The sequence below is a fragment of the Lysinibacillus sp. S1 genome (assembly GCF_044986265.1).
Taxonomy (GTDB): domain Bacteria; phylum Bacillota; class Bacilli; order Bacillales_A; family Planococcaceae; genus Lysinibacillus; species Lysinibacillus capsici.
In genome coordinates this window covers 1,036,291-1,093,961 of the sequence record NZ_CP173154.1, presented here as the reverse complement: position 1 = coordinate 1,093,961, position 57,671 = coordinate 1,036,291, and the positions used below count along the sequence as shown (strand labels likewise).

The window sequence follows — 57,671 nt, the reverse complement described above, 5'->3', positions numbered from 1 at the left end:
CCAAATGTTGCTTCTTCGATTTTAGTGTTAGCAACGATGTGTATCGCAGAGTTTATCTTATTAGAGGCTTCACTAACATTTTTAGGGTTAGGTGTTGAACCGACAGTACCTTCGTGGGGCGGAATGTTAGCAGACAGTCGGAATTATATGACGTCAGCTTGGTGGATTTCTGTATTTCCAGGTATTGCAATTATGTTAACTGTACTAGGCTTTAATTTACTAGGAGATTGGCTACGAGATCGCTTAGATCCAAATATGAAAGTTTAGGTGATAGTGTGAACTCTAAAATATTTTCAATTTTATTTAATAAGAATGAAACCCTAAAAAAGCCTTCTTTATTTATAAACTTACCTACAAATCTTGTTCCAATCGGATTGATTGATTTTTGTGCGAGGTTAGGCTTAGAGTCAAATGAAATAGATTTTGATTTATTTCAAGCGTCTAATCAGCAGTACTCAATGGAATTTTTACAACATAGTAGTACATTTATTTCACAGAATGGGTCTATCTTTACACTCTATTATGAGACTGAGTCTTCGCTGTCAACGTTGTTAAGTACGATAGCAAGTGAAGGAATGGCCGAAACGCATACAGATATTCCATCCTCTTATTATGAAAGTTTAAGTCATCTGTGGTCAGCCTATGGAACTGGTGAGAAGGACGAGGCACATCCACATCAGCATTTAAGTGTGAAAATTAATTTACAACAAGAAATCACGTCAAACGCCATTATAAAAGAAGTTTGCTATCTTGCATTACGTTTAGGACTGTATGCTACCTCTGTTTCTTTACCAGTTGTCACAGAAGATCATCGACAGTTCTCGATTGATATCAAGCAAGGAACTGAAAATTTCATGGAGTTAAGTTCTAGAAACGTTATTCAAATTTGTGGTACTAAAGATTGCTTACCGACTGTCCTACATTCAATAGCAAAAGAAAAGCATGTGTCTGAAGGTGGCTTATTTGGTGTTTGGGAGCTAAACGAAAAACAAGTAAATGTAGCAGATTTGTTGTATGAAACAACATGGGAAGATGAATCGGAAGCATCGTATATTTTAAATGCTTTGCAAGATGAACCAAATAAAATGCTTGATGCTGAAATCTATCTTACAGCTTCTAAAAAAAATCGAGATGAATATTGTTTAGATTTGTATAAGAAATTTTCAAATTTAAAGACAATTACAGTTCGCTCTGCGTTTAAAACAGGGTTATACTGGATATTAGAGGAAGTACTTCCATCTGTTTCGGGTCATTTTGAACAAGTAAAAATAATATGTAAAGATGGGGTTAATCAAAATGGTTTAGAACAGCATAATCGCTGGATTATGGAACTTTACCCAGTGGACGAATTGATTGAAATGCAATATGGCATACCGAAAGAAAATGTACAATTTGAGCTTTCAAGCACACAGCAGCACATCTATAGTGTCTATGTTGATGATCTATTAATTGCTGAATTAAATCCGCTGATTAGTGAATTGGATTATGTTGATGGTCAGAGAAAAGTCTATCCAACTACAGCAGGGTATAGGTTATTTGAAGATGGGAAACTGGTTCAAGAAAATGCAATATTGTCAGATCGTGAGCGTTTCTATAAAACGTATATCAATGAGTTTCTTCCTCAGATAGTGGGAAAATTAAATATTGATGTAACAAATCGTGATCAAGGACAATTGTTCCCTTTATTTGATCGCATCGAAATTGACTTTACTTCATCTGGAATTGAAGAAGAATTAAACGTGAAGCAAGAAGCAAACTCGTCCTTTGAAGCGTTATACGAAGACCTTTATTTTAACACGCTTGATTATTTTAATGAACTCGGTCGCCGATTAGTTAATCAACCTTATCAAGCTCCTGGTGGTATTATTCCCTTTATTCATATAGAGGAAAATATTTATAAGCCTATTAAAAGTGTAATACGGGCATACAAATGGCATGAAAAAACCAATTTAGTTCCAGTTGCAAAAAGAATTTTATTTAACCAAGAGGGGCAATTTGAAACAGTAGAAATGTATTTAGGTAATTATCTGAAAGTAATGGAAATGAATGATAATTTAAAATACAAAATTAAAAATGTTTATCAACTATCAACGCGGTATCAAAATTATTCTGAGGTCAAACTAAATTATGGGGATATATCTTACAAAGGGAATGTCATTCCATTTTTTGAAGTGACTGAGCCTATTACTAGTGACTTTTATTCAGGACTTAAAAAATCGGATGAAAAGCATACGATTGTCTTTGAAGCGGGCCATCATCCAAACGAAGTATCTAGTACACCTGCTATATTAGAGCTCATGGAAGATATTATTTGTCACCATCCTGAAATCTTAAAAAAGATTAATATAATCATTATTCCGCTATCAAATCCAGATGGTTATGAAATAATGGAGAGCTTGACAAAAGAACATCCAAAATGGAAACATCATGCTGCAAGATTTAATGCGGTAGGTTTAGAGTTTGCCTATGTCAAATTCCAAGAAAGTGTATTTGGTGAGGCAAATGTTTTACCACTTATCTTAAAAAAATGGGCACCTGATATAGTGATTGATGATCATGGAATCCCTGCTCGTGAATGGGTTCAACCATTCGCAGGATATGCGTGTCCACCTATTTTCCCTGTTTCTTACACGCTTCCAAGTGCTAAGATCTACGGAATTGGTCGATATGCGGATTATGATACGAGGGAAGTCCAGGCTACGAATCTAGAACGAGTAGCTGAAAAAGTGAATATGATTTTTGAGGGTACAATATTTGCCCAAGAAAATGCTTATTGGCGTGAACGCTACTATAAATATGGCACAAAGTGGGATCCACAAAAGTACCCAATTGAAGAAATGGGAAATATAAATTTTTATCGAAGTATGGAAGTTACGCCAACATACTCATCTGTAAGTATATTACGCTACCCGCAGTGGGTGGCTCTAGATATCATTTCTGAAGTGTCTGATGAAATTGTTTATGATGAAGAATTAACTTCTTGTATTGAAGCACATAAATTATTTAATCAAGCTATTATTGAAGCAGCACTTTCTACTAAAGTAAATAAAATTAAACAATTTGGACGCTACTTTAAAAAACGTCCGATAGAAATCAGGTGACAAATATGACAAAAATATTAGTAACAGGGTTTGAGCCATTTCTTGATTATAAAATAAATCCAACGATGCAAATTGTGGAAGAATTAAACGGAAAGAAAATAGATTGCTATGATATCGTCGGACGAATTCTATCTGTAGATTTTCAGCAATCAGCGGAGCAATTAAAACACCATATAGAAGAAGTGAAACCACAAATCATTATTTCATTAGGATTGGCTGCAGGACGTTTTAAAGTAACACCAGAGCGCATTGCTATTAATGTGAAAGACGGAGAGCCTGATAATAATGGCTATACACCAGTTGATGAGCGTATCCATGAGGAGGGGGCAGATGCTTATCTAACAAACTTACCAATTCGCAGTATGGTAAATCGTTTGCAGGCAGAAGGATATCCAGCGGAAATCTCTAATACAGCGGGTACATACTTATGTAATAACATTATGTATGAGGGGCTCGCTTATGCACAGCAACATGAAGGGGTTCGTGCTGGCTTTATTCATATTCCAGCATCATTTGAGCTGGCCATCCAACATGGCAAAATTCCCGGCTGGAGTATTAGAGATTTAGTAGCTGCGGTACAGCTTTGTATTGAGGAGACGGCACGTGCAACCAATCATTGATTTTCCGCATTCCATGTGGATTAGTCAACATACTATTCGTTTTGCATTCAAAGAGGAAATTTCTCACTCAAACTTTCACGCGGTCCAAGCGTTCAATCGGTTTCTGAAACAGCAGCTCCAGCATCACCTAATTGAAAGTGTTGCAAGCTACCATACAGTAACAGCTTATATTAAACAAAAAATAGATATTGAACGTTTAAGGACGCAGTGGCTTGAGATGCAAGCCTCCACAACAATTGATAAAGGAACGAATCGACTTTTAAAAATACCCGTCTGCTATGATGAGGAATTTGCTTTAGATCAAAAGCGTGTCATGGATTTCACAGGTTTACCTTTTGAGGATATTAAAACTTTGCATATGTCTAAAAGCTATTATGTTTATTTAATCGGCTTTTTACCAGGCTTTCCATACTTAGGCGAGCTTGATTCTAAATTATTTGTGCCCCGCTTACAGAAACCAAGGGCATCTGTATCAGYAAGYKYYGWTKGGGTTGGAGGTGGACAAACAGGCATCTATCCTGTTGATTCACCTGGAGGCTGGAATATTATAGGGAAAACACCTTTGGATTTATTTGATGCTCATGGCAAAGAGCCATTTTTATTTGAACTTGGTGATGAAGTTCAGTTTTATGAAATAACCAAAGAGCAATTTTGGGAAATGAAAAGCAAAGGAGTGTAGCAATTGAAGCCACTTCTGCTCGTAACAAAACTAGGGGTGTATGGTAGCTTACAAGACAAAGGAAGGTTCGGCTATCGGGCATTTGGTATTCCGCTATCTGGACCAATGGANCACCGATCGTTTCAAGCAGCTCAAAGAATCTTACAGCACCACCATGATCAAACGTCTTTTGAAATGTTTGTGGGTGGTTTTGAATTCGAGGCGCTTGCTGATTGTGTTTATGTATTAACAGGGGGGCATAGTACATGCTTGGTTAATCATGTACCAATCGAAATGTGGAAAACATTCCATTTAACGAGGGGAGATAGATTAGCTATCAAGGGTGTCCATCAGGGCTCTATTGTTTACTTAACTCCATTAGGAGGTTTTCGTACAAATGATGAGCTTGGTAGCCAATCCTACCTTCCACTTGGGAATTTGGGAACATGCATTACAAAAGGAAGTATTTTATATGGGCAGGTATCATCATCTTTAAAATATAATAGAGGGCTATATGCACCCTATCGTCCGCGTTTTGACAGTTCGATTACGGTTCGACTGTTTAAAGGGCCGCATTTCCATTTATTTGCTGAGGAGAGTCAGCGACAATTTTTACAAGATCCTTTTCAATTTATCGGCGGTAATCGTATGGGCTACTACATCAAAGGACCTACCTTACAACTTCAGGAGATGAAGGATATTCTATCAGAAGCTACACAGTTCGGAACAATCCAAGTGCCTCAAAGTGGTAATCCCATTATCCTAATGGCTGATGCTCAAACAGTAGGAGGCTATCCTATTATTGCAACAGTTCATGAAGAAGATTTACATAAAGTAGCGCAAATGCGTATGTTTAACACAATTCACTTTGTACTGGAGGAAACATGATGTCAATTGATATCAATTGTGATCTGGGTGAAAGCTATGATGCTTTTTTCGCGGGTAAGGACGAAGAACTATTAGACYATGTAACTTCCATCAACATTGCATGTGGCTATCATGCGGGTCATCATTCAATCATGCATCAAATTGTACGCAGCGCCATTCGTAAAAACGTTCACATTGGTGCACATCCAGGCTATCCCGATCGAGAGGGATTTGGTCGCCGTAACATGGAATGTAGCCCAGCTGAAATTTACGATATGATGGTTTATCAAATTGGTGCCTTACAAGCATTTGTACHGATTGAAAATGGTATGCTTCATCATGTTAAACCACATGGCGCACTCTATAATCAATGCGCGAATGATCGTGAAAAAGCGTTAGCTGTAGTCAATGCAGTGTATGATCTTAATCCGCAGCTTATTTTATATGGCTTATCTGGTAGCCTCATCGTAGAGATTGCTAGAGACCAAGGGCTTCAAGTATATGAGGAGGTTTTTTCGGATCGACGCTATAACGAAGATGGCACATTAGTGAACAGACAGGTGCCAAATGCCTTCATACAATCGGAAGAGGAAATGCTAGTGCATGTAAAAGGAATTTTGACTGCGAATGAAGTGATGTCGGTCCAGTCCAAAAAAATTAAAGTGGCAGTCCAAACCTTATGTATACATGGAGATGGCCCACATGCGCTAGACTATGCGAAAAAAATTGCAGGTCTTAGAAAGCAATTACAATAAAATGTAAGAATGGATGCCCTAAATAAGGCATCCATTTTAYTTAGATTGTWGTCACTAGCTCCACAGCTTCTAGCACAATTGGCGTACCAGCAGAAAGTGTACCTGTGACAGTATTGAACGTTATTTCAGTTGTAGAAACTGTATAGGCACCACCCTCCTGAAGAACACCATTGATATATAAGTTATAGTAACCATTTGCGACTTCTGGGAATGCTGTTGCGGCTGTACCGCTATCATTTAAAAACGTTGTTGCAGCGACTGTCGTGCCATCTGCAATGACAAGGGGTGCAGCTAAGACGTTAAAAAACCTTGTAGAACTACCTGTAACATTGACGTGAATATTAATAATGGAAAGTGCCACCCAATTCACCTCCTTTCATTTCCTTTATTTCGTTGTAAAGCCTAGCGATTCAATAATAATGGGTGTTCCTCTATACAATGTCGCATTATAAGGTACGATTGTCAGGGAGGCTGGGGTTACCGTATAAATACCGCCTTCCTGCATTACTGCATTAATATAAAGGTTAACGTAACCATTAGGTGAAAAAATTGTAAACWCAGTAACGGAATTTGCTTCATCATTCCAAAAGAGATCGGCTGGAAGAGTTGCCCCATTCGATAGATCAAGATCAGCTGTAACGATATAAAAATATCGTTGGATCGTTGGTATAATCATAMCTTCAGGGACTATTTCAGGAGGATCCATGGGTATTCCGTTTSTTGCTTTTATACGGGGCCAGATAAATCGATCCTCACAGTTACATGAACAATACTTTTCAATGATTTGATGAGACTTAGGATTAATCATATGGCATCACACTCCTTTCATAAAAAATAACTTTGCCCCGAATATGCTTACTATAAAATATGAAGTAAATATAAAAAGAACTAGTTGACAATCTATCATTTKGCATAGATTTTTTGTATAAACATGTTTTTGTAAGGATGGAAACGTTGGCATATATGCTTTAAATTAGTGTTATACTTTGCTAGTTGAATAAGGTAGAATACTAATTATGAATAATTAATGAAAAAGGGGTTACTGGTTTCATGAAAGATTTTGAACAACAATTGGAGGGGCTATTAAAGCAAGCCTCTTTGCAATACATAATTTATCAGCATAATGGTGATACAGAGCGCATGGATAAAACATCACTTTTTGCTCGAAAAATTCAGCAAAAAGAGTATGTGATTGGCTTTGCAGGCCATTTCTCTGCAGGGAAGTCAAGTATGATTAATGCGCTGTCTGGTGAAAATCTACTAGCATCTAGTCCAATTCCAACAAGTGCGAACATCGTCAAAGTTCATAAATCAGAGGAAGACTATGCAATTGTTTATATGCACAATGAAAAGCCCGTAAAATTTGAGGCTGGCTATGATTTTAAAACAGTAAAAGAGCTAAGTAAAAATGGGGATTTAGTGTCACAGATTGAGATTGGACACAGTGCCTCTACACTACCACTAGGTGTTACTGTAATGGATACGCCAGKGGTAGACTCCACAGATGATGCACATCGCATGTCAACGGAATCAGCATTACATATTGCCGATATCGTATTTTATACAATGGACTACAACCATGTGCAGTCGGAATTAAATTTCCAATTCACAAAGCAATTAATGAAATATAATCCAAATGTTTATTTAATTGTCAACATGATTGATAAGCATAAAGATAATGAATTGAGCTTCGAAGAATTTAAAGCAACTGTTCATCAATCCTTTGCAGCATGGGGTGTTGTACCGAAATGTGTTTTCTTTACTTCATTAAGAGAGCCTGAGCATCCACATAATGATTTTGAGGCAGTAAAGAAAATTGTGATGGACAGTATGAATGATTGGCAGGAGCAGCTTGTACAAACAGCTACGAATACATTGCGTTTATTGCAAAGCGAGCATGACAATTATTTAATGGAAGAAAGACAGGATCGTTTGGCAATTGATGAAGAAATTTTAAGTGCGGATGACTGGGCACACCATCAAGATATTTTAGAGCAATACAATAAATTAAATCGTCAGGTTGAATTATTCTCAGTAGAAGCTTGGAACGAAACGTTTGAGGAGCAACGTAAGGAGCTACTCGCGAATGCTGCAATTATGCCAGCTGATTTACGCGATCGCTTACGCCTTTATTTAGAAAGCATGCAGGAAGGTTTTAAAGTTGGGGGGCTCTTTACTGCAAAGAAAAAAACAGAGGAAGAGCGAAACCGACGTAAAGAAGATGCGTATCATGCCTATCAAAATGTGATCCATGCACAAATCACGGGGCATTTAAAAGGTCTTATGAAAAAGGCATTGAAGGACGTTGGGGCATTAAATGAGGAACGTGCCGCAGCCATTGATGCCTATGTATTTGACTTACCTTTTTCATTGATTGAGCAGCAAGTTCAAACAGGCGCTATTTTAACAGGTGATGCTGTGTTAAACTTCGCTAACCGTATCGCAGAAGCAACAAAGCGCTACTTCATTCAGGAGACAGATAGCTGGAAAAATGCGCAAGCGACAACTCTTGAAGCTGTAGCAACAGAAACTGCCGCACCATCAAAATTAAAAATGGCGAGTATGCAGGACAAAGTAGATGCCATTAATGCAGTCCTTGAAATTGAAGGCTATCAGCAATATAGTGCAAGCACTATGCATCAAGCGAGCAATGAAATTCGTAAAGTTGCCAATCAACAGCTTACAAATTGGGAACAATCATTTAAGCAAGATTTAGCAGAAATTCGTCTATTTGACGAGTCCATGTTGCAGCCAAAAGAGCAAATCATCCAACAAGAGGAAGCTCAGCAAGCTACTAGTGCAACGACTCTACCAATCGATGGTGTGATTAATCGTGCACTCCATACTGCCAATGCAGTCAAAGAGGTGCAAGGCTTTGCTGAAGTAGCCCAATACCTTGAAAATAAAGTAGAACGACTACAGAAAAAGGATTTTACCATTGCATTGTTTGGCGCADTTAGTGCTGRGAAATCWTCMTTCWCAAACGCTTTAATGGGAGCCAAGGWRTTACSTGTAKCACCARACCCAACAACWRCGGCMATCAATAAAATKCRTCCAGTTACACCTGAACACCCACATGAAACAGCGGATGTACAGCTTAAAACTGCRGAACAAATGCTAGAGGATATTCAAGGCTCCTATGCGGCGATTGGTTTGTCTGTATCGACATTGGAGGAAGCCTATAATCGTGCTGATGAAGGGCTTGCAGTGCAGTTAACGGACGAACGCTTAAATGTTCATAAATCATTTATTCGTGCCTATAAAGAAGGCTATCCAACCTTTAAGTCTGAGTTTGGTTCTATCCTCCGCGTAGACCGTGAAGAGTTTGAAAAATTTGTAGCACAAGAAAATAAATCTTGCTTTGTTGATAATATCGACTTCTATTATGATAGTCCATTAACACGTATGGGCGTGACACTTGTTGACACGCCAGGAGCGGACTCTATTAATGCCCGCCATACAGGCGTAGCATTTGAATATATTCGTAATGCTGATGCCATCCTATTTATTACGTACTATAATCATGCCTTTGCCAAAGCTGACCGAGAGTTTTTAATTCAACTTGGTCGTGTGAAGGATGCATTTGAGCTAGATAAAATGTTCTTTATTGTCAATGCAATTGATTTGGCAACAACGGGTGAGGAACAGGAAGATGTAAAAGGCTATGTACGCTCAGAGTTACAACGCTTTGGCATTCGCTTCCCAAGACTATATGGGGTATCTAGTCTTTTAGCGTTGAAGGAAAAGGTAGAAGGTGCCGATTTAACATCAGGTATGCCACCATTTGAAAAAGACTTCCATACATTCTTAAATGATGAATTGAGTGCATTAGCCGTTCAAGCTCTTGCAGAGGAAGTTGATAAAACAGAGCAACGTTTGGCGGATTTAATTGCCCAAACAGAGGAAAACTTAAAACGTAAAGATGAGCGACTAGAGGAATTAGCAACACTTGAACAACATATTCAATCGAAGTTCAGTGTGCTGAATACGAGCATGTTAGAGAGTGAAACAAAGCAGGAGCTTGATGAGCTACTCTATTATGTTCTTCAGCGTGTTTATTATCGTTACCCTGAGTTCTTTAAGGAAGGCTACAATCCTTCTACCTTTGCTGCAATGCCCGCACAGCAAGCGTTGGAGCATGCATTAAAAGAAGTGATGCAAAGCTTGCGTTTTGATTTTACTCAAGAAATGCGTGTAACAAACTTCCGTTTATCGCAATTCATTAGCAAAAAGATGCAACAACGTTTTAAAGATGAAGTGCGCGAATTGAAAGAGTTAAATCGAAGCTTCTCATTCCTAGCCTTTGAATCCTCTGAGCCAAATTTATTGGATTTTGAAGGACCGTTTGCGGATATTTCCAAATATGCTAGCGTAAAATCTCATTTCCGCAATCAAAAAGCTTTCTTTGAAAAGAATGAAAAAGTGAAGCTAAGTGAGGCACTAGAAGCTGTAACAAAGCCAGATGCACAAGACTATTTAGATGCACAGAAAGTTTCTCTCATGACATGGGCGATTACGTTTATAGCAGAGGAAGCCGAAAAATTACGTTACTATATTTATCATCAAGCGCTTGAACAAATTGACACAGAAAGATTAGCCTTACAAGAAGAGAGTCGTTTAGCTTCTTGGAAAGCGATTTACGCACAATTACAATACGCATGAGGTGATTCTAATGGGAAAAGTATTCAAATCAGTGGATGAAATTCAGTATGATGGCGTCCGTTTTATCGATGCTCGTTTCGATCTTCAGGACAAAGAGGCTGGCAAAAAAGCATTCGAGGAAGGTCATGCTACTGGTGCTATCTATATTGATTTAGAACAGCAGTTATCGGATATGGACAGCAAAGAAGGTCGTCATCCAATGCCAAGCAAAGAAAAATTGGCATCCGTTTTTCAAGAACTAGGATTACGGTATGAAGATCAGATTGTAGTTTATGACCAAGGAGCAGCTCCATTTGCCCCACGTGCCTGGTGGATGCTAACATATGCTGGTTTCCCAAATGTAGTGATTGTCAACGGAGGTGCACCTGCGCTAGAGGCAAAAATTCCTTTTACCAAGGATATTATTAAATATCCTCCAACTATCATTGAGTTTGATTGGAAAGATGAGCTTTATGCACCACGCCAAGCCGTAAAAGCCATTGTAGATGGAGAGGTAAAAGCTACTTTACTCGATGCCCGCGCTGCTGAAAGGTATCGAGGAGAAGTAGAGCCTTTGGATAAAGTAGCAGGTCATATCCCAACTGCGAAAAACTTTGACTGGGAGCAATTGAAGTCAAATGGTCAACTAAAGGCAAACGATGCATTACGTCAAAAAGTTGCAGCTGATGAACCGGTTGTGGTTTACTGTGGAAGCGGCGTAACAGCCTCTCCGCTTTATGCTGTATTAGCAGATGAAGGCTATGAAAACATCCAATTATATGTAGGTAGCTTCAGTGATTGGATTACAGAATATGACGTGGAAAAAGGCACAAACGAATAAAAAGAAACGCTCACTTCGGTGGGCGTTTTTTTATAGTGCGGTGGATAGAGCGTAAAGTAGAGGTTAGAATTTAATGTAGCGGATAACCTGTTCAAAGTGGCGGATAAGAAAGAAAAAAGTGGAGGATAGAACGTTCAAAGTGACGGATAAAATTTGATGTAGCGGATAACCTGTTCAAAGTTGCGGATAAGAAAGAAAAAGTGGAGGATAGAACGTTCAAAGTGACGGATAAAATCTAATGTAGCGGATAACCTGTTCAAAGTTGCGGATAAGAAAGAAAAAGTGGAGGATAGAACGTTHAAAGTGGYGGATAAAATTTAATGTAGCGGATAACCTGTTCAAAGTKRCGGATAARAAWGAAAAAGTGRAGGATASMMCKTTYAAAGTRRSGGATARAATYTWATRTAGCRRATAAMSTGWTSAAAGTTGCRGATAAGAAAGAAAAAGTGGAGGATAGAACGTTCAAAGTGGTGGATAAAATTTAATGTAGCGGATAACCTGTTCAAAGTGACGGATAAAAATGAAAAAGTGAAGGATACCCCTTTTAAAGTAGGGGATAGAATTTTATACTTGATCAAAAGGTAGATGCACTCGATGTCGTACAGGAAGTCGCTTACCGTAGCTATTAAATAMATACATTCTCTTCAAAATTCATCCTATTTAAAAACATGGTTAATAAGGATGGTCATAAACTGTGCAATAAATTTACTAAATAAGCGTGAACCGATCGTCGAGTTTGAGCTGGAGTCAGAACTAGGTGAAGAACCGCATGAAGAACTTCCTGAGAGGTGGGCGTTGGAAGATGTGATGACAAAGCTCACAAAGGAGGAAAAGGATATTATTTTGTTGAGATTCTATCATGATTATACATTGTCTCAGGTGGCTCAGGTATTGCAGCTTAAATTAGGGACGACGAAAACCATTTTGTATCGTGCATTAAAAAAATTAAAGCAGGCACTGGAACAGGAGGGGCAAGGGTGAACGATCTAAAAAAGCAGATGGATCAAATAGACATTCCAGAATCGTTACATCAGCGTAGTCTACAAGGTATTGAACAAGCAACAAAAGARCARCATAARCCTTTGCACGGGGTACCTAWAGTCTTGACTGTKGCKGTAACACTTGCAACGGGKKGATTTGTGGCATTCATGGTGGGGGAACAACACGTAGATAATGATCGGGCTAGTGYGTTAATGTCACAATTAGATCATTTATCTTCGCCAATATACTGGATTTTGGCTATTTTGTGCGTATGCATCATACTGTACATCTCTAGGAAAAAGCTTAAAGTTGGCGCTGATCAGAAAAAGACGATTGGTGTTGCCATAGTTTTGAATTTACTGATCGGTAACAGTACGATTTTTTTACAACATCAATTCATAAAACCGATAGTGGTTCCTGCTGCAATTGAAGTTACAGATAGCTTACAGAATGCTTTAGAGGTACGCTATATTACAAACAAAGATGACCATCGATATGTGAAATATTTACAGGCAGAAGACGTGCAATTACCAATAGTATATGATCAAACAGAGCAAGCAAATCTAGTCAATGGCTTTTATTRTCCATTGGMTACTTCTCAAGATYTACGCTATCAAAATATTCGATTAGCTTTTTTTCAGTTTGATTTAWACACGATGAAAAAAGTGATGTCAAGTAAAACTATTTATCTTGTATTAAATGAMGRGGTTAAATTACCTRCCCCAATTCATTTTACGAGGGAAACCTTCATTGATGAAAATCAGATCATGAATAATAGCTATAGTCAGTCACAAAATGATTCGGAACAAATCATATCATTTACCCTTCAGCAGGATGCAGTTTTTGATGCATTTTATGTTCCAGCTACATTAGAGGATAAAATACTGTTGAAAGAATGGCGATTAAACGATCAGCGCTACACAGCAAGTGATTTCCCTTTTTCAGTGACGAAAGGTCAACGCTTGGAGCTGACTATTCAATTGAAGGAAGCCTCCTTAGATATCAATACGTCCATAGGTTTTAGTGGCCCCGMTGGTTATTTAACTAAAAGAGTATATTCGCAAGCGTATTTTACGTCGAATTTGGTGAAAAARGTGCGTGAAAACAATGAGTGAATCTAAACAACAGGTAAAACTTTTACAATGGTTTGCAGTGGCGCTCTTTTTTCAATTTATCTATTTAAATGTTTTTAAATACGCTAATCTTCTACAAGATATCCTTGTTTATGGGGCCTATTTAAAAAGTCTTTCATTCTATAAAGAAAAAACACCTATCAGCAAATATATGGCTTGCGCTATGATTCTTGCCTTGATGAGTACTTTCTTTTCTTCACATCTTCTCTTCTATTGGAGTACGGTTTTAATTCAAGGAATTAAATTGCTGATTATAATGGAATTTGGAAAAATTTTATTAAGCATTGAACAAAAACACGATATACAGGGTTCCACTACAAGAGTGATGAAAAAATATATAGCGATTACCTTTGCTGTCATTATAAGTTGGACGCTGTTAATGAATGTTACAAATGGTTGGCAGATGGGATTATTGTTCCTAGGCGCATTGCTTTTATTGGCTGTAAATATACGATTATTTCTTCATGTGTTAGCACTTCGTAAACATGTAAAAAACAAATCCTTTGTTGTTACACACTTACAAAAATGACTCACCATTCATTTTATGCTACACTTTTTGTACAAGGGGCAAAGGGGGAGCAGGATGTTTAAACGGGAGAAAAGTATCGAGATTCAGCATCATCGCGGTGTACAATGTGCGCATGGGAAAGTTGCGGTGCAGGGGGTTGGTATGAGTGTGTACAGCTTTTTTGTGGATGGGTTACTGATTGATACAGGTTCCTACTCACTATCGCAGGAATTTCAATCCTTTTTTAAGGATATACCGATAGAGCAATTGGCATTAACGCATTCACATGAGGATCATGCAGGAAATGCAGCGTGGATTCAACATCATAAGAATGTACCTATTTATATTCATCGTGATTCAGTCAATCTTTGTGMTGAAGATGGAGACTATCCACTCTATCGTCAGGCATTGTGGGGGGAACGACCCGCGTTTGTTGCCCAACCATTTGGTCAAACCTTACAAACGAACGCAGCAACATGGGATGTTATTGAAACACCTGGGCATACTACAGATCATCTTTCTTTTTACAATCGGGAAACAGGCGCTATGTTTACAGGTGATTTGTTTATCCAGCCAAAGACAAAGGTTGTGCTTGATGAAGAAAACATTGTCCATACTTTGGCGTCTTTAAGGAAAATAGTAAACTATGATTTCGATGTCGTCTATTGCTGTCATGCAGGCTTTATAGTGGATGGTCGAACGAAAATACAAGAAAAAATTGCTTATTTGGAAGACATGCAAGGAAAAGTGAAGCAATTATTTATGCAAGGTTATTCTGTTGAGGAAATCACCAAAACAATTTTTCCTCGTGATTATCCGATTACAAAAGTTTCGGGAGAGCAATGGTCTTCCAAGCATATCATCACGGCCTTTATTAATCATTTTACCGAAGAGTCCTTTATATAGGGCTCTTTTTTATCTTGTTAAGAATTTCACAAATACTTTGATCTGTATAATAAAAAACTTTGTGAAAAAATGTGAATAAATTGTGACGAAGTCAATCAGGGCAATGGATGCGCTTACAAAAGTTTGTGAAAAAATTCTCATTTACATAAGAAAAATACTATGTGAAAAGTTGAACAGGCTAAATGGCTCTATGTGTACACTTTTTAATGTGTTAACAATCGCATTAATTATCTTAAAATAATTGATTGTGAAATGTTTAATTTGACAGAAAAATGTAATGAAAGTCATTAAACATTGAATTTTTGAAGTTTAAAATAAATTGACAGAAAATTCGTTGACTATATTTTCACAAAGTATTATGATTCTGAAATATAATAAAAAATCAAAGGGAAAAGGATGGGATGGAATGGACGTAATGAAAAAGGCTTTAGAAATGCATGCACACTATAGCGGGAAATTAGAGGTGAGCTCAAAGGTACCTGTACAAGATTCCTATGATCTTAGCTTGGCTTATTCACCGGGGGTAGCAGCGCCATGTGTGGAGATTGAGAAAAATCCTTCGCTTGTGTACGACTATACAATGAAGGGTAATATGGTAGCTGTTGTGTCGGATGGGACAGCGGTTTTAGGGTTAGGAGATATCGGACCGAAAGCGGCATTACCTGTAATGGAAGGGAAGGCGATTTTACTAAAGCGTTTTGCCAATGTTGATGCTTTTCCAATATGCTTAGATACAAAAAATACGGATGAAATCGTCAGCATTGTGAAGGCGCTTGCCCCGACATTTGGTGCGGTAAACTTAGAGGATATTTCAGCACCAAGATGCTTTGAAATTGAAGATCGCCTACGTCAAGAATGTGATATTCCAGTTTTTCATGATGATCAACATGGAACAGCAATTGTTGTAGGAGCAGCGATGATTAATGCCAATCGTATTGTGAAAAAGGATATTGCAACGATGAAGGTTGTGATTAACGGTGCTGGTGCTGCGGGCATTGCGATCTTACGTATACTTGTACAAATGGGCTATAAGAATATTTATATGTGCGATACAAAAGGTATTATTTATGAGGGGCGTACAGAGGGGATGAATCCGATTAAAGAAGCGGTTGCTCATTTGACGAATCCAGAGAAGCAACATGGTACACTAGAGGATGCACTAACAGGTGCAGATGTCTTTATTGGAGTTTCTGTAGCCAATCTATTAACAGAGGCACATATTGCGTCCATGAATGAAAATCCAGTTGTCTTTGCCTTAGCCAATCCAAATCCAGAGATCACGTATGAAAATGCCAAAGCATGGGGGGTACGTGTTATGGGAACTGGCCGTTCAGATTATCCAAATCAAATTAATAATGTTCTTGCATTCCCTGGTATTTTCCGGGGAGCTTTAGATGTGCGTGCTACGGATATTAATGAGTCGATGAAGCTAGCTGCTGTAGAAGCCATTGCCTCCCTTGTGAGTGATAAAGAACTAAAGGAAGAATATATTGTGCCTAAATCTTTGGACGAACGCGTTGTGGCAATCGTCTCACGCGCAGTAAGTGGGGCAGCTGTAGAATCTGGCGTATCTGAGCTATTCCAGCAAAGTACAGCACTATCTGTTTAATAAAATTGAATAGGGAATTAGAACAGATAGGGAAAAGTGTATTGCTTTTTCTCTATCTGTTTTTTATCAAATATGCTCGAAATTTGTTGTTTTTGGTGTTTTATGTAATAAAATGATTAAGTAAAWTGGAATKTTTTAMATAGTTGATTGAAGAGAAGAAATACTTATTGATGACAGATTTAGGTTAAAAAATAAGTCTTAAGTCCATTTAAAATTGAAAGAAGTGATGAGGGAAAATGACATCAATCGTACAATTTCGATCTATTAAAACGAAGCTAATCGCTTTTTCATTGCTGCTTTTAATGATTCCGTTACTTATCTTAGGTTTTATAAGCTATCAGCAAAGTAAATCAAACCTAGAAACAGTAGGGAAAGAAAATCTAAAAAATAGTGTCGAAATGACGATTGCTATGATTGAGCAATTCAATCAAGAGGTAGAAGCAGGCAATTTATCATTAGAGGAAGCTCAGGAAAAAGTAAAGATTGCTATTTTAGGAGAAAAGGATAGTGAAGGAAAGCGACCGATTAATAAGGACATTAAACTTGGCGACAATGGTTATATTTTTGTTGTTGACCAAAAAGGGATGTCCGTTGCCCATCCAAATATAGAGGGTACGAGTGTTTGGGATGAAGAGGATGATAAAGGCGTTAAGTACATACAAGAAATCATTGCTAAAGGGAATGAAGGTGGTGGATTTGTTTCATATTCGTGGACGTTACCCAATTCAGGTCAATTAGAGGACAAAGGGGTTTATGCAGAAACAGATCCATATTGGGGTTGGGTCATTGGTGCGAGCACCTATTTAATGGACTTCAATAAACCAGCACAAAGTATTCTTAAGATAACACTTATAGTAATTGGCTTGGCCATTATGGTGGGGATATTGATCATTTGGCAATATGCGAGTAGTATGACAAAGCCTATTAACCAAGCGGCTCAAGCGATGGAGCGTTTTGCAGAGGGAGATTTATCTCAAGAAAGTATGGCTATACGTTCAAAAGATGAAATTGGAAAACTGGCAAACGCCATGAATCAAATGCAAATAAGGTTGAAGGATATGATTCTTAATATTGCCCAAGCATCAGACTTAATTAATACATCTAGTAAAGAGCTAACGCATTCAGCAAATGAAGTCAATATGGGAGCGGAGCAAGTTGCGATTACGATGCATGAATTAGCATCGGGTGCTGATGGACAAGCTCACCATTCTAGTGCATTAACTTCATTAATGGAKCGCTTTACAGCAGATTTACAGGAAACGAATCAGCATGGTGCACATATTCATCAATCTTCAGTAGAAGTTTTAACATTAACGAATGAAGGAAGTCAGCTAATGACATMCTCTAATTCTCAAATGGAAAAGATTGATAGCATCGTGCAAAATGCCGTTGAGAAAGTGAAAAAATTAGATGCTCAAGCACAGGAAATCTCTAAATTGGTCGTGGTCATTAAGGATATTGCAGATCAAACGAACCTGTTGGCTTTAAATGCTGCGATTGAAGCGGCAAGAGCGGGAGAGCATGGCAAAGGATTTGCTGTAGTGGCAGATGAAGTACGTAAGCTTGCCGAACAAGTAGCCTTTTCAGTAAACGATATTACATCCATCGTCACGAATATTCAGCAAGATTTTGATGTGGTCACGAACTCTTTAGAGGATGGTTACCAAGAAGTAAAAGAGGGAACGAATCAAATAAAAGCTACTACTGAAACATTTAACACGATTAGCCACTCCATTAATGATGTAGTGGAGAGTGTCCAATTAATTTCAACGAATTTATCGAAAGTTACAGAAGATGGCCATAAAATGAACAACTCTATTCAAGAAATTGCTGCGGTGGCAGAGGAATCTGCTGCAGGGGTCGAGCAAACAACAGCTACGACAGAAGAGACAAGTAGCTCAATGGAGAATATGGCTGGAAAGTCTGCTCAACTATCAGAATTAGCATTACAATTGAAAGCTCTCATTGCTCAATTCAAACTATAAAAAACATCTCCCACTCTCTTAAATGAGAGGGGAGATGTTTTTACATCATGCCAACACCAATAATTCCGATGAGTATGACAAAGAAAAGAACAAATAATACGATGAAGATAATAATGGCTGGAATAAAGATGGTGAAGAAAGCCATCCAGTTTGAAATTTGATGTGCTTCAGCGACTACACCTACAGAAATAACAAATGACCAAATCGTCACAATGATGCTTACTAAAATAGTTGGCCAAAAAATCCACGGTAATGAACCCATAAAATTAGGATCCAATAATGAATCGGGTGAAGTCATTAACCAAATAATATAAAGTGGAATCAGTACGATATATGGGATTGCAGTTAAGCTTAACCCCTTAAATAAGTCCGAGTAAGTCCCAGTACCTTTAAATAATTTCCCGAATAGCCAAGAGATGAGTGCAGAAATAGCTGTGCCAATTATACCTGCGATAGGAGCAAAAATGACACATAATAGGACTAAAAGCCATGGCGAAAAATCAGGAAGAAATTCTGAATCAATTAATCCAGACATAAGGGAGCCAATATAACCAATAGACAAAACCAAAATTGCAAAGCCGATAGATTTTTCATTAATCATATAACGAGTCGTTTGCTTTGGATGCATCCAAACCGATAAAAATGGATTTAGTTTTGACCTTTCTTCTTTTGATGTCTCATTCAAGTTTTCCATCAAACTACCTCCAAAATAATAGAATAATTGCTTGTTACATATAGTTAATATACGAGTGAAGTAAAGAAAAGTTTCATGGAAAATAAAAATAAGCCCACACATAAAAAAAGAGTCGTAATTGTCGACTCTTTTTAGGGTTGTTTCTATTATTCAGCTAACATAATTTTCTCAAGTTCTAACGGCTCAATATACTGATCACCTTTGTAAGCACGCATATTACCGCCTGAAATTTCATCGATTAATAAAATTTCATTCGTTTTCGCATCGCGGCCGAATTCTAATTTAATGTCATAAAGCGTTAAGCCTTTTTTAGCAAGCTCTGCCGCTACAAATTTGGAAATTTCAATTGTACGTTGTTTTAAAATGGCGTATTCTTCATGAGTTAACAGGTTTAACATTGCTAAAGCATCTTCAGAAATTGGAGGATCTAAACGATCATCATCTTTGATTGTTACTTCTACAAAGGAGTCTAAATCTTGTCCTTCCTTTACATAGGCACCATAACGGCGTAGGAATGAACCAACTGCCTTAAAGCGGCAAATCACTTCTAAACCATTACCGAAAACAGTTGCCGGTTTTACTGTCATTGTTGCATCTTCGAAGTTAGCATCAACGAAATGAGTAGGAACCCCTTGTTCGTTTAATTTTGAATAAAAATAAGAAGTTAAACGTAAACCAGCCAAGCCAGCCCCATCAATTGTTAAACCAACAGTATTTGCACCTGGATCAAACACGCCGTTTTCTCCTGTAACATCGTCTTTAAATTTTAATAAATAATGACCATCTTCTAATTTGAACACATTTTTTGTTTTACCTGTATACAATAATTCCACAAAAAACCCTCCAATATTTTTCATAGTACTCTAAAATTATAACACGAATGTTCTAAATATTTAATGATAAAAATGTTCGTTTAAAACGTTTATTTTGATGTTTTATAACGGAATTGTAAATAAAAAATAAGGTGATAACGMATGTTCGTTACCACCTWGGTTGAAATTAAGAATATTCCGAAATCAAATCCTAGGAAACATTGMAAATAGAAGGTTATTAATAGACGCCTTCAGTAAGCATTCCATCTGCTACTTTGATAAAGCCAGCAATGTTTGCACCAACTACTAGGTTACCTGGGAAGCCATATTTTTCTGCTGCCGCTTTGCTGTCTGTATAAATATTTTTCATAATTTGATGAAGTTTTGCATCTACTTCTTCAAATGACCAAAATACGCGACTAGAATCTTGTGCCATTTCAAGAGCAGATACCGCAACTCCACCAGCATTCGCTGCTTTTGCTGGACCAAATAATACGCCTGCCTCTAGGAATTCATTGATTGCTTCAAGGTCTGATGGCATATTAGCACCTTCACCGATTGCTTTCACACCATTCGAAATTAATGTACGAGCTGACTCACCGTTAATTTCATTTTGCGTAGCACATGGTAGGGCAATATCACAAGGAATCGTCCAAATTCCTGTACAACCTTCTGTAAAAGTAGCATTTGGTCGGTAATTAACGTAAGTTGAGATACGGTCACCTTTTACTTCTTTAATTTCTTTGATAGCATCTAAATCTAAGCCCTCTGGATCGTAGATATAGCCTGAAGAGTCCGAGCAAGCAACCACTTTGGCACCATACTGTTGCGCTKTTTCAATCGCATACGTAGACACATTACCAGATCCAGAAACAACTACTGTTTTTCCTTCGAATGAGTCATTTGCATCCTTTAGCATTTCGTTCACAAAGTAAACAGTMCCGTAACCAGTTGCTTCTTTACGTGCTAAAGAGCCACCGTAGCCAGGAGTCTTACCAGTTAATACACCTGATTCATTTGCTTTTGTTAAACGCTTATATTGACCCCATAAATAACCTACTTCACGAGCACCTACGCCAATATCACCAGCAGGAACATCGACATCTGGACCAATATGACGGTATAATTCAGTCATGAATGCTTGGCAGAAACGCATAATTTCTGAATCTGATTTACCTTTCGGATCAAAGTTTGAACCACCTTTACCACCACCGATAGGTTGCCCTGTTAAAGCATTTTTAAAGATTTGCTCAAAGCCTAGGAACTTAATGATGGATTCATTTACGGAAGGATGGAAGCGAAGACCGCCTTTATATGGGCCCATGACATTGCTGTATTGTACACGATAGCCACGATTCACTTGCACTTGATTGTTATCATCTTGCCATGCTACACGGAAAGAAATAATACGATCTGGCTCCACAATACGAGATAAAATATTGGCCTTAATATATTCAGGATGTTGCGCGAATACAGGTACTAATGAGATGAAAATTTCTTCAGCTGCTTGTAAAAATTCCGCTTGATGACTATTCTGTTGTTTAAGTTGCTCAAATACGCCATCTACGTATTCTTTTGCTAATTGTTCATTGCTAACAGTTGTAATTGTCATAAATAAAACCCCCATTTAGTTGATAGATGTATCGTATATCTATTTTTCAAACTATTCAATAAAATACTTTTAAAGTTTGTGAAAAATTGAGCAAGAGAGGTTGTTTTAAAATTATATTAAAATAATTTAGTTCTAAGTGATTCATCTAATTACGAGAAAGGAATGATGCCTTATTGTGAAGGTTCTTATAGACGCTGATGCCTGTCCAGTAGTGGATTTAGCGCTATCTATATCATCTGAGTTTGAGATAGAAACTATCTTGTTTTGCGATACATCACATCGTGTTGAACGTGATAATGTAATAACAATTATTGTACCCAAAGGTCCAGATTCGGTTGATTTTACGCTAGTGAACGCGCTTTCAAAACACGATATTGTTATTACACAGGATTACGGATTAGCAGCCATGGTTTTAGCACGAGGAGGGTATCCGATTGATCAAAATGGACGAGAAATGTCTAATGAAAACATCGAACGTTTGCTCGATATGCGGCATGTTGGTCAAAAAATTAGAAGGGCAGGTGGACGAACAAAGGGACCTAAAAAAAGAACACAAGAAAACAATATTTCGTTTGAAATGAAATTTCGACAAATTTGTGAACGAGCAATTTTAGCCCATAAACTGGAGGAATCTACAGGTGAAAAATGAACATAAACACGAACTATTCGAACAATATCCGCAGTTGAACGAACTAGCAAAAAAGGCTACTGTATTGTGGGAAAATACAAATTGGATGAAAAATCCTGAAACAACGCTCTTTACTATGGCTGAAGTGGATGATGCGGAAGCAACATTACAACGTTTTTCTTCTTATTTAAAAGTARMWYTTYMRKRGYKTCTRKARWGTRMTGGTTTRWKTGAATCAACGATTAAGGAARTTCCKKCAMTGAAAAGTGCTATTGAACAAGCATATGATGTGGCGATTCCCGGCCAATTGCTTTTAAAATGTGATCATGCATTACCGATCTCTGGCTCGATCAAAGCACGTGGAGGAATTTATGAGGTATTAAAACATGCAGAAAGGCTAGCTTTGGCAAGTGGAAGACTTAAAGAAGTGGATGATTATGCAATTTTAGCAACAGAAGAATTTCAGTCGTTCTTCCAACAATATACGATTGCAGTAGGCTCTACGGGGAATTTAGGATTAAGTATCGGCATTATGGGCAAGAAGCTCGGCTTTAATGTCGKTGTACATATGTCGAGTGATGCCAAGGAGTGGAAAAAAGCCTTACTGCGTGAAAAGGGTGCGACAGTGATTGAATATGAAGCTGATTACAGTGTAGCTGTTGAGCAGGGGCGACAGGAAGCTGAGCAAGATCCAAAATGTCATTTTATTGATGATGAAAATTCTAAGGATTTATTTGCTGGCTATGCCGTAGCTGCCAAGCGTTTAAAGGAACAGCTAGAAAGGACGAATATTTCAGTGGATGAAGCACATCCATTGTTCGTCTATTTACCATGTGGCGTAGGTGGAGGACCAGGTGGTGTTGCCTATGGATTAAAAGAAATTTATGGTGAGCATGTGCATATTTTCTTTGCAGAACCTGTCGCTTCTCCTTGTATGACGATCGGGCTGATGACAGGCTTACATGACGCAATTAGTGTAGAAGATATTGGCCTTGACAATCGAACAGAAGCGGATGGGTTAGCTGTTGGTCGTGCCTCCAAATTTGTAGGAAAAGTGATGGAGACGTATATAAGTGGTTGCTATACTGTATCAGATGAAGAGCTGTTTACATCTCTGGGATTAGCGATGGAAAGTGAAGGTTTATTTTTAGAGCCATCTGCACACGCAGGAATGTATGGAGCCATTCGTTTATTACAACAAGGTCAATCCTATCTAGAAAAGAACGCATTAGTAAACCATCTACCACAAGCAACACATCTTGTATGGGCAACTGGCGGTAGTATGGTCCCATCTACGATGCGAGCTGCTTATTTAGCAAAGGCCAAGGAATTTAATTAAAGACGATGTGAAGCTATGTTTGGATGGAAGCTCGACCTCTATTAGTGATATCCCGCTCGAGCATGCAGTAAAGCATTCGAATAGTGAGATGACCCGCTCCAATAGGAGACCAAAGCGCTCACAAAATGTGTGGATCCGCTCAAACAGGGGTCTTAAGCTCTCACAAAATGTGAAGACCTGCTCAAGTAGGAGTCCGAAGTGCTCACAAAATGTGTAGACCCGCTCCAATAGGAGTCCAAAGCGCTCGCAAAATGTGCGGACCTGCTCAAGCAGGAGTCTCAAGCGCTCACAATATGTATGGACCCGCTCAAACAAGAGACTAAAGCGCTCAAAAAGTGAAGCAACCCGCTTAGATTAGCGTCCACAAATGCGCAACGCAATTTTAAGTTTAGTAGAAACAAAATCAAATTAAAAAACAGGTGGAGTCATTTTTCTCCACCTSTTTTTGYTGTTTAWCGTTGTWGTGCTTTACGTTGTGCGMCTAAGTATACTTCTTGWGMGGCAAGGACGCCTGCTCCTGGTTCGAAATCATAGGAGAAATCTTGTAGGGCAGCCTCAAGTAGGGAAACGGCTTGTAAAATGTCACTTGGGAAACAATAGCCCATATGGCCGAATCTAAAAATTTTACCCTGTAGTTGACCTAGACCGCCTGCGAAATCTAAATGATAGTGTTGCTTAAGATGCGTCAAAAATTCACCAAGATCAGTTCCTTGAGGTGTTTTAATTGCTGTAATAGTTGGAGAAGCGTATTGATCTTCAGTTAATAGCTCAATGTGTAATGCTTTCATTGCATTTCGCACCATGTTTTTCATGAGGTCATGGCGGGCAACTGTTTGCGTAAAGCCACCTTCCTGTTCGATTAACTTACACACCTCATGCAGTCCATAAATCAGTGTGATAGCAGGGGTATTAGGAGTCATGCCCTTTTCCGCCCAGCTACGATAGCTTTGAAGATTTAAGTAATAAGCAGGTGTTTGATTTTCTTCAATGACTTCCCAAGCTCTTTCGCTTACGCTGACAAGAGAGAGTCCAGGTGGGAGCATCATGGCTTTTTGAGAGCCTGTCACCAGAATATCAATGCCCCAAGCATCCATTTCAGCAGGAGCGCCACCAATACAGCTTACACCATCAACGATAACGAGGGCATCTGTTTCTTCACGGATCACCTGAGCTAGTTCAGCAACAGGGTTTAAAATACCTGTGGATGTTTCATTGTACGTCACAAAAACGGCTTTAATAGTTTGTATTGGCTGTAAAAATGCTCGAAGCTCTTCGGCTGTACAAGCCTGTCCCCATTCTTTTTSGAGCTTATGTACATGGAAGCCATATTGCTCACAGATTGAAACGAAATAGTCGCCAAAAGCTCCAACTGTGAKGACGACAACCTCTTCACCAGCAGMTACAGTATTAACMGCTGCAGCCTCAAGCGCGGCTGTCCCACCCGAAGGTAAAAGTAAGATGTCCTGTGTCGTACCGAAAACAGGCTTTACTAATTCAATTGTTTCTCGGTATAATTCTACAAATTCCTGACTACGATKACTAAAAATATCCCGATTCATCGCAAGCTGTACCTTTTTTGGAATCGGTGTTGGCCCCGGATGTCTTAAAATATTTTCATACATATTCATTTATCCCCTTTGCTAGAAATTCAAAATTTTCTAACTATAATAATAGCATATTTATGGTGCTAGCTAACTACTTTTTTGAAAAATGATGGAAGAGATTGTCATTGTGGTACAATTTTTAAAAAGGAGGCAGTGCGAATGGAAACATCCATGCATTATCCATTTATCTATTTCTTCTTCGACACAAACCAGGTGCTAGTATATAGAATTCAAGCGTTAGAGTATATCACAATAGCAGAGGTGATGAGGGAGGGGGAATGGCAGGGGTATGAGCTTGAGCCATCTGAATCTTTTACAGCATTTCATCATGAACAAAGCATACCTCAGCAGGGATGGTCTTTCTTTATGGGGCAGGAAGAGCTCTATCAGTTGGTAGAAATTATTAATGATTATATTCAACAGGTCATAACTACTACTTCAGCACAGATGGTACATATTGTTTGCTCGGAATCTGCAGCAGGCTCCTTACGAGCGACACTTGCTCCACCGAAATATGTGATCGGGTTTCCAGAGGATTTGTCGATTGGACCTTTGTGGAAACTCGATGAAAAAAGAGGACAGGCATTCCGTGATGAGTGGCTAAGAGAAAATATTAATGATGGAATGGATGATTTTGTAAACCGAAATAAATTAATGAACACAATCAGAGAGATACAGGATATTCCAAGCAACCTGCAGATTTACATTTGGTGTGGGTACAATGCAGAAGAACAGTGTGGTATTAGATTTCTACTCTATTTATTACGTGATAAAGCCAATGAAGTTGTTCTTATCAACACAGGTGAACAGCGGGCTATCAACCATCAATGGAACATGGAAATGTATGATATAAAGCGAATGTCCGCAAAGGAGCGTCTAATTTTTCAGCAACAGTGGGAAAGTTTAGCACAGACAAAGGATGTTTGTCGTCTATGGCTACATCGACAAATTGAAGCAGTCCAAGAGAACTATTATGATAATTTGATTATGTCAACGATGGAACAACTTCATAAGGAGCAAGGGGGTACTGATTTTATACAAACAGGTGAATTCATCTCAGAGCTATTAACAAGAATGGATGCCCCCCCAAATATCTTCTTTTTAGAATATAGAATTCGCTATTTAGTATATAGCGGGGTTTTTGAATTAAAGGGAATTCCTAAATCCATGCACCATTACTCTGTGAAATTACGTAAAAAACCTCTTTAGCCTAAGGGCATAAAGAGGTTTTAAACAATTAAGCAACGAAAGGTCTGTTCATACGCATTAAGCCGTAGATGGCAAAGAACAATCCACCTGTTATTACCATTAAGATTGTGTATAATACTGCCTTACCTGTTTCGCCACACCAGCGGTAGAATAGGCGATACGTGAAATACAGTGTAAAGCCTGCCGCTCCTAAAGAAGCCAGAATACCGATAAATGGAATAAACGAAACAATGATCAATCCTGCATAAATAAGGGTATTTTTTAAAGCTGTTGCACGTATTGTTTCTCGAGTATCCCCACCAGCTGTCAGCAGGAAGAGACTATATACATTAATAATGGGAATCCAAGCAATATAGGCTACATCTCCAAAACCATTTGTTTTAGATGTCATAAAATAAATAAGTGCACTAATAATGTAGGCAATTAAACCAATAGCAAGAGCGGCTAGTATAAAGATAAAAAATAAACCACCCATGGCTGCATCTAAATCTGAGTAATAATAAGAATCATTATAGTCATAATTCATCAGAAAAACCTCCCTTCATATGAAAATACCTCCTAATCATAACAATCCTCAAATGTTAAAGCTACAACAATTTAGATGTAATATTTAGTAGAAATCGCACAAATGTACTAGAATGAAGTTGATTATTTAAGACTTTAATGATGATTTTTTGAGTGCCTTGTGATAAAAATGCAAAAAATATCCTCGGGAACATTATTATGCTAGTTTTTGAGAATCATTTTCCGTTTTATTAATTTCAAAAATTACGTACAAAAACATTACTATCCTATGATGGTAGTTGCACAAGAAATGCCACAAAAAATAAAAATAGCCATCTTAACTACATTGTAAGATGACTATTTTCACGTGTATTAAATGAATTTGGCGATGTGCTCAAGTTCAATGCGGGAAGAATTGTAAGCAGGTGCGGCTGCCTTACCAATGGCAATTAAAATAACTGGGACGATATGGTCAGCTAATTCAAAGCGTTGAGCAAAGGCTTCTTTATTAAATCCACCCATTGGCACTGTATCATAGCCCATGTCTTTAGCTAGTAGCATGATTTGCATGGAAATTAGACCAGCATCAAATGTAACGATATTTTTTAACACTTCTTGGGGAAGTTGAGAATATAGATTGATTGAGTTGTTAATCATTAAATCTTTTGTTGCCTCATTGATATAGCCAAGCTCGAAGTTCTTTGTATAGATGGCCTCGGCATTTTCGTACATCTTTGTATCACCTAAAACGGCAATAATTGCTGAGGAAGTTTCTACTTGTTCTTGGTTATTGGCAATAGCACGTAGCTCTTTTTTGACCGCTTCATCCTGAATTACTAAAAAGCGCCAAGGCTGTAGGTTACTAGACGATGGAGCAGACGTTGCTTCTACAAGTAATTCTTCTAATTGTTGCTGCGGTATTTTAAAATTTTCATCGTATTTACGAACGGATTTACGCTCGTGCATAACTTTAGTTAAAGAACTTTTTGTCACTGTCATTATTTTGTCTCCTTCATGGTATGATGCGTTTTTTACTATACGATAAATGAATTCATTTTCCAAGTAAATTGCTCGAATTAAAGAGTCTTGAAACTAGGATTTAAAAGTTGCAAAAAAAACATATTTTTGTACGTATAATCCATTTATACTAGAGATGGAATAGAGCAATAATAATAGATATGGAGTGAAGGTGAATGAAAAAGCTATTAGGAAATYTAAATATTATGGCAAAAATCGCAATGCTTATTCCTGTCATCACTGTTTTTTTAGGTGGTATGACCTTCCTTAACTATTTGAACGTATCTAATGAACTTGAAAGCTCTATTGAAAATGAAATGTCTATACTAGCGGATGATGTTGCAGGTTCCGTTGAGAGCAAATTGCTTGCACACATTCAGCTCATAAATAGTGCAAAGACAACAATAGAATCGGCTGACAGTATGATGACCAGAGAGCAATTTATTCGCTACGTACAGCAGCTATTGCCTTTCAATAAGGAAACGTATGGTATGGGATTATGGCTAGAGGAGGATGTGGCAAAGGGAGAGATTTTCGGGCCTTATGCCTATAAGGAAGAAGAAAAAATTGTCTCTACGGATGCTTATGAAGATCCTGCCTATCATTTTCACGAGCAAGAATGGTATCGCAATAGTATCCAGTCTAATAAGGTAGTTCATACTGCACCTTATTTTGATGAAGCTCTTGGGGAAATGTTTATCTCATTTGGTACACAAATTGTCAAAGATTCTAAGCCCATTGGCGTTATGACAGGGGATTATGTATTAGATTCAATTCAATCCATTGTTTCTGACGTGAAAATTCGAGAGAGTGGTTATGCATTTATAATTGATGATAGTGGCAAAATTTTAACGCACCCTGATGTAAATAAAGTGAATAAAGAAACGATCCAGCAGTTGTTGAACATGCCTGTGGAGCAGATTTCTGATCAAAAAAAGTTAATACATACAAACAGTCAGGGTAGTGATTTTACCTTAMAATTTATGCAAATACAAGATMTGCCGTGGAAGTTAGTTTTWYTGGTTCCKAYAACTGAGCTTTAMGGYGMAATACAGGCAATGCTTCAACAGCAAATCGTGATCAGTGTCGTTCTAATTTTACTTATCGCAATTAGTATTTATTTCCTTGCTCGTTATATCCGTGGGGAAGTGAAAACTATGAATAATCATTTGGGCTATCTTGCTACAGGTGATTTAACGCAACAAATGGCCGTCCATACGAAAGACGAATTTGGTGAAATGGCGCAGTATTATAATGACTCTGTGGAAGCATTAGGTTCGTTGATGCAGCGCATTGTAGCTGAAACCGAGACAGTTGCTTCTACTGCAGAGGAATTAACGGCAAGTGTGCAAGAGGTTAATAAAACTGTCACAGAAGTTGCGATTTCTATGCAAGAGGTGGCAGAAAATACGAGTTCACAACAACAGGTGAGTGGGGAGTTAGAGGGTGTAACAACACAACTAGGTGGGGATATGAAGACCGCCATGGACAATTTACATGAAGCAGTCCAACAATCACAAAAAACCTCTGAACTTGCTACTGGCGGATCACAAAAAATACATGGTTTCGTGAATGATATTGTCCACCTACATGCACAGGTTGACAGTAGTGCCAATCTGGTGAATGGCTTGAAGGAGCATTCGATTCAAATAGAGCAGATGAGTCAGCTCATTTCGGCTATTACCGACCAAACTAATTTACTATCACTTAATGCTGCCATTGAGGCAGCACGAGCAGGGGAAGCAGGGAAAGGCTTTGCCGTTGTTGCAGGAGAGGTTAAAGCACTAGCTGAACAAACTAGCCGTGCTTCGTTAGATATTGCAAAGGTTGTGCAGACGATTCAGGAACAAATGAATGACGCAGTAGAGATGATGGAGCAAAGTCGAAAAATAGCTTATCAAGGCATTGGCTCTGTTCAACAGGCAGGCATGACCTTCGATACAATTGCCAGTGCAACTGAAGGTCTCCAAAACACCATGCAAAAGACAAGCAAAACGACATCTGATGCTTTTGAAAAGTTGCAGGCAGTAACCGAAAAAGTACAGGCAATTAGCAAACAGGCACTTGCAACAAATGATCATACATTAAATGTATCGGCCATCACGGATGAGCAGGCATCGACAATGAATGAGATGTCTGTAGCCTCTGAGCAGTTAGCACAACTTGCTCAAAATCTGCAAGAAGAAGCAACTAAATTCACGATTTAGTGCTAAGGTGTACATCTAGAATTAGGTGTACACCTTTTTAAGATCTAAATGAAAAAGCTTCCCATTTTACATTTTTCTTAGGTGCAGCCGATTTGAAATGCTTGATCATTTTTTCTGGTCCACATATATAAATACTAGTTTGTGGAGAAACGGATAACTCATCAACAGAGAGTCTATTGCGCTGTGTTGTATCAATAAATGTGACAGTAAAATGGTCATTTGCTTGTGCATAATCCTCTAAAAAATCTTTGTAGATGACATTGTCTTGCCCGTGAAAAGAATAATATAAGTCAATTTTCTTATCAGGCTGCGTGTGTAAATAGGCAAGAAATGGGGTGATGCCCATACCACCTGCAATCCATAGCTGCTGTGCATTCCCGTTGCCGAAGTCAAAATGACCATAGGGGCCATCTACAGCAACCTCTGTATGAACCTGAATAAGGTTGTAGACCTGTTTGGTATAATCTCCAATAGCTTTCATTGTAAGATTGATTTGTTGTCCACACCCTCCAGAAATAGAGAAGGGATGTGGTGCTTTTTCGATACCCTCTTGAAAGACTTTCAGAAAGAGAAATTGTCCTGGTCGATAATCCAGCTGTTTTGTAAGCTTCAACTTAATTTCCAATATCTCAGGAGTCAGCCTTTGAATAGATGAAATCTGACCTTTATAGGGAAAGAACATATCCTGATACATTGTCAGCATATAAAGGGCTGACATAAATCCAATTGTAGTTGTTAATGCTGTAAAAATCCCTAAAGCTGAGGGTTGTAATAAATCATAGTGGCTAGAAAAATAAGCATGATAAATACCCAATGTATAGGGTACAAGTAATAAGCGATGAAGCCAGCGCCAATGCTCGTACTTCAGGAATTTTGCAATAAAGGCAAGAATGATTAGGAAGATAAAGCCGTATTGAGCAAGCTCGCCAAGATCTTTTGCGAATTCGTTGAGTGGTGTTTGTTGCGTTAGCTCTTCATCAGGAATCATTTTTTTTTATTAACAATGAAAAAGAATAAATACAAGTAAAATGATTACAAAGAATTTAWGATAAAAATAGACAWRCWCAAGACCACYAAACYATSGCWMTAACAWTTTTATTCRTRTAGCTAATAARAATAMAAGAAATAAACAARTTATGGCTAAGCCACCAATGACATGACTAAGTGTGTTCAACGGATGAATCGGTGCCATCGGTTTGCTAAAATACCAAAGCAAAGCACTACCACACAAAATGATGAAAATAAAAAGTATTCCTTTATAAGCTCTCATATTTAACCTCCATCACTATGTTTATCCATAATTTAACTAGCTATACAATCAGAGTGGAAAAAGTTTCGAGCGTACGTTCGGAATGTATGTTCCCTTTTGTGTCGAATTATGTTACATTAAGAAGGAAAAATAAGAGAAAAGGAGTGGAAGTAATTTATGCAAGGGAATACCCATATCGTTGGGGGCATTACAGCAAGTCTTGCCTTTGCTCAGTTTTCAAATGATAACCCACTTGTCTTAGTTGGTGCGGGGGTTATTGGTGCATTACTTCCAGATATTTGTCATAGAGGTAGTAAAATAGGTCGAACATTTCCCCTCATCGCGAAGCTAGTGAATACAGTATTTGGACATCGTTCCTTTACACATAGTTTGTTGTTTTTAATAAGCATGATGGTTTTATTACATATGTTGATTCCCTATCGAGCGATATCTATTGGAGTAATTATCGGGATGGCTAGTCATATCATACTTGATATGTGTACAAAAAAAGGGGTTAAACTATTTTTCCCTGCAACTGTCTCCATTCGTTTTCCACTTACAACGAAAACTGGTAGCAAGGTAGAAGGTATCGTACTGATGTTGTTATCGATGCTATCCATCTATTTCAGCTATGAATTAATTGTAAGATTTATTGATGCGATATAAATAAGAAAAGCCCCAGTAATCGTTTACTGGGGCTTTTCATGTTAGTCTGCCTGTACCTCTTCAACAGTTTGCTCTACCTCAGCACGAGTCATTTTTTCTCGTCCTTCTTGCATTGCCTTTAGTGTTTTGTGCGCTAAGGCAAGTGGTAGGCGACAGAATAGCAGAATAGTACGTTTATTGATAWCYTTYATRYWTAAATCTGCTTTGGCTAAATTTTCTTCTGCATACGCAAATAAATCCTCGCGTGTCCATCCCTCTGGTACGAAACTTACACCACGTTCATCTAAATCCTCATGCTGATTACGTAAGATGTTGACAGCCTGCAATCCACGGCCATAGCCTATTGCTAGCTCGCGATCCGTTTGAACGCCTGCACCCCATGCCCAAAGCTCAGACAGCATCGTCCCTACAAGCCCAGCCACGTAGTATGTATAATCGTCTAAATCCTCACGTGTGCGGACCTGCCAATTCGCCTTTGCCCATTTTGCCATCCCAAAAGCCATTTCACTTGTGGAAGCCTGTACAATTTTTCTGGATTCCTCAGGGCAAAATGTCAGCCAATCTGCTAAACGAAGGGATACTTCAGGTAATAGCTCTGCATAAGGTGCAAGTAATGACTGATAGGCTTCGTTATTGAAATTGTCCTTTAGTAATTCACTCGTAGCTGACAGTAAATCAAATTTTACATCATTAGAAAGTTCTTCATGGTCTTCAATTTCATCAATAGCACGCATTGCTAAATAGGCTGCAGCCACTGATATCTTTAAATCATTTTTTAAAAATGTAATAGGTATATAAAACGTGCGGCTTGTATCTTTCAAAACCTGCATCGCTTCTTTGTAAAGTCTTTTTTGCTCGTTCACTTGTATTCCTCCGTTCAAATGGTTCCACATCTATAGTATATCGTATCGTAAAAATAGGGAAAGATAAAACAGATTGTTCATATTTAGAGAGATATTCTTTGAAAACGTTTCCTAAAAGTGATATAGTTTAATAGTAAACTATTTAAATCTATACTTTCATTGTGGACGAAAGTATAAGTTAAACCACATTACAGAAGAGAGGAAGTTTAGAAAAATGGGACGTTTAGATAACAAAATTGCGATGATTACTGGTGGCGCATCTGGTATGGGTGCAGCAATGGCGAAATTGTTTGCCCAAGAGGGTGCTACGGTAATTGCAGCTGATATTAATGAAGATAACCTAGCAAAAATTTCTGAGCTTGACCATGTAGAGGGGATGAAATTAGATGTTTCCTCTGACGAAAACTGGGCAGAAGTGACGAAAGCCATTGTGGAGAAATATGGTCGCATTGATATTTTAATTAACAATGCTGGTATTTCATCCGAAAAAGGGCCAGATCAAATTACACAAGCGGATTGGTCAATCATGCATAATATCAATGCCTTTGGACCTTTCCTGGGCATTAAACATGCCTCTAACTATATGAAAGAAGCTGGGAAAGGCTCTATCGTTAATACATCCTCTTACACAGCAATTATTGGCGCTGGCTTTAATGCCTATACAGCCTCTAAAGGATCTTTACGTGCGATTGCTCGTGCAGCGGCATCAGAGCTTGGTGCTTTCAATGTTCGTGTCAATACAGTATTCCCTGGTGTCATTGAAACACCAATGACTGCTAAATTATCAGAAGCAAAAGAAGCAATGGATATGTTAGTAAGAGCAACACCAATGGGTCGCCTTGGCCAACCAGAAGAAGTAGCGAATGCTATTTTATTTTTAGCATCTGATGAAGCTTCTTACATTACAGGTGCCGAGCTTGTCATTGATGGTGGCTATTCAGCACGCTAATTAATCGTTTTAGGAAAGTGAAAGTGCCTGTTCAAGCAGTGCATTTTCACTTTTTTTTACATTTCAAGATTTAAATAGTGGAACGTCCGATTTGGACTCTCCCATCACTATTTCATGAACCACCCAAAGCGCCTTAATATGATAGGCATCGTGCATAGCTAATCTCTTCATTTCAAGCACTAATGAGTGCTCTCCTGGAATCTGTTTATATAAATCTTCATATTCCGCTTTAGAATATTCGTTAAATTTCAAAAACAGCATTATGCTTTAACAAAGCTTTATTTTTTTAGTAGAATGATAATAAAGCTTTAGAAATGCATTAAAATTCAGCTATCATATAGAAAAAATTTGATATTTTCCATGATTTTTTCATGAAAGTTTACGAAGTTATYGCMCDWTCATTTHAACAGCGTTACAGWTTAGAASGGGCGAAAATGTCATTACACAATTTGGGGGATTGTACTGAGCGTTTAGCTTTTGTACGAACAAATTAATTGGTCAGGATTTTGGCACACAAAACTCCTTGCAAAATCCTTCGTACCAAAGAGGGCATGTACTTTAATAGTTGCCTTAATCTTCGCGTAAACTGCAATCATTATATGACAAAGTTGCGTAATAAAAACAAAGGAGAATTGTATGCCAAAGGCTATAGGTATTGATGCAGGCGGCACATTGACAAAGGTTGCTTATTTAGATCAACACAATGAACTTGTTTTAACAACCTTTCCGTCTAATGATCTGCAATCTGTAAAAAAATGGATTATCGATCATCCAGATATTGAGGATATTGGTGTTACGGGGGGACGTACAGAGCAATTACTTGATGTCATTAAAACAATGAAATCGATTCATTATATAGTGGAATTTGAAGCAACATTAAAGGGTGTCCGATTTTTACTAAATAAAGAAGGCTACTTTTTTGAGCGTAGCATGATTACCAATATCGGGACAGGCACTTCCATTCATTACATGGAGGGCAATACCCATATTCGCGTTGGCGGGACAGGTGTTGGTGGTGGGACGTTAATTGGATTGTCAGCGCTTACAACAGGGATTACAGATTACAATGAAATACGAGAAATGGCTGACAAGGGCCATCGTGAGAGCATTGATTTATTAGTTAAGGACATTTATCAGGGCATGGATACACCTATTGATGGTCATTTAACTGCAAGCAATTTTGGGAAAGTAGGCATTACCCAGTCCATGAAACATCCTGCAGAGGATATTATAGCGACGGTTCAGGGTCTAGTAGGTGAAGTTATTACCACGCTTAGCATTCAATATGCGGAAGAAAAAAAGGCTCAGCATATTGTCTATATTGGATCAACTCTCAGTAATAATGCTCATCTTGCCCGTGTGATTGCAAATTATACACGTACGAAAAAGCATACACCTGTCTTTATTAACGATCATGGTTTTTCAGGCGCTGTCGGAGCATTGCTCAACATTACAGAATATACAATTGTCTAGGGACGAAATATGAATGAACATGACTAATACATATTAGTCATGTTCATTTTTTTACAATTAGCGAAGAAACTGACCTACATAGTAACGCCTCAATTTGAACAAATTATGTGCAGGAGGTGATGTTACGTGGGGAAACGTAATAATCGAAATAACAGTAAAACCATGAATATGCGAACGCATAATCCTTTTGGTACTTACAAAAGTAAGGATCTTGATCGAAGTAATAGCAATAACAACAATCCGAATGACAACTTAAACGAAGAATTCGCAGCAGAATTTGATGCAAAAGCTAAAAATAAAAACAATAAAACGAATCATGATAAAAACCAGCAGTCCAATAAAACGAAATAGCGGAGGTACAAATCATGGCAAAAAAGAGAAAAACAAGCTTTAAAAAGAAAAAGAAGGAAGATACACATAAAAAGAATGATCGTGAAGAGTACTCAGCAGAGTTTAACCAGGTCATTCATAATAACCCTCAACAGCCAAAGCAATAAAGACAAGCTGCTCCAAAGCTTTTTGGAGCGCTTATTTTTTAAAGGAGTGATTCAAGTGAGGAAGTTATATTTACTTGGGATTGTGCTTGTTTGTCTTACTGTGTTCATACAAACAGCAATGGTCGCAAATGCACAACAAGAAACACCTCCAGCCTATGCCAAATGGGGACAAATGGCCATCAAAGAGGTAAAGGCAAAATATCCTTCAGCCAAAATTATCGATTATTTGCATGAGGGTAAAGAAGTACATGGGGCGTCAACAATCGAAAAGTTTAAGCTTTGGCTCAAGCAACCCGATAAGGAATTTGGTGTCTATGTAAGAATTAGTTATCAAAGTGCAACACAAAAGGTAGAAAAAATTGAATTACAAGAAAGCACGTCATGAAAAAAAGGATGCCCAGAAAAGGCATCCTCATTCATTTAATTTTCAAGCTTTTGAATAAACGCACGCATCAAGCCTGGCAAATCAGGCCATGCATGTCCACTTACTAAATTGCCATCTGTATGAAGATTGGCATCAATATAAGTAGCGCCAGCCACTTGCACCTCTGGCTTGCAAGCAATATAGGCTGTCAGCTCACGTCCTTTTAGCACTTCAGGAATCGTTGCGAAAATTTGTGCCGCATGACAAACGGCTGCAATCGGTTTATTCGTTTCGAAAAAGTGGGATACGAGTGTTGGCACATGCTCATTTAAACGAATGTATTCTGGCGCACGACCACCAGGAATAATCAATCCATCAAAATGGGTTGGATCAACATCAGCAAAAGAAGCATGTGCCTCTAAACCATAGGCAGGTCGCTCGATGTATGTATCCACGCCATCTACAAAATCGTGTAGTACAGTTTGTAATTTCTTAGCTGATGGTGCTGCAATTGTGACATCATAGCCTGCCTCAAGACAACGATAATAAGGATAAAAAATCTCTAAAGCCTCTACGGCATCTCCTGCAAGTATTAAAACTTTTTTCCCCATGATTCCATCTCCTTTACATTGAAAGTTTATTAACTTTTATTCGACACATGCAAAAAATTTCCTGCTCCTGGTCAAGCCATCTTGGCAAATTACTTCCTTTACAAAGAAAAAAATGAAGCGTATAGTATTTGTTTAGCTAGGTAAATAATTTTAGGAGGTAGATGGTGATGAATCCAATTTTCCATGCTTTATTCCAAAAAAATCGCTATTTAACTAATTGCTTAAATGAAGTGCTGAAGCAGCATCATTTATATAGTTCTCAGTGGACCATTTTATATTGCTTACATAAAAATGGACCGATGACACTGACGCAAATTTGGAAATATTTAAATGTGGAAGCGCCAAGTATCACCAGGGCGATTACAAGGCTTGAGGCATTGGGCTGGGTACAACGATTAGATGGTGAGGATAAACGAGAAAAGATAGTGACTTTATCCACACAAGCAGAGGAGCGCCTACCAGCCATTACAGCGACTATTCGAGCGTTTGAGGAGGAAATGGTAGGTTCTTTAACTGCCGAAGAACAAGAGCAATTTTTGAAGCTATTGGAAAAAATGAAAGGTTGATGGACATGCAGCAAGAAGAGAATACACAAATATGGACGAAGCGTTTCATTAGTCTATTTTTAACGAATATCTCAGTTTTTTTTGTATTTTATGGACTTGTAACGACTTTGCCGCTTTATGCAATAGGGGAGCTACATCAGACAGATAAGGAGGCAGGGCTTCTATTGTCTGGCTTTTTATTGTCAGCTATTATTGTACGCCCGTTTTCAGGAAAACTGTTGGATGTATTTGGTAAGAAAAAACTGTTAGTCCTCTCAMTCGTGGGCTATTTTATATGTACCGTCTTATATTTATTTATTCATCCATTCGGCCTTTTACTTGGTCTACGTTTTATACAAGGGATTTTCTTTAGTATTATTACAACAGCTGCAGGATCTTTAGCAGCTGATATCGTTCCAGCTAAACGAAAAGGAGCAGGCCTTGGCTATTTCACGATGTCTACAAATCTAGCTGTCGTTATTGGTCCATTTATCGGACTATTATTAATACAATATAGTACCTTTAACGTATTGTTCATCGTTATGAGTATCTGTATTCTAGCAGGAGGAATTCTAGCGTTAACGGTCAATACTGATGATTTACCGAAACCTGCACATGAAGGAAAACTAACCTTTAAATTTGATGATTTGTTTGAGCGAAAAGCGTTACCTGTTGCTGCGATTGCTAGTTTAGTAGCCTTTTCGTATGCCAGTGTTTTATCCTTTTTATCGGTTTATGCACAGCAAAAGGATTTAATGGCTGTGGCCAGTCTTTTTTATGCGGTGTTTGCTGCATCCATGTTAATTACGCGTCCGTACACAGGTAAACTTTATGATACGAAGGGACCACAATTTGTTATTATTCCCGGCATTATCTCCTTCGCCATCGGGCTCGTTATGCTCGCTTTTGTAGAGGGGCCCGTATTATTTTTGAGTGCTGCTATTTTTGTAGGTTTCGGCTATGGTGCTGTGACGACAAGCTTGCAAGCATTAGCCGTTCAATCCACAGCCATCCAGCGAAGTGGCTATGCTACAGCAACCTATTTTACGATGTTTGACCTTGGAATCGCACTAGGTTCTTATATTTTAGGAATGGTAGCCGTGCAGGCAGGCTATGCTTCAGTTTACTTGTCAGGTGCAGGCTTACTAGGGGTTGTCTTTATTATTTATCTATTACGACTTGCAAAGATGAAACCGAAAAAAATAGTGAATATATAGTAAAACAGTTGGGCCTGTCCCAACTGTTTTTATGATTATAGGCAATCATGTAGCGTGGCCGTTTTAGACCAAAATATGGTATAATAAGAGAGTAACTAGATAGAGGTTTCATGGGCGGTTGGCACAATATTAACCTATCTCATTCAACTTATGGAAGAGAAAGGAGTTGATGCCTTTGACTATTTTTGAAGCAATAATGGTTGCGATAAGTCTTTCAACACTTATTGTTTCTGTACTTGCATTGTCATTTACTTTTACACAAAAAAAGTAAACCGCCCCTGCCTCGCCAGCATGTGAGATGGTTTACTTTCATCACTTTGCAAATCGCCTTTGAAGCGATTCATCTTGTTACTAGGACCATTGGTGTTCCAGCACCAATGGTCTTATTTACTTATATACATCTTCACTAAGAATTATAACATGGATAAACGGTTTTTTTCAAATAATGTAAATTTAATTGTCATTGACTACAATGATTTTTGGGAAACAAAATATATGGAACCTAAATGGCTTGAGTGGGCAAAACAGCCACAATCAATTGCACAGGCAGGACTAACTTATTCGAAGGATATTTATGACTTGGAAAGGGTTTGAATCATTAAGAGAAATAAGCGTTGACATTATAGCACACCATACAGATATCGATAAGACAGTTATACGTGATTTATTTGCTAATGAGACGGGTTATGCGACCCCSAAAATAGATATTCGTGCGGTGGTTTTTAGGGACAATAAAATATTAATGATTAAAGAAAAAATGGATGGTGATTGGTCATTACCAGGTGGCTGGGGCGACATCGGCTTTACACCTAGTGAAGTAGCCATCAAAGAAACGAAAGAAGAATCGGGATTTGATGTAAAAGCAATCAAACTCATAAGTGTATTTGATAAGAAGTGCCACCCTCAGCCACCATCTCTCTACCATGTCTATAAAATGTTTATCCAATGTGAAATCATTGGAGGACGTGCAGAAGAAGGCATAGAAACTAACGCTGTTGCGTTCTTAGCTGAAAATGAACGCCCTCTCTATCAATGGCTAGAAATACCGAATCACAAGTAAAATTAGCTTTTCGTCATTTAAATAATCTACATTTACCTACCTATTTTGATTGAAATCTCAAGCTGAATAATATGAATTGTATATTTGACGATTAAAGGAGAGCCGCTCAAACCAGCTCTCCATTTTTTATGTATTCGTCGATTTTTTCGAATTTGTATTTGACATAAAGTGTGCATAAAGGAAAACACTAAGAAAATCTTAAGAATTGATGTCTGAGTTTGTTAAGATTWAATTAGTATTATATCCTTATACGAATCCTATAGGGGTGATTGACATGAACCTAAAGCGGTGGAGGAGTGAATGTAGTTGAACATTTTGATTTGTGATGATGATAAAGAAATTGTTAGGGCGATTAGCATTTATTTAGAAAATGAGGGCTATCAAGTATTCAAAGCTTACAATGGGATAGAGGCAATCGATCTTATTCGAGATCACATTATTCATCTTATTATTATGGATATTATGATGCCCAAAATGGATGGGATTACGGCGACGATGAAGATTCGGCAAGATAATATGATTCCGTTAATTATGCTTTCTGCTAAATCAGAGGATTAWGATAAAATACTGGGATKAAATATCGGAGCAGATGATTATATGGCCAAGCCGTTTAATCCATTAGAACTTGTGGCTAGAGTGAAATCGCAGCTCAGAAGGTATACGACCTTTGGAAGTCTTGAGAGGAGTAGTGCTGTATTTCAAACGGGTGGTCTTGTGATTGATGATGAACAGAAAATCATTACTGTTGATAAACAAGAGGTTCATTTGACACCAGTGCAATATAAAATCTTAAAGCTTCTCACAGCCAATGCTGGAAGAGTATTCACGATTGAAGAAATTTATGAAAAGGTATGGAATGTCAGGGCTATTAATCCTGAAAATACGGTTTCGGTTCATATTCGAAAGATTCGAGAAAAAATTGAAATTAATCCAAAAGAGCCGAAGTATTTAAAAGTTGTATGGGGAGTTGGGTATAAGGTTGAGAAAGTTGAGAAGTATTAGTCATGCACTTATTACGAAAGTAGTTGTGTTTCTAATTGCTGTCGCTTGTTTAACTGGTATAGCGAGAGTAATGATTAACATGGAATTTAATGAGATTCATCTTAGTAGTATAAATCAAGATAACTATTTTGAAAGTCGAGCATTCGCAGATGAAAGTTACAGCATTATTGCTCCTTTAGCGCAATTAATCGGAAAATACAAAAGTGAAGAATATATTTTAAGTGGGAAAACACTAACAGAAGAGGATAATAGAAGAATCGAAGAGGAATTATATTATGATTTTCGCAATTCTTACAGATATAATCCTAATTTGAGTGAAGAGGAAAATAAGCACATCTATCAGGAAAAATATGCAAAAGACATTGSTAGAACAAAARATGRAAGTATGACAGAACAGGTAAGAAATTTTTATCAATTACGCAGTTCGCTCGAAGCTTATGAAGGAATTGTGTTTTATGCGAGTGACGGTGAACATAAGTTCTCCAATAGTGATCTCACGAAGAAAGAGCAATTTGAATCCTTTGATGCCTATATGTTATTTGAAGATTATCAACAAAAGCTTTACCCAAATGAAGTGAAAGAAAGTCAATACTTGGATTACTTTACACACGAAGTTAACATGTTGAACCCACAAACAGATGTTATTTATGTGGCCTTTAAAGATTCTTACCTACAGCAAAAAATATCGGAATGGGAAAAAGATAAAGCGGCTGCCCAAGGTTTTCTGAATGAATGGATAGTATTTCTAGCAGGGTTTATTTTATGTTTTGTGTATTTAATCATAGTTATTGGAAGAACGCCATTTGATAAAGAAGAAATTCATTTCCATGTCATAGATAAACTTTATAATGATCTTAATATTGTGCTTATCGGTTGCTTAACAGCGATGTGGGTCGCCATGATTGTTGAAGTCTTCCGTGATATGTACATGTTCTTCACCGTGCCTATTTTTATCATTGGCTTACTATTGATTTTATCACTCGTAAAGCATATTAAAAATAGAACGTTATTTCAGCATACACTCCTCTATCAACTTTTCAAAAAGCTATTTATTTTGBTGAAACATGTTTTTGACAGTGGCAGTACAGGCGTCAAAATTGTGCTGCTAATTATTGGCTATCCATTAGTAGTAGCGGCTACGTTTTTCATGTTTCCTATTACGATGGGGATTGCTGCCTGGTTGGCAATGAGAAAGGTGAAGTCGTTTAACCGCATTAAAGAGGGCGTAGAGCAAATTAAAAATGGAGATCTTCATCATCGAATTGAAGTTGACGGAAAAGGGGAGTTTAATCAACTTGCAGAAAATATTAACCGTATTACAGATGGGTTAAAAAAGGCAGTGGATAGTGAAATCAAGAGTGAGCGTTTAAAAACAGAACTTATTACGAATGTTTCGCATGATATTAGAACGCCTTTAACGTCAATTATTACGTATGTTGATTTATTGAAATTAGAAAACGATCCTAAAATGATTGAAGAATATGTAGATGTGTTAGATCAAAAATCGAAAAGACTCAAGCTTTTAACGGATGATTTATTTGAAGCGGCTAAAGCATCAAGTGGTAGTATACCTGTTCAGTTAGAACGGATTGATATCGTCTCATTACTAACGCAAGGAATTGGAGAAATGGATGAAAAAATTGAAGCCTCGTCATTAGATTTTAAGTTAGCCCATCCAACAGAAAAAGTGTATGTGAAGGCTGATGGTAAACTCCTATGGCGTTCCATCGAAAACTTATTCTCGAATATTTTTAAATACGCACTGCCTACATCAAGGGTATATATTGGTGTTGAAGACGTAGGGAATGAAATACTTGTGACATTTAAAAATATTTCAGCATATGAATTAAATATTTCAGTTGATGAGTTAATGGAACGCTTTAAACGAGGTGACGAATCAAGATCAAGTCAAGGTAGCGGATTAGGGTTGTCGATTGCTGAAAGCCTTATTCACATCCAGAATGGCAAATTCTTAGTTCAAGTAGATGGTGATTTATTTAAGGTCATGATTTACCTACCGAAATTTCCAAATGAATAATGTAATAAAGGAATAGGATACATGCGAGTCCTATTCCTTTTGTGTACGTAAAGAAGATAAAAAAAGAGAGCGGCATAAGCCAACTCTCCCTTAACTTAGTTAAAATTCTTTTGTAAAAATGCCTTTGTACGGTCGTTTTGAGGGTTTGTAAAGAAGTTGTCTGGATGATCGGATTCGATAATTTGACCACCATCCATAAAGACGACCTTATTTGCTACCTCTCGTGCAAAGCCCATTTCGTGTGTTACCACAATCATCGTCATCTGATCCTCTGCTAGGCTTTTCATAACCTTTAATACTTCGCCTGTCAGCTCAGGATCTAAGGCAGAGGTAGGCTCATCAAATAATAAAATTTGAGGATTCATCATAAGGGCACGTGCAATTGCTACCCGCTGTTTTTGGCCGCCAGAAAGATTAGCTGGAAAAGCCTTGGCCTTGTCGGCAAGACCAATTTTTTGTAGTAAATCTTGACAGCGTTTTGTAATGGCTTCTGCCGATTCTGTTTTTAATAAGCTCGGTGCCATTTCAAGGTTTTGCTGAACGGTTAAATGGGGGAACAGGTTAAAGTGTTGAAAGACCATCCCCATTTTAGCTGTGATTGCTTTGATGTCTTGTGGCTTTGTATATCGACCATCTTGCACTAAATAATCGCCATCTACTACAATACTGCCACCATCGATTTCTTCTAAATGTATTAAGCTTCGAAGCATTGTACTTTTCCCAGATCCAGAGGGACCGATAACTGCAATGACATCATTCTTCTCTACTGAAAATGTAATTTGTTTCAGAACCTCCACCTGATCGAAAGATTTCTTCAAATTTGTTACTTCCATTAATGCCATATGTGTCACCTCTATTCGAATTTAAAGCGTTTTTCTAGCCATTTAAAGAACACCGTCAAGACAAGGGTCATGACTAAGTAAATTGCACCAGCAATAAAGAACGGTGTAATTGTGAAGTCACGATTGACAGCTGTTTGCGCAAAATGTAGTAATTCTGGAACAGCAACTGCATAAAGTAGGGCTGTATCCTTAATTAGTGTAACGGATTCATTTGATAATGCGGGTAAGGCGACACGAAACATTTGTGGCAAAATAACACGTGTCGTCGTTTGCCATTTGGATAAACCGAGTACCTGGGCTGCCTCATATTGTCCTTTATCGATGGCAAGAAGACCACCACGGAATATTTCTGCAAAGTAGGCAGCATAATTTAAAATAAAGCCAAGACAAGCGGCCACAAAACGATCGAGTACTAAATATTCACCGATTACTGGCAGCATAGGTAAACCAAAGCAAATTAATAATAATTGTAGTAATAGTGGTGTACCACGCATGATATAAATATACGTATGTGCAAGCCAAGCGAGTGGTTTTATCCGACTTTTTACGGCGAGTGTTAGTAAAAAGCCAAATGGAATCGATACCAGAATGGCAATGAAGAACAGTAAAACTGTCATTTTTGCCCCTTCTAGCATCGGTAATATCATAGTTTGCCAGTAATCCGCCATAACGATGTCCCTCCAAAAAGAGTAAGAGTTCCGCTAAGGAAACTCTTACAGTTGATGTATCCTGTCATTATTTTAATACTTTATCTTCACCGAACCATTTTGTTGAAATGTCAGCCGCAGTACCGTCTTCATTCATTTTGTCTAACGCGGYTTRTMGTTTTTCTAATAAGGCTTCATTTCCTGGTTTCACACCAATACCGTATTGCTCAGGTGCGAGTGATTCCTCTAATAATTTGAATGTGTCAGGCTCTTGTGTCATGTAATATTCTGCAACTACAGCATCGATTACCACAGCATCAACACGGCCTGTTTTTAAGTCTGATAATGCTAAAACATTATCCGCAAATTCCGTAATTTTTTTCACTTCTTTGTGAATTKGATTACCGTTTAATGCATCGGCTGCAGAAGAAAGGGATTGAATACCTACTTCTTGTCCAGCTAAATCACTTAGCTTCGTAATCTTTGAATCTGCCTTTGTTATTACAACTTGAGAGTTTTCAAGATAAGGCTTTGTAAATAAAACTTTTTCCTTACGTTCATCTGTAATGGTATAACCGTTCCATATTAAATCAATACGTCCACTTAATAATTCAGCCTCTTTTGTTTTCCAATCGATTGGCTGGAATTCTGCTTCAACGCCCATATGCTCTGCTGCAGCGCGAGCTAAATCAATATCGAATCCAACGATGTCATTTTTATCATCGCGGAAGCCCATTGGTGCAAATTTATCGTCAATTCCAATAATAATTTTTTCTTGATCTGCTGCTGTTTCGTCTTTTTCTGCTGTCTTTTCTTTTGAAGTACCGCATGCTGCTAAAACGATGACAGCTGTCAGCATCATAAATAAAGTCAATACACGTTTCATTTTAGTTTCCCCCTATAATCTAACGCTTTCGTTTGCTAAACTACTAATGTGTTAAAGGATAACATCGTACTCTAACAATGTCAATATCGTTTTGGATTAATCAGAAAATGAGCGGCGTTTTCTAGCATTTTTTTGAATATCATAAAATTATGAAATTGGGGGATAGTAAGTAACTAAAGAATAGGGAAAAGAAAAAGGGACTGCTCCTATAGAACAGTCCTGTGAAATGAGCTAGCCATTTTTGCTTTGGATTGCTTTTCGTGCCAAGGCATCGGCCGCTTTGTTTTGTGAGTCGGGCACCCATTTGATAAAGAATAAATCAAAGCTAGTGGCAAGCGCTAAAGCTTTTTCTAAATAAGGTTTAAATTCCTCATTTTTCACATATTCTTTTTCCATAGAAGCAACAACGATTTTGGAATCTGAACGCACCGAGACAAGAGGGGAGCCTAGCTTTTGTGCTTCTTCAAGACCACGAACCAATGCMGAAAAWTCAGCAATATGGTTGTTTGTTTCACCAATATACTCGCTGATTTGGATCTGGTGACCTTCACCTTTAATAAATACTCCTATCCCACTTGGCCCGGGATTTCCTGCACTGGCAGCATCTATATAAACTTCTAACATATCATCCCTACTTTGCGTTTTGACTTCATTATAATTGTACAACAAGGCTATGGGCAAAGCATCCTTGTGGGGCAATTCGTGTTTGAAAAAAATACGTAGGAAGTAAACAAAATAGTTGCTTGTTGAAATTGAACGCTTCATAATAGTAGGAAGTGAATTTTGGACGTGAAAGGAGCGAGAGTTCAACATGGATAAAGTGACGGTTATGAAGGATATTGATGAACTGCATGATACGTTTTGTTCGGATTGCTTAGTGATTAAGCAATTACGTAAAGAACGTGGTAAACCAGGGGCTCATCGTTTCTGCATTGAAGCCTGTTCAGTTGGAGAAAAGCTACAGTTCCTAGGGGAAGAACTTTTAAAAGTTTATAGCAAATAAACACATGAGAAAAAGCTACATGTATTAGCAAAACGCTAGTACATGTAGCTTCTTTAATTGTCAAGATTATTTCGTTTCAGCATAGCTGCTTAGATCTTGGTAATACTTTGTAAGAGAGGAAGCCGAAATATCGAATGTCGCAGCGATTTCTTTTACCGTCATAGAAAGGGACTCAAACAGCTCCTTTTCCTGACCGTAACGAATAGCACCAGCTGCAATGGCCGCTTCTTTACGCGCAGTCGGTTGACCTTCAATTAAATAGTCTTCTAAAAGCTCAAGCATCGGTGCTGTTTCACGCTCATTTTGCTCTAGGAAGTCTTTTACTTGTGTCAGGACATTGCTCTCAAAGTTTGAGAATTCCTCACCTTTATAGCCATTTGATACTAATAACTCCCAAAATGCTAGGTGCTCTTCTTTTAAGAAGGAGCCAACCTTCTTCTCTGAAGCCTCAAAGCGCTTCTTAAATTCTTCAAAGACCTTCGCATGATCCTCTGGGAAGAAAATCAGTGTAGACACAGCTAAATAATGAGCCGATTTCTTCGTGCCATCTGGTAAAATGAAGGCAAATACATGCATACCTTCAGGAATCGGTTTGTTATTTTCACGTCGAATATAAAGCTCATCATTTGTAAGTATATGATTAGCCTTGAAATATTTTTCCTCAACAACAGACACCGTACCAATAAATAAAGTAGGCTGAGACCAATCTTCAAGTACTTTGACTGTAGAAGGTCTTACCGCTTTTTTCTTCGTTTTCTTCAAATAATTTTTCCAAATAGATGGCTCTTGATGGAAGAAAAAGTCGTCTAAAGCGATGGCTTCAATAAGCTCTCGCTGTAAAACGCTCTCTAATTTAGGCTGCCATGTGCCCACATGCTCAATATAGGCACGAACATCTTTACGTTCTGGATATTCTAAGTAAAATGTTTGTAGCACACGCTCTAATTCTTCGATTTGTACTGCTTCCACTGTTACTTGTTGTTTGCCTTCACAACATTTTTTATATTTTTTGCCGCTACCGCATGGGCATGGATCATTACGTTTTACCATAATTAGAACACTTCCTTTAATCATTGTTAATCGTATATTGCTAAATAATTTGCGTACTCTTAATAATAACGGTACTTTTGTATGAAGAAAAATGATTGTCTATTTTGAAATATCTAAAAAATATAGAGGGACGCCCTGATTCTAGTATATGTACGTATTTTTCTACTTAGAACTAAAAAAAGAAAACGATCTATACCTTGAATAGGCAGGACCGTTTTCTAGTTAAATTATTGCTGAACCGCTTCGATTTCCACTGTTAGACGTTCAAGCTCATCAATTAAATGGCCAATGTAGGCAATTGTATCACGAAGTGGTTGGTCAGTCGTAATATCAACACCAGCCATTTGCGCTAACTCCACTGGTGATTTTGTACCGCCAGCCCGAAGAACTGCTAGCCAATCTTCAACAGCTGGAGCGCCCTCTTTTAAAATACGTTGAGACACTTGTGTGGAGATGGTTAACCCTGCACTATATGTGTATGGATAAAGGCCCATATAATAGTGCGGCTGACGCATCCATGTGAGTTCAGCACCTTCAGAAATAGCGACTGTATCACCCCAGAAATCTTCCAACACGGAACGTTTTAATTGATTGAGGATGGTTGCATTAACTGCTTCTCCAGCATCAATTAATTCATATACTTTGCGTTGATAGGCAGCTTCTAGTAAATGTGTAACAAAGTTMTGATAATATGTTTTCGCTACAATATTGGAAATTACCCAACGTTTAAAGCGCAGATCTTCATTATGTGTTAGTAAATAATTCGCTAACAGCATTTCATTCATTGTCGATGGCGCTTCAATAAAGTATAGAGATGGTCGACTATTAAGATAAGATTGATGCTCATACGTATTTGCAAAATGTCCAGCATGACCAAGCTCATGAATAAGTGTAAAGACTTCATTCATTTGTTCATTCCAAGACATTAAAATATAAGGATGGCTTCCATACGGACTTGAACAAAATGCCCCTGTAGATTTTCCTTTGTTTGGCGCATAGTCAATCCAGCGTTCATTAAAAGCTCTCTCCATTAATTGATTATAGTCTTCACCCATAACGGCTAATGCCTTTTCAACATATTCTTTTGCCTCAGCCATTGATAATCTTGGATCATACTCAGGATCCAGCGCAATTTTTAAATCTGCAAATGTCATTTGGTCGATTCCGTTGGCTTTTTGAATTAACGTTGCATAGCGACGCATATGCGGGGCAAGCTCTTTTGTAATTAAATCAATTTGACGATTATAGAGCGAACGATCGACATCTTGATCAAATAATAAATAATCAATGACAGAATTAAAGCCTCTTAGGTCAGCCATTGTTTTTTCTTGTTGAATATGTGTGTTATATACTTGTGCCGTTGTATGCTGGTAATCGCGTAGCTTGCTTGAAAAAGCTTGAAAGGCAGCACGGCGTACATCTGTATTTGCTTCAAACTCCCAGTCATTTTCGTACAGCACAAAGCTAAGAGGATGCTTTTCGCCATTGGCTTCAAATTCGCCAAAATCCATGTCCACTAATTTCGTCGTATTGTACGTTTTATATGGCGCGTCAAATGTGGCACTGAAGGCTGCCAGCGCTTTTTCCACTTCAGGATGGAGCTGGTGTGGTTTTCGTTTTAATAATTCCTCTAGATATCGTTTGTAAAGAGGGCTTAATGTCGCTGCTTCTTGTAAAACAGCTTCATCCAATGCCAGTAACTCGCTGCGCACGAAGGATAGTGCACTGCTGACTTTTCCTATAGCTGTACCAAACTTTGCCGCACGCATTTGTGCTACATCATTTGTGCGATCTGTCTCAAGATTTAAGCTTGCATATGTGCCAATCGGAACAAACTTTTTTTGTAGCTCTTCAAAGGCTGTTAACACGTCGATTACTTTTTGTGCATTTGTAATCGTACCTTTGTATTGTTGCTCGAAGCTAAGTGCATCTTCCACTAATTGTGCTAAGGTAGGTTCAAAATCAGCCTCATTGCTCAATAAATCTGTTAAATCCCAAGTTTCCTCTACTGCAACATCTTTTCGTAATGGTAAAACTTTCATTTATGGACACCCCTTTACATATAAGTGATTTCATTATAACGAARCTAWTTBGGDAAGTGAAATAATTTCATAGAATAGTTGAAATATTCTTACTCTAAATCGTTTCTCATGAAGGATGTTTGAAATATTGTCGGTCGGGAACAATGAGTGTATAGCCAACATCTTTTATTACTCATACTAATGGCTAGAACAAGACATATTGGAGGAGAAATTGATTATGACACAAAACTTAAACAAACAATTAAATAAGCTAGTGGCGACGTGGTCTGTGCTTTATACAAAGCTACACAATTATCATTGGTATGTCACAGGTCCAGCCTTCTTTACACTGCATGCAAAATTTGAAGAGCTATATAATGAAACAACATTGAATTTAGATGAAATAGCAGAGCGTATTTTATCAAAGGATGGCAAGCCAGTGGCAACATTAAAAGAGCATCTAGAGCTATCCTATGTAGATGAAGCAACAGGTGAAGAAACGACAGAGGACATGGTTGCAACGACAATCTCAGATTTCCAAAAGCTGATGAAAGCTTTAAATTCTACAATGGAGCTAGCCGCAGAAGAAGGAGACGACCGTACAGAGGATTTACTCAATGCCATGTATCAGTCTCTTGAAAAGCATACATGGATGTTAAAGGCCTTTCTTGACAAGTAAAAATTGACAATTTGCATGCTGAAGAAGAAATTCTCTCCAGCATGCTTTTTTTCTGCCCTGAACTTATTATGTCAAATCAGCAACGTAGTTTAAGGCAATTTAACAATTATTACAGTTTAGTAAATTGGGTTTGTTTGTGTGTAGTGCGGGTAATTACCTAGTAAGCCATACAACATAGGAGGAATTGAACATGATGAATGAACAAAATCCAAAAATTGAGGTGGCCCATACAAGGGATGAAATGCTTCACATTTTAGAGAATATGCGAATGGAAGGTTATCACCAAGACGATATTCATATTATTGCGAGAGATCCCCAACAGTTTGAGGATGTAAAATGGGATGCCGATGTGCAAACGCATGAGGCTGGAAATTGGGTAGATCAATTTAAATCTTGGTTTACAGGCGACTCAGCCGTTACAGAGGGTTTAAAACGATTTAATCTGTCAGAGGGACAAATCGCTTACTATGCGCATCTTGTAGAACAGGGAAGTATTGTCTTATATGCAGAACATGAGGATGATGTCGATACACTCCAAACATATCCAGAGACTGCTGAAGAGCAAGAGGAGCGTTTAAGAAATCAACAGCGTATGGCAGAGGCAGAGCAATATAGAAGATTTTTATAATGAATCAAACTAACGAGATATGACTATTTCTCGCTAGTTTGAATATAGACAAAGTCGATTGTTTCGACTTTGTCTATTATTTTATCTAGCATGTCTTGAAAAGAAGGGCTATTTTTTAAATGCCATCTTTATATTTAGAAATGTTATTTTTCGCATTTAGTATTGAAAGAATAGGATCACTTGTTTTCTTTTTAAAAGGTTGCGAAAGCAGGTCTTGTAAATTAGTAGATTCTCTAATATCAAGGCTTTGTTTGGTTTCCATGAGGAGAACCCTTTGTCCTGTTGGTTTGACAAGGTATTGACGTACATAGCCATTTTCGTATCTGACCTCAATTTTCGATTTGTTCTTTTTTTCGTCTTCCTCTTCACGGCCACCGACATGTCTCATTAAATCCAGTAGGTTTTGTGTTTGAATTGGTTGATTATCCTTGGTTGGTAAATAATATGACGTATGTAAGGTTTGAATTTGCATGTATGAATCTCCTTTATTTTCGTCCCTGTAAAAGTTATACTATTTTACATGTAATCGTGCTATAAATTCAATACATAGTAAAAGGAAGCTTGAGAAATAACTCTCAGCTTCCTTTTTTATTCATATGCACTATATTATTGTATGACTTTTTCCTGTGCATCCTTTTTCATAAAACGTAATACATGGAAATGCTCTAATTGTGCTACTAAATTCCCTATAAGAATGAAGCTGCCACCAATCATTAATTTCATTGTTATGCCTTCTCCGATAAACATCATGGCAAACATAGCGGCAAAAATTGGTTCTAAGGAGAATATAAGACCTGTATGTGTAGCAGAAGTATACTGTTGTGCAACAGTTTGACCCACAAAGCAAAACGCACTACAGATGATGCCAAGCCCTAAAATTGCAATCCAGGATATTGCTGAATTTGGCATTGTCGGTGTTTCGAATAGAAAGGTTAACACAAGTGCATAAATACCAGCAAAGCCAAGCTGATAAATTCCGTATGAAATGGACTCTACATTTCGTGTGAATGAGCTATTTAAAAGTAAATAAATTGAATAACATAACGCAGCAATTGCTACTAATAAATCACCTTTATGGAATGTGAATGAGCCGTGTGCTGTTAAGACGGTAATACCAATCATGGTACAAATGATKGCAAAGCTAACTGCTCGAGAAGGTAATTTTTTTTCAATAAAGCTGCTGAAAATCGGCACTAACACGACCGTTAGGCTTAAGATGAAGCCAGCATTTGAAACAGAAGTAGATTGTAAACCAAATAAACTTAMCGCGAACACAATGAATAATAAAAATMCTTGAATAGCCKCATMTTTTAATGTTTTACCMTTTACTTTSATCATCCGTTTGTAAWAAMTAAGTCCTGCTACGAAAAATKCKATGWTACAACGTAATGCCACCACATTATAAACTGCCAACGTTTCTAGCCCCATGACCATAAAGGTATAAGAGAGCCCCCAAAACATTGTGACAATAACCATCAATACATTTGCTTTTCCTTGGATACTCATTATGTTCACCTACCATCTGTGTACTAAAACAGTTTTATACTAAAAATTACTATATATCTTGTGTTGTGATTAGTAAAACGAATGTTTATAATGAATAGGATTAAAAAAATTCATGTATATAGAGGGATTGCGGATGAGCTTAGTGAAATATGAGATTTTAACAAAGGTGGCAGAGGTGGCAAGCTTTACAAAAGCAGCTGATGCGCTAGGGTTAACACAATCTGCTGTGAGTCATGCCGTGTCGAGTTTAGAAAAAGAGTTTGGCTTTGCGCTCATTCATCGAAGTCGTGTGGGTGTGACATTAACGAGTGAGGGACAAACAATGCTAAGGGCAATGCGTCAGGTTTTGGATGCTCAGGAATTATTGCAACAGGAAGCAGCTCACATTCATGGCGTGACACGAGGTAAGGTTCGAATTGGTGTGATATCGAGTATTTCTTCAAATTGGATGCCAGAAATTGTTCGGATTATGGATAATCAATTTCCAGGGATACAGGTGGAGTTACGAGAGGGAGATTACTATGAAATTGAACAATGGCTTTTAAGTGGTGAAGTAGAAGCAGGATTTTTGAATGGTCAAAAGTCAGAGCAATATCAGTTCACTGAGCTCCAACAAGACCCATTATTATGTATTGTTTCGGATAAAAGTCCATTGTTTGATAAGACAGAAATTGATATCGTAGATTTAGAGGATATGCCATTTATTATGACTTCCTATAAAGGGACAAATGATGTCAAGGTGCTATTAGAGCAATATCATGTTAAGCCGAATATCCGCTTTGAGCTTTCCGAGGAGGTAGGGATTCTTTCCATGATTTCTCATCATTTAGGGATCAGTATTTTACCTCAGTTGGTTATTCAAAATTTACCGCCAACATTGAGAGCGATTCCATTAAAGCAAGGTGGCTACCGAACGATTGGTATTGCCATGAAACACCATGCTTCGCCCGTCACAAAGAAATTTGCAGAGATATTAAGTGCTTGGCTAAAAGAACAAAACAGCTCCCTAAAATAGTGGCTATTGAAGCCTATCCTTACATTACGTTAAAATAGTATTTGTATATATTTAAGAAAATAGGTGAGTGTATGGGGACATTACAGGGCAAAACCGTACTCATTACAAGTGGGGGAACACTTGAAAAATGGGATCGTGTACGAGGTCATACGAATTTATCAAAAGGCACAATGGGGTGTTATTTAGCAGAGGCGGCGCTGGCTGCTGGCGCTAACGTAGTATACATGCATGGTTACTTTGCACAGCTTCCAGAAAACCAAAATGATATGACATTGATACAATTTGAAGGCATAGAGGATTTAGGACAAAAGGTGCGTCATGCAGTTCAACAACAACATGTCGATATCGTCATTATGGCGGCTGCGGGCTCTGATTGGGTCATTGACAAAGTATATGATCAATCAGGTAATTTAATGGAGGAAACGGGGAAAATGCCTTCTGACGAACCACCTATTATTCATTTTAAAAAAGCACCAAAAGTATTAGGTCAAATTAAGGGATGGCAACCGAATGTAACGTTAGTAGGCTTTAAGCTCGAAGCAACGAATGATGAGGAATTCTTGTTAGCTCGTGCCAGACTGCGTATGGAAACAGCCAATGCACAATTTATGGTAGCAAATAGCTCTCAGTCTTTATATGGGGGGGATGAACCTCATTGGATTGTACCTGCCGATGGACAGCCTCTTAAAGTAATGGGCAAGCAAAAAACAGCAGAAGCTTTAATGATGTATTTACAAAATCAATAAATGTGAACTGTGTAGAGAAATATTTCTACACAGTTTTTTCTTGTCTAAAAGGTTAGCATCCTATAATATTTACTTAACGGTCGGTAAAAAAAGGAGGGTAATAATGGGAAATAAAGAACAAACTTTTCACAAAATTATAGAAATTGCTTATGGGATGTTTGCGGAAAATGGATTTGAAAAAACAAGCTTAGCAATGATTGCTACAGAGGTCGGTATTTCAAAACCAGCCATTTACTATTATTTTCAATCAAAGGATCAATTAATCGCTTTCATATTTGATGAATTGTATAAAGAAATTCAACATGATGTCGCTGTGGATTATAAAGAGCTTTCTTCTGCTAATTTTAAGGAGGAATTACTTAAGCTAGGCTATAAATCTATTGAGGCACAGGACAAGGACCCTTATTTTAATAAAATATTTAATCAATATGTACTATTAGCGGCCCGCGATGAAAACTATAAAAGACAATTAGTAGAGCTAGAAACCAGTTTTTTAACGAGCTTTGTTGCTATCCTACGATATGGCGTACAGCTAGGGGTGCTAGAGGATACTCCCCATATAGAAGCGAAGGCACAAATGCTAGCCCTCGTCTATGATAATATCGGTAATTTCATGTTAACAGGCAACCAATTGAACTATAGGGCTATTTGGAAGGAGGCTGTACATAGCGTTATCCAAGGGGGCAAAGATGACAAAAAGAAATGATGATCGGCGCATTGAAGGTCTTGATTTTGCAAGAGCTCTCGCCATGCTTGGCATGTTCATTGTCAATTTTGGCGTCATAACAGATTCTACAACGAATGGTTCAACATGGTTAATTGCCTTCCAACATCTTTTCGAGGGACGTGCTTCGGCCGTATTTGTTATGCTAGCAGGAATAGGGACAGCCTTAATGACTCGTCAGGCTAGAGAGAGTAAGGACCCAATCCTTCTTCGTCAAAATCGACTTACTTTGTGGAAGAGGGCGCTTTTGTTATTTACGATAGGGATAATATTATATGCAATCGGCTGGACAGGAGATATCTTACATTATTATGGCGTGTATATGTTTGTTGCTGCTTGGTTGATTGCCCAATCCAAGAAAATGATGATCTTCATAATCGGTGCCATCCTTATCCTTTCACAATGGCTTCAAATTCAATTTAGTTACCTTGCTGGTTGGCATCCAACATATGTGCTACTAGAGTATCTTGATTTTTGGACACCAGCAGGATTTATAAGAAATTTGATGTTTAATGGCTATCATCCACTATTCCCCTGGATTTGCTTCTTTCTGATAGGTATGGTAATGGGCACATTAGATTTAACAAATCATACATTAAGAAAAAACTTACTGGTGATAGGTTTATTGTTAGTCATCATGACTGAGACTTGTTCAACGTTATTCATTAAGATGACAACCATTCATTTATTAGATGTAGAGAGTGCATTGTATTTATTTGATACAGGACCGATTCCACCGAATATGATGTATGTCCTATCTAATTCGGCTTCGGCTATTGTTATCATTGTTGGCTCCATCTATCTTGTAGAGACATGTAAAAATAAAGTTATTCAATCTTTCATATTAACAGGACAAATGTCTTTAACGCATTATGTTGGCCATGTTGTTATAGGCATTGGAATACTAATTATTTGCCAAAAGCTGGAGAACCAAACACTTGCTTTTTCCATGCTGTATGCCTGCTGTTATTTTTTAGGATGTGTCGTTGTTTCTGTATGGTGGAGGACTAAACATCATCGAGGCCCACTTGAATTCATGATGAGGAAATGGAGCTTGTAATAAATTAATGGATTGCCATCTATTTCTCACTGACTAGGCATAAAATACTTTAGGTTTAGGGAGTCTTTTAATCTAAACGACATATTGCATAGTATTCAACTAGGTTTTCTAATATTTTGTATTGACATTCCTATAGCAGAATTATAGAATTATTTTCAAGAAACGCAGTACTCTTATCAAGAGAGGTGGAGGGACTTGGCCCAATGAAGCCTCGGCAACCGAACAACAGGTGCCAAATCCAACAGATGGTGTCTGAGAGATAGGAGGGGCTATCAATCAGTTTGATGCGTTGGCCTCTTTATGAACAATTAGGATAAAAAAGAAGGGGTGTATCGTATGGCTCAGTCAGTAAAAGTAGATGATAAGAAACTAGAGGCAATTGCGAAGGCGATTCAAAATCTTGAATTTGGTGAAGTGCATATTACGATTCAAGATGGTGTGATTGTGCAAATTAATAGGCTTGAAAAGCAGAGATTTCCGCAGAAAAAATAACAATGATTTCAGTAGAACTTATGTCAAACGGCCACCTATAAGCATGAAGGATTTCCTGTGCTTACAAGTGGCCCTTTTTTTGTGTAAAGACTAGCTATAAAAGCTTTTTGGTATGGGACCGATATGACGGCGATGATAAAGCAAAGGCTCTTTTTGAGCATTTGTAATGTCTACGACCTGCCCAATAAAAATGGTATGGTCGCCAGCATCGATTTGCTGAAATGTTTTACATTGTAAATTAGCTGCTGTATCATGTAAAATCGGTAGTCCTAAAGAGGAAGTTGACCATTTTGCTTGTGCAAAGCGATCAGGGATTTTACTGGCAAATAGTGTACATAAATGCTCTTGATCACTCGCTAAAATATTGACCGCAAAATTTGGCGCAGTCGTGAAATAAGGATGGAGCTGAGATTTTTTATCGAGTGACCACAAAATAAGGAGCGGGTCGATTGAAACAGATGCAAAGGAATTGACGGTTAAGCCAATCGGTTTTGTGTCATGACATGTCGTGACAACTGTTACGCCTGTAGGATAATTACCTAATGCCAATTTAAAAGCAGCTACTAMATCTGTCATTCAAATCACCTCTTTATGAAATTAGTGAAYGGAGTTTGTAGGTAAACGAAACTTTTTTTCATATCCTACTAGTAACTCCTTTTCTTGAGTAAATTTTAAACTAATCAAACATACAGGTAAAGGTAATGGGGAAAGAAAGGGGAATGGCCATGACTTTATATTTTGATCATTTGGTTCATCAAGTGGAATCACCAGAAAATATAAAGGTTTTCTTCAATAAACGAAATGTCCATACAGTGAATGGTGGGCAGCACACGATGTGGGGGACTTATAATACGTTAAGCTACTTTGGCTTAAGCTATATTGAACAAATTGCTATCTATGATCGTGATTTATTTGAGCAAGCGGCACAATACCCATATTCCCTACATTATACGTTTAAACGTGATCAAGAGCGCCAGGGATTTTCTCGAATTGCTCTGCGCACAAAAAATATTGAGGAAGAGGGTCGACGCTTGCGAGCATTGGGCTATGAAGTATATGGACCAGATGCATGTAGCAGAACAAGACCAGATGGCACTGTGGTAGAATGGAAGCTACTGCATTTTGGTAAGCCAGATCTGCCAATTGATTTTCCATTTTTGATTGAATGGGCGGAGGAAGATGAAGAGCGTTTGGTTCAATTAAAGGCAAGTGGTGCCATTGATGTCAAACAGGCTATAACGATGGAATCCGTCCAATTCTACGTCAAGGACATGCAGGCAACAGTTAAGCTGTGGCAAGAGGTGTTACAGCTACCDGTGCBTACGCAATATGAGCAGTATMWGTCACTACAGCTACCGAATATGCGTTTAGATTTCTATGAGGAAGAGAGCGCGATGACAATGACACTTGGTCATGTCAAAGAGGGACCATTTGGTGTGACATTAAAGGATCCTAAACGAACAAAGGAAACTTTAGTTTGCCCTGGTGCTTTTTATTGGATAAATCGATAATGAGAAAAGGCTGGGCCATAACTAACTGGGACCTTCATAAAGCCGAATAATCTTTAAATTAACAAACATGATAACTAGAAAAACCGARCYATTCCG

General features: G+C 37.9%; 56 protein-coding genes, 2 pseudogenes and 1 riboswitch (1 of these 59 running past the window's edge). Of the genes and pseudogenes, 38 read left to right on the top strand and 20 right to left on the bottom strand.

Translation table 11 applies throughout. From position 1 onward, the window contains the following. From ACHZEU_RS05845 to ACHZEU_RS05820, 6 genes are all read left to right on the top strand, one after another. A protein-coding gene (locus ACHZEU_RS05845; protein WP_016991918.1) for an ABC transporter permease crosses the window boundary here: on the top strand, window positions 1-267 show its final stretch. 636 nt of this gene lie to the left of the window's left edge; only the last 267 of its 903 coding nucleotides appear in the window; the start codon falls outside the window, past its left edge; the stop codon is at window positions 265-267. A 107-nt stretch (window positions 268-374) separates the two neighbouring features. Beyond that, complete coding sequence (locus tag ACHZEU_RS05840) at window positions 375-3,101, top strand: M14 family metallopeptidase (protein ID WP_404804187.1); 2,727 nt, start codon at window positions 375-377, stop codon at window positions 3,099-3,101. Window positions 3,102-3,106: 5 nt separating this feature from the next. Then, on the top strand, window positions 3,107-3,721 hold the full coding sequence (pcp, locus tag ACHZEU_RS05835; protein ID WP_048390017.1) for a pyroglutamyl-peptidase I: 615 nt from the start codon (window positions 3,107-3,109) through the stop codon (window positions 3,719-3,721). After that, entirely contained in the window at window positions 3,705-4,400 is a 696-nt protein-coding gene (gene pxpB, locus ACHZEU_RS05830; RefSeq protein WP_404804186.1) for a 5-oxoprolinase subunit PxpB, read from the top strand. Before pcp ends, pxpB begins: the two co-directional genes overlap by 17 nt. Window positions 4,401-4,403: 3 nt before the next feature. Further along, window positions 4,404-5,267 (top strand): biotin-dependent carboxyltransferase family protein, encoded by an 864-nt coding sequence (locus ACHZEU_RS05825; RefSeq protein ID WP_404804185.1) that lies wholly within the window; start codon window positions 4,404-4,406, stop codon window positions 5,265-5,267. Further along, window positions 5,267-6,001, top strand: coding sequence for a 5-oxoprolinase subunit PxpA (locus ACHZEU_RS05820; protein WP_404804184.1), 735 nt, complete (start codon window positions 5,267-5,269; stop codon window positions 5,999-6,001). Before ACHZEU_RS05825 ends, ACHZEU_RS05820 begins: the two co-directional genes overlap by 1 nt. A 40-nt stretch (window positions 6,002-6,041) precedes the next feature. On the opposite strand, the gene ACHZEU_RS05815 is transcribed toward ACHZEU_RS05820, so the two are convergent. Next, window positions 6,042-6,362, bottom strand: a complete 321-nt coding sequence (locus ACHZEU_RS05815; protein ID WP_048390025.1) for a DUF4183 domain-containing protein — start codon at window positions 6,360-6,362, stop codon at window positions 6,042-6,044. Between the two features lie 24 nt (window positions 6,363-6,386). Continuing rightward, a complete protein-coding gene (locus tag ACHZEU_RS05810; protein ID WP_404804183.1) occupies window positions 6,387-6,677 on the bottom strand; it encodes a DUF4183 domain-containing protein in 291 nt (96 codons plus the stop codon). A gap of 374 nt (window positions 6,678-7,051) precedes the next feature. On the opposite strand from ACHZEU_RS05810, the gene ACHZEU_RS05805 reads away from it, so the two are divergent. The 8 genes from ACHZEU_RS05805 to ACHZEU_RS05770 all read left to right on the top strand — a co-directional run bounded on the left by ACHZEU_RS05805 (window position 7,052) and on the right by ACHZEU_RS05770 (window position 18,605). Then, window positions 7,052-10,663: a dynamin family protein gene (locus tag ACHZEU_RS05805; protein ID WP_404804182.1), complete on the top strand. Its 3,612-nt coding sequence runs from the start codon at window positions 7,052-7,054 to the stop codon at window positions 10,661-10,663. A gap of 10 nt (window positions 10,664-10,673) precedes the next feature. Next, the gene (locus tag ACHZEU_RS05800) at window positions 10,674-11,483 is read left to right on the top strand and encodes a sulfurtransferase (protein ID WP_054550790.1); all 810 of its coding nucleotides are present in this window, start codon (window positions 10,674-10,676) and stop codon (window positions 11,481-11,483) included. A 681-nt stretch (window positions 11,484-12,164) separates the two neighbouring features. Then, the gene (locus ACHZEU_RS05795; protein WP_404804181.1) at window positions 12,165-12,464 is read left to right on the top strand and encodes an RNA polymerase sigma factor; all 300 of its coding nucleotides are present in this window, start codon (window positions 12,165-12,167) and stop codon (window positions 12,462-12,464) included. Beyond that, window positions 12,461-13,579, top strand: coding sequence for a hypothetical protein (locus tag ACHZEU_RS05790; protein WP_404804180.1), 1,119 nt, complete (start codon window positions 12,461-12,463; stop codon window positions 13,577-13,579). The genes ACHZEU_RS05795 and ACHZEU_RS05790 overlap by 4 nt, the downstream gene beginning before the upstream one ends. Next, window positions 13,572-14,126 (top strand): hypothetical protein, encoded by a 555-nt coding sequence (locus ACHZEU_RS05785; RefSeq protein ID WP_404804179.1) that lies wholly within the window; start codon window positions 13,572-13,574, stop codon window positions 14,124-14,126. Before ACHZEU_RS05790 ends, ACHZEU_RS05785 begins: the two co-directional genes overlap by 8 nt. A gap of 54 nt (window positions 14,127-14,180) precedes the next feature. Continuing rightward, a complete protein-coding gene (locus tag ACHZEU_RS05780; protein ID WP_404804178.1) occupies window positions 14,181-15,011 on the top strand; it encodes an MBL fold metallo-hydrolase in 831 nt (276 codons plus the stop codon). A 406-nt stretch (window positions 15,012-15,417) separates the two neighbouring features. Continuing rightward, a complete protein-coding gene (locus ACHZEU_RS05775; protein ID WP_048390037.1) occupies window positions 15,418-16,620 on the top strand; it encodes an NADP-dependent malic enzyme in 1,203 nt (400 codons plus the stop codon). A 236-nt stretch (window positions 16,621-16,856) separates the two neighbouring features. Then, window positions 16,857-18,605: a methyl-accepting chemotaxis protein gene (locus tag ACHZEU_RS05770; RefSeq protein ID WP_404804177.1), complete on the top strand. Its 1,749-nt coding sequence runs from the start codon at window positions 16,857-16,859 to the stop codon at window positions 18,603-18,605. Between the two features lie 40 nt (window positions 18,606-18,645). On the opposite strand, the gene ACHZEU_RS05765 is transcribed toward ACHZEU_RS05770, so the two are convergent. From ACHZEU_RS05765 to gdhA, 3 genes are all read right to left on the bottom strand, one after another. Then, on the bottom strand, window positions 18,646-19,299 hold the full coding sequence (locus tag ACHZEU_RS05765; RefSeq protein WP_115673896.1) for a Yip1 family protein: 654 nt from the start codon (window positions 19,297-19,299) through the stop codon (window positions 18,646-18,648). A 146-nt stretch (window positions 19,300-19,445) separates the two neighbouring features. Beyond that, window positions 19,446-20,132 (bottom strand): phosphoribosylaminoimidazolesuccinocarboxamide synthase, encoded by a 687-nt coding sequence (locus tag ACHZEU_RS05760; protein WP_004269355.1) that lies wholly within the window; start codon window positions 20,130-20,132, stop codon window positions 19,446-19,448. A gap of 217 nt (window positions 20,133-20,349) precedes the next feature. Continuing rightward, window positions 20,350-21,723, bottom strand: a complete 1,374-nt coding sequence (gene gdhA, locus ACHZEU_RS05755) for an NADP-specific glutamate dehydrogenase (protein ID WP_404804176.1) — start codon at window positions 21,721-21,723, stop codon at window positions 20,350-20,352. Between the two features lie 175 nt (window positions 21,724-21,898). Here gdhA and ACHZEU_RS05750 point away from each other — a divergent pair, with 175 nt between their 5' ends. Beyond that, a complete protein-coding gene (locus ACHZEU_RS05750; protein WP_004269357.1) occupies window positions 21,899-22,372 on the top strand; it encodes a YaiI/YqxD family protein in 474 nt (157 codons plus the stop codon). After that, window positions 22,362-23,690: pseudogene (locus ACHZEU_RS05745) on the top strand (D-serine ammonia-lyase). The gene ACHZEU_RS05750 and the pseudogene ACHZEU_RS05745 overlap by 11 nt, the downstream one beginning before the upstream one ends. Window positions 23,691-24,142: 452 nt before the next feature. Here the strand turns inward: ACHZEU_RS05745 and ACHZEU_RS05740 are convergent. After that, entirely contained in the window at window positions 24,143-25,312 is a 1,170-nt protein-coding gene (locus tag ACHZEU_RS05740) for a pyridoxal-phosphate-dependent aminotransferase family protein (protein WP_404804175.1), read from the bottom strand. A 141-nt stretch (window positions 25,313-25,453) separates the two neighbouring features. Here ACHZEU_RS05740 and ACHZEU_RS05735 point away from each other — a divergent pair, with 141 nt between their 5' ends. Beyond that, a complete protein-coding gene (locus tag ACHZEU_RS05735; RefSeq protein WP_404804174.1) occupies window positions 25,454-26,503 on the top strand; it encodes a DUF1835 domain-containing protein in 1,050 nt (349 codons plus the stop codon). 28 nt (window positions 26,504-26,531) lie between these two features. On the opposite strand, the gene ACHZEU_RS05730 is transcribed toward ACHZEU_RS05735, so the two are convergent. Beyond that, window positions 26,532-27,029 (bottom strand): hypothetical protein, encoded by a 498-nt coding sequence (locus ACHZEU_RS05730; protein ID WP_004269361.1) that lies wholly within the window; start codon window positions 27,027-27,029, stop codon window positions 26,532-26,534. A gap of 350 nt (window positions 27,030-27,379) precedes the next feature. Next, window positions 27,380-28,006 carry a nitroreductase family protein gene (locus ACHZEU_RS05725; protein ID WP_054550798.1) on the bottom strand — a complete coding sequence of 209 codons (627 nt, stop codon included), beginning with the start codon at window positions 28,004-28,006 and terminating at the stop codon, window positions 27,380-27,382. Between the two features lie 194 nt (window positions 28,007-28,200). Between ACHZEU_RS05725 and ACHZEU_RS05720 the strand changes: the two genes are divergently transcribed. Then, window positions 28,201-30,231, top strand: a complete 2,031-nt coding sequence (locus ACHZEU_RS05720; RefSeq protein WP_404804173.1) for a methyl-accepting chemotaxis protein — start codon at window positions 28,201-28,203, stop codon at window positions 30,229-30,231. A 37-nt stretch (window positions 30,232-30,268) separates the two neighbouring features. On the opposite strand, the gene ACHZEU_RS05715 is transcribed toward ACHZEU_RS05720, so the two are convergent. Further along, on the bottom strand, window positions 30,269-31,219 hold the full coding sequence (locus ACHZEU_RS05715) for a hypothetical protein (protein ID WP_404804172.1): 951 nt from the start codon (window positions 31,217-31,219) through the stop codon (window positions 30,269-30,271). Between the two features lie 438 nt (window positions 31,220-31,657). On the opposite strand from ACHZEU_RS05715, the gene ACHZEU_RS05710 reads away from it, so the two are divergent. Next, a complete protein-coding gene (locus ACHZEU_RS05710; RefSeq protein WP_404804171.1) occupies window positions 31,658-32,146 on the top strand; it encodes a metal-dependent hydrolase in 489 nt (162 codons plus the stop codon). Between the two features lie 41 nt (window positions 32,147-32,187). On the opposite strand, the gene ACHZEU_RS05705 is transcribed toward ACHZEU_RS05710, so the two are convergent. Further along, window positions 32,188-33,009 (bottom strand): squalene/phytoene synthase family protein, encoded by an 822-nt coding sequence (locus ACHZEU_RS05705; protein ID WP_404804170.1) that lies wholly within the window; start codon window positions 33,007-33,009, stop codon window positions 32,188-32,190. A 214-nt stretch (window positions 33,010-33,223) separates the two neighbouring features. On the opposite strand from ACHZEU_RS05705, the gene ACHZEU_RS05700 reads away from it, so the two are divergent. The 5 genes from ACHZEU_RS05700 (at window position 33,224) to ACHZEU_RS05680 (ending at window position 36,313) form a co-directional block, all read left to right on the top strand. Further along, window positions 33,224-33,958 carry an SDR family NAD(P)-dependent oxidoreductase gene (locus ACHZEU_RS05700; RefSeq protein ID WP_004269367.1) on the top strand — a complete coding sequence of 245 codons (735 nt, stop codon included), beginning with the start codon at window positions 33,224-33,226 and terminating at the stop codon, window positions 33,956-33,958. A gap of 636 nt (window positions 33,959-34,594) precedes the next feature. Then, window positions 34,595-35,431 carry a type II pantothenate kinase gene (coaW, locus tag ACHZEU_RS05695; protein ID WP_036076313.1) on the top strand — a complete coding sequence of 279 codons (837 nt, stop codon included), beginning with the start codon at window positions 34,595-34,597 and terminating at the stop codon, window positions 35,429-35,431. Between the two features lie 126 nt (window positions 35,432-35,557). Beyond that, window positions 35,558-35,782, top strand: coding sequence for a hypothetical protein (locus ACHZEU_RS05690; RefSeq protein WP_004269369.1), 225 nt, complete (start codon window positions 35,558-35,560; stop codon window positions 35,780-35,782). Window positions 35,783-35,796: 14 nt separating this feature from the next. Then, window positions 35,797-35,928, top strand: coding sequence for a hypothetical protein (locus tag ACHZEU_RS05685; protein WP_004269370.1), 132 nt, complete (start codon window positions 35,797-35,799; stop codon window positions 35,926-35,928). A 55-nt stretch (window positions 35,929-35,983) separates the two neighbouring features. Continuing rightward, on the top strand, window positions 35,984-36,313 hold the full coding sequence (locus ACHZEU_RS05680) for a DUF3889 domain-containing protein (protein ID WP_112117750.1): 330 nt from the start codon (window positions 35,984-35,986) through the stop codon (window positions 36,311-36,313). Window positions 36,314-36,348: 35 nt separating this feature from the next. On the opposite strand, the gene ACHZEU_RS05675 is transcribed toward ACHZEU_RS05680, so the two are convergent. After that, complete coding sequence (locus ACHZEU_RS05675) at window positions 36,349-36,903, bottom strand: DJ-1/PfpI family protein (RefSeq protein ID WP_404804169.1); 555 nt, start codon at window positions 36,901-36,903, stop codon at window positions 36,349-36,351. Window positions 36,904-37,070: 167 nt separating this feature from the next. Here ACHZEU_RS05675 and ACHZEU_RS05670 point away from each other — a divergent pair, with 167 nt between their 5' ends. The 5 genes and pseudogenes from ACHZEU_RS05670 (at window position 37,071) to ACHZEU_RS05650 (ending at window position 42,765) form a co-directional block, all read left to right on the top strand. After that, window positions 37,071-37,469, top strand: coding sequence for a MarR family winged helix-turn-helix transcriptional regulator (locus ACHZEU_RS05670; protein WP_004269373.1), 399 nt, complete (start codon window positions 37,071-37,073; stop codon window positions 37,467-37,469). Next, window positions 37,469-38,665 (top strand): MFS transporter, encoded by a 1,197-nt coding sequence (locus ACHZEU_RS05665; RefSeq protein ID WP_404804168.1) that lies wholly within the window; start codon window positions 37,469-37,471, stop codon window positions 38,663-38,665. Before ACHZEU_RS05670 ends, ACHZEU_RS05665 begins: the two co-directional genes overlap by 1 nt. Before the next feature lie 495 nt (window positions 38,666-39,160). After that, window positions 39,161-39,778 (top strand): annotated as a pseudogene (locus ACHZEU_RS05660) (NUDIX hydrolase). A 253-nt stretch (window positions 39,779-40,031) separates the two neighbouring features. Then, complete coding sequence (locus tag ACHZEU_RS05655; protein WP_404804167.1) at window positions 40,032-40,727, top strand: response regulator transcription factor; 696 nt, start codon at window positions 40,032-40,034, stop codon at window positions 40,725-40,727. After that, window positions 40,705-42,765, top strand: a complete 2,061-nt coding sequence (locus ACHZEU_RS05650; RefSeq protein WP_404804166.1) for a histidine kinase dimerization/phospho-acceptor domain-containing protein — start codon at window positions 40,705-40,707, stop codon at window positions 42,763-42,765. Before ACHZEU_RS05655 ends, ACHZEU_RS05650 begins: the two co-directional genes overlap by 23 nt. Before the next feature lie 95 nt (window positions 42,766-42,860). Here ACHZEU_RS05650 and ACHZEU_RS05645 read toward each other — a convergent pair whose 3' ends face one another. The 4 genes from ACHZEU_RS05645 to ACHZEU_RS05630 form a co-directional block, all read right to left on the bottom strand. Beyond that, entirely contained in the window at window positions 42,861-43,607 is a 747-nt protein-coding gene (locus tag ACHZEU_RS05645) for an amino acid ABC transporter ATP-binding protein (protein ID WP_054550806.1), read from the bottom strand. Between the two features lie 11 nt (window positions 43,608-43,618). After that, entirely contained in the window at window positions 43,619-44,275 is a 657-nt protein-coding gene (locus ACHZEU_RS05640; RefSeq protein WP_004269380.1) for an amino acid ABC transporter permease, read from the bottom strand. Between the two features lie 67 nt (window positions 44,276-44,342). Then, a complete protein-coding gene (locus tag ACHZEU_RS05635; RefSeq protein ID WP_404804165.1) occupies window positions 44,343-45,140 on the bottom strand; it encodes an amino acid ABC transporter substrate-binding protein in 798 nt (265 codons plus the stop codon). Window positions 45,141-45,371: 231 nt separating this feature from the next. Continuing rightward, window positions 45,372-45,764, bottom strand: coding sequence for a ribonuclease HI family protein (locus tag ACHZEU_RS05630; RefSeq protein ID WP_404804574.1), 393 nt, complete (start codon window positions 45,762-45,764; stop codon window positions 45,372-45,374). 187 nt (window positions 45,765-45,951) lie between these two features. Between ACHZEU_RS05630 and ACHZEU_RS05625 the strand changes: the two genes are divergently transcribed. After that, window positions 45,952-46,143 carry a zinc-finger domain-containing protein gene (locus tag ACHZEU_RS05625; RefSeq protein ID WP_048390078.1) on the top strand — a complete coding sequence of 64 codons (192 nt, stop codon included), beginning with the start codon at window positions 45,952-45,954 and terminating at the stop codon, window positions 46,141-46,143. A 66-nt stretch (window positions 46,144-46,209) separates the two neighbouring features. Here ACHZEU_RS05625 and ACHZEU_RS05620 read toward each other — a convergent pair whose 3' ends face one another. Both ACHZEU_RS05620 and pepF read right to left on the bottom strand, forming a co-directional pair. Then, window positions 46,210-47,193, bottom strand: a complete 984-nt coding sequence (locus tag ACHZEU_RS05620; RefSeq protein WP_004269384.1) for an SEC-C domain-containing protein — start codon at window positions 47,191-47,193, stop codon at window positions 46,210-46,212. Between the two features lie 227 nt (window positions 47,194-47,420). Next, window positions 47,421-49,235, bottom strand: a complete 1,815-nt coding sequence (gene pepF, locus ACHZEU_RS05615) for an oligoendopeptidase F (RefSeq protein ID WP_404804164.1) — start codon at window positions 49,233-49,235, stop codon at window positions 47,421-47,423. A 217-nt stretch (window positions 49,236-49,452) separates the two neighbouring features. Here pepF and ACHZEU_RS05610 point away from each other — a divergent pair, with 217 nt between their 5' ends. Beyond that, a complete protein-coding gene (locus ACHZEU_RS05610) occupies window positions 49,453-49,893 on the top strand; it encodes a Dps family protein (protein ID WP_054550810.1) in 441 nt (146 codons plus the stop codon). 190 nt (window positions 49,894-50,083) lie between these two features. Continuing rightward, window positions 50,084-50,521 (top strand): general stress protein, encoded by a 438-nt coding sequence (locus tag ACHZEU_RS05605; protein ID WP_048390084.1) that lies wholly within the window; start codon window positions 50,084-50,086, stop codon window positions 50,519-50,521. Window positions 50,522-50,636: 115 nt separating this feature from the next. On the opposite strand, the gene ACHZEU_RS05600 is transcribed toward ACHZEU_RS05605, so the two are convergent. Next, the gene (locus tag ACHZEU_RS05600) at window positions 50,637-50,993 is read right to left on the bottom strand and encodes a hypothetical protein (RefSeq protein ID WP_054550811.1); all 357 of its coding nucleotides are present in this window, start codon (window positions 50,991-50,993) and stop codon (window positions 50,637-50,639) included. A 134-nt stretch (window positions 50,994-51,127) separates the two neighbouring features. Then, window positions 51,128-51,949: a DMT family transporter gene (locus tag ACHZEU_RS05595; RefSeq protein ID WP_404804573.1), complete on the bottom strand. Its 822-nt coding sequence runs from the start codon at window positions 51,947-51,949 to the stop codon at window positions 51,128-51,130. A gap of 211 nt (window positions 51,950-52,160) precedes the next feature. Here ACHZEU_RS05595 and ACHZEU_RS05590 point away from each other — a divergent pair, with 211 nt between their 5' ends. From ACHZEU_RS05590 to ACHZEU_RS05570, 5 genes are all read left to right on the top strand, one after another. Then, window positions 52,161-53,042, top strand: coding sequence for a LysR family transcriptional regulator (locus tag ACHZEU_RS05590; RefSeq protein ID WP_048390089.1), 882 nt, complete (start codon window positions 52,161-52,163; stop codon window positions 53,040-53,042). A 71-nt stretch (window positions 53,043-53,113) separates the two neighbouring features. Further along, window positions 53,114-53,788 carry a phosphopantothenoylcysteine decarboxylase gene (locus tag ACHZEU_RS05585; protein ID WP_048390090.1) on the top strand — a complete coding sequence of 225 codons (675 nt, stop codon included), beginning with the start codon at window positions 53,114-53,116 and terminating at the stop codon, window positions 53,786-53,788. Between the two features lie 103 nt (window positions 53,789-53,891). Beyond that, a complete protein-coding gene (locus ACHZEU_RS05580; protein WP_066037708.1) occupies window positions 53,892-54,494 on the top strand; it encodes a TetR/AcrR family transcriptional regulator in 603 nt (200 codons plus the stop codon). Then, complete coding sequence (locus ACHZEU_RS05575) at window positions 54,478-55,572, top strand: DUF418 domain-containing protein (protein WP_403019385.1); 1,095 nt, start codon at window positions 54,478-54,480, stop codon at window positions 55,570-55,572. The genes ACHZEU_RS05580 and ACHZEU_RS05575 overlap by 17 nt, the downstream gene beginning before the upstream one ends. Window positions 55,573-55,742: 170 nt before the next feature. Continuing rightward, window positions 55,743-55,838: riboswitch (SAM riboswitch) on the top strand. A gap of 70 nt (window positions 55,839-55,908) precedes the next feature. Then, window positions 55,909-56,064, top strand: a complete 156-nt coding sequence (locus ACHZEU_RS05570) for a YezD family protein (protein WP_004269393.1) — start codon at window positions 55,909-55,911, stop codon at window positions 56,062-56,064. Window positions 56,065-56,154: 90 nt separating this feature from the next. Here the strand turns inward: ACHZEU_RS05570 and ACHZEU_RS05565 are convergent, their stop codons facing one another. Further along, window positions 56,155-56,640: a flavin reductase family protein gene (locus ACHZEU_RS05565; RefSeq protein ID WP_404804163.1), complete on the bottom strand. Its 486-nt coding sequence runs from the start codon at window positions 56,638-56,640 to the stop codon at window positions 56,155-56,157. Window positions 56,641-56,789: 149 nt separating this feature from the next. Here ACHZEU_RS05565 and ACHZEU_RS05560 point away from each other — a divergent pair, with 149 nt between their 5' ends. Beyond that, window positions 56,790-57,575, top strand: a complete 786-nt coding sequence (locus ACHZEU_RS05560) for a VOC family protein (RefSeq protein ID WP_404804162.1) — start codon at window positions 56,790-56,792, stop codon at window positions 57,573-57,575. Window positions 57,576-57,671 lie beyond the last annotated feature (96 nt).

What these genes read in the sequence shown, in the direction of transcription:
- pcp (WP_048390017.1), top strand. Translation starts at nt 3,107, where the DNA reads ATGACAAAAATATTAGTAACAGGGTTTGAGCCATTTCTTGATTATAAA.
- ACHZEU_RS05800 (WP_054550790.1), top strand. Translation starts at nt 10,674, where the DNA reads ATGGGAAAAGTATTCAAATCAGTGGATGAAATTCAGTATGATGGCGTC.
- ACHZEU_RS05795 (WP_404804181.1), top strand. Translation starts at nt 12,165, where the DNA reads ATGGTCATAAACTGTGCAATAAATTTACTAAATAAGCGTGAACCGATC.
- ACHZEU_RS05785 (WP_404804179.1), top strand. Translation starts at nt 13,572, where the DNA reads ATGAGTGAATCTAAACAACAGGTAAAACTTTTACAATGGTTTGCAGTG.
- ACHZEU_RS05775 (WP_048390037.1), top strand. Translation starts at nt 15,418, where the DNA reads ATGGACGTAATGAAAAAGGCTTTAGAAATGCATGCACACTATAGCGGG.
- ACHZEU_RS05765 (WP_115673896.1), bottom strand. Translation starts at nt 19,299, where the DNA reads ATGGAAAACTTGAATGAGACATCAAAAGAAGAAAGGTCAAAACTAAAT.
- ACHZEU_RS05735 (WP_404804174.1), top strand. Translation starts at nt 25,454, where the DNA reads ATGGAAACATCCATGCATTATCCATTTATCTATTTCTTCTTCGACACA.
- ACHZEU_RS05730 (WP_004269361.1), bottom strand. Translation starts at nt 27,029, where the DNA reads ATGAATTATGACTATAATGATTCTTATTATTACTCAGATTTAGATGCA.
- ACHZEU_RS05725 (WP_054550798.1), bottom strand. Translation starts at nt 28,006, where the DNA reads ATGACAGTGACAAAAAGTTCTTTAACTAAAGTTATGCACGAGCGTAAA.
- ACHZEU_RS05715 (WP_404804172.1), bottom strand. Translation starts at nt 31,219, where the DNA reads ATGATTCCTGATGAAGAGCTAACGCAACAAACACCACTCAACGAATTC.
- ACHZEU_RS05710 (WP_404804171.1), top strand. Translation starts at nt 31,658, where the DNA reads ATGCAAGGGAATACCCATATCGTTGGGGGCATTACAGCAAGTCTTGCC.
- ACHZEU_RS05700 (WP_004269367.1), top strand. Translation starts at nt 33,224, where the DNA reads ATGGGACGTTTAGATAACAAAATTGCGATGATTACTGGTGGCGCATCT.
- coaW (WP_036076313.1), top strand. Translation starts at nt 34,595, where the DNA reads ATGCCAAAGGCTATAGGTATTGATGCAGGCGGCACATTGACAAAGGTT.
- ACHZEU_RS05685 (WP_004269370.1), top strand. Translation starts at nt 35,797, where the DNA reads ATGGCAAAAAAGAGAAAAACAAGCTTTAAAAAGAAAAAGAAGGAAGAT.
- ACHZEU_RS05675 (WP_404804169.1), bottom strand. Translation starts at nt 36,903, where the DNA reads ATGGGGAAAAAAGTTTTAATACTTGCAGGAGATGCCGTAGAGGCTTTA.
- ACHZEU_RS05670 (WP_004269373.1), top strand. Translation starts at nt 37,071, where the DNA reads ATGAATCCAATTTTCCATGCTTTATTCCAAAAAAATCGCTATTTAACT.
- ACHZEU_RS05645 (WP_054550806.1), bottom strand. Translation starts at nt 43,607, where the DNA reads ATGGCATTAATGGAAGTAACAAATTTGAAGAAATCTTTCGATCAGGTG.
- ACHZEU_RS05640 (WP_004269380.1), bottom strand. Translation starts at nt 44,275, where the DNA reads ATGGCGGATTACTGGCAAACTATGATATTACCGATGCTAGAAGGGGCA.
- ACHZEU_RS05625 (WP_048390078.1), top strand. Translation starts at nt 45,952, where the DNA reads ATGGATAAAGTGACGGTTATGAAGGATATTGATGAACTGCATGATACG.
- ACHZEU_RS05620 (WP_004269384.1), bottom strand. Translation starts at nt 47,193, where the DNA reads ATGGTAAAACGTAATGATCCATGCCCATGCGGTAGCGGCAAAAAATAT.
- ACHZEU_RS05610 (WP_054550810.1), top strand. Translation starts at nt 49,453, where the DNA reads ATGACACAAAACTTAAACAAACAATTAAATAAGCTAGTGGCGACGTGG.
- ACHZEU_RS05605 (WP_048390084.1), top strand. Translation starts at nt 50,084, where the DNA reads ATGATGAATGAACAAAATCCAAAAATTGAGGTGGCCCATACAAGGGAT.
- ACHZEU_RS05600 (WP_054550811.1), bottom strand. Translation starts at nt 50,993, where the DNA reads ATGCAAATTCAAACCTTACATACGTCATATTATTTACCAACCAAGGAT.
- ACHZEU_RS05590 (WP_048390089.1), top strand. Translation starts at nt 52,161, where the DNA reads ATGAGCTTAGTGAAATATGAGATTTTAACAAAGGTGGCAGAGGTGGCA.
- ACHZEU_RS05585 (WP_048390090.1), top strand. Translation starts at nt 53,114, where the DNA reads ATGGGGACATTACAGGGCAAAACCGTACTCATTACAAGTGGGGGAACA.
- ACHZEU_RS05580 (WP_066037708.1), top strand. Translation starts at nt 53,892, where the DNA reads ATGGGAAATAAAGAACAAACTTTTCACAAAATTATAGAAATTGCTTAT.
- ACHZEU_RS05575 (WP_403019385.1), top strand. Translation starts at nt 54,478, where the DNA reads ATGACAAAAAGAAATGATGATCGGCGCATTGAAGGTCTTGATTTTGCA.
- ACHZEU_RS05570 (WP_004269393.1), top strand. Translation starts at nt 55,909, where the DNA reads ATGGCTCAGTCAGTAAAAGTAGATGATAAGAAACTAGAGGCAATTGCG.